Source organism: Bacillus sp. 491mf, assembly GCF_900112415.1.
Classification (GTDB): domain Bacteria; phylum Bacillota; class Bacilli; order Bacillales; family Bacillaceae_G; genus Bacillus_A.
In genome coordinates, this window is sequence record NZ_FOLV01000003.1 from 57,672 (window position 1) to 115,342 (window position 57,671).

A 57,671-nucleotide genomic window follows, 5' to 3' on the forward strand; every position below is an offset into this window, starting at 1 on the left:
TACATACGCACCGCTCGGTTATCTTGTTTTTCCAAGTTTACGTCAGCGCTATTATAGTTACGAGTTAAACGAAGAAGAAATGGAAATTCAAAAAGGAATGTTTACTGTAGAGCGAGTACTTGTCCCAATGATTCGGATTCAGCATATTACAATTGAACAAGGCCCTATTATGCGTAAGTTTGATTTAGCTGAGTTGAAAATTTCAACAGCTGCAACAGCACATAGTCTTCCTGGGTTGACGATGCGCGAAGCCGAAAGGTTAAAGCGTCAAATTGCAGAACTGGCAAAGGTGAGTGATGAGGATGTATAAGCGGCAGCATCCGATTACGATTTTATTTGAGGTAAAACTAAGTAGTATTTTACCCATATTTTTTGTTTTCGTTGTGAAAGACGGTTCATTTCCGTTTTGGTATTTAATCCCGATTCTTATTATTGGTGTAGGGGGGATTTTTAACTTCATTTCATGGTACTACAAAATGTATTGGGTTGAAAATAATGTATTGCATATTAAGGAAGGCCTCTTTACAAAGAAAGAAAGCTACTTAAATAAAGATCGTGTGCAAACCATTAATACGAGCTCGAATATTTTATATCAAATATTAGGTCTCACAAAGTTAAAGATTGAAACTGCTGGTGGAGCTGACAAAGCAGAAGTACAGTTAGTAGGGATTACCCAAGAAGAAGCAAAAAGTTTAATTACCATGTTAAATAAAAATAGCGATGTGAACGATGAACCTGCATTAGAGGTTACTTCGATTGAAACAAAAGAACATAATACAGTCGCCTTTACAGTAACATGGAAAGAAATTTTACTAGCAAGTATTACGTCCGGGAAATTTGGCCTTTTATTTTCAATTCTTTTCATTTTAGCAGATAAACTTCGGGATCTTTTGCCGAATAATATCGTGAAGAAGGTTGAGAATTATGTGGAAACGTATGTATTTGAAAGCGACATAGCTGGCTGGGTATATATGTTCGTTGCTTTATTTCTATTATCGTGGATTGTTTCAACGATTCAATATGCGTTGCAGCATGCGAATTTCACTATTTCACGTAAAGGAGATGAAATTCGCATTTCACAAGGTTTGCTGGAGAAAAAAGAGCTTGTCTTAAAAACGCATCGTATTCACGGTATTAAAATAAAAGAAGGTATTCTTCGCAAGCCTTTTGGATATTGCTCTGTTCATGTAGAAGCTATTCAAAAATTTGAAGAAGGACAAACAGGCGTAACGCTCCATCCACTTATAAAAAAGAAAAAAGTACGAGAGATGCTGCACTACTTACAATTGCCATATGATATAAACAGTGAGATGACAAAATTACCAAAAACGGCAATGAGACGTCACATGTTAGATAATTTTATTTTCGCTTGTATTGTAGCAGTACCAATTATTGGTTCGAGTATTTATTTTCACAAACACTTTCTACTTGCGTTATTATTACCACTTTTCTTAGTGTCCATCTGGCTTGGCTATGCGCAGTACAAAGCAGGCGGATATCGAATTGATGACGATCAGTTAACAATGTCCTATCGCAAAATCGCAAAATATACAGTTTTTGTGAAAAGAAGACACATTCAATCTTTAAAGAAAAGTCAATCATACTTCCAGAAAAAAGATGCACTTTGTACATATGACTTCCATAATGCCTCGGCTAGTCATGAACTACAACATGTGCGGATGGAAGACGCGGAGAAGATGCAAAGTTGGTATAAGAAGAGTAATGAAAAAAACACCCTCATGTAAGGGTGTTTTTTTATGTGTATAAATTTGGTAAAATTATGGTATGAATTCCTAAAAAAGGAGCATGCCTATGGAATATGTATTAGAAACATCTCATCTTACAAAAATATATGATTCAAAAACAGTAGTTGATCATGTTTCCTTGCATTTAAAAAAAGGTGAAATTTATGGCCTGTTAGGAGAAAATGGTGCAGGCAAAACGACAACGATTCGAATGATAATGGGTCTATTAAAACCGACAAAAGGTGAAATCTACCTTTTGGGAAACAAATTCGATTTCAATAATTGTGAGGTTCTGAGAAAAATTGGCGTCATTATCGAATACCCTGGTTTTTATGGGAATTTACATGCAATAGATAATTTGCGTATTAGTAGCAATTATATGGGGGTACATGATCCGAAAGCTATTGAACGTGTGTTACATATTGTTAATTTGCAACACGCTAAGGATAAGAAAGTGAAAAATTATTCTTTAGGGATGAAACAACGTTTAGGTATAGCTCGTTCTTTACTACATAATCCGGACTTATTATTACTAGACGAACCAACAAATGGATTAGATCCTGCTGGAATTAGAGAAATACGTAATTTATTAATACAATTAGCCACAGAACATAAAAAAACAATATTAATATCTAGTCATATACTTAGTGAAGTACAGCTATTAGCGAATAGAATTGGAATCATTCACGAAGGAAAGTTGCTAAAGGAAAGTAGTATGCGAGAGTTAGAAGCAAACTTCAAAACACATGTAAGTATAAAAGTTGATAAGATTGATGAAAGTATTCATCTTTTAAAAGGCATTATAAATAATTTCGATTATCAATTAACTTCTGAACGCATTTTAGTATATAACACTGTGGAAAATACAGCTTATTTAAATAAGTGTTTAGTTAATTGTGGAATTGATGTTTTTGAAATGGTAACAATCAAACAATCGTTGGAAGACTACTATATGAGTATAACAGGTGGTGAACGATGATGCTTTCTGTACTTAAATCAGAACTAATTAAACTAAAAGGTTCAAAAATATTATACTTAGCTACCTTGCTACAACTCATTACTGTACTACTTGTATTTTTTATTTATGCTTCAAATCCTAAATATTCAATTGCTCAAACTGGATGGGATGAGTATTATCAAACGATTTATATGTTCTTTAATATTATGACTGGCACTGCCACTTTCTATATGATTACTGGATACATATTTTCTAGAGAATACCAAGAAGGTACGAATCTCATTTTATTTACAAGTCCTATTCCTAAGCTGAATTTTTATTTTGGTAAGTTGTTAATTATATTAAGTTTCATTTTATTTACAATGCTTATCATATTATTCCTTCCATTCTGCTTGGGTATGTTCATTACAGATTTACCTTTTACATTTGAATTATTCGTTAAACAACTTAAAGTAGTAGCATTAATGGCAATCATGCATTTTTGTTTAATACCAATAGCCTCTTTTTTCGCAATCAAGTGGAAAAGCTTTCTTTATGTTGTAACATTGATGTGCCTTGTTTTATTTTTTAATATTATGTTAGTAAATGCGCCCGGAAACTTTTTATATCCTTGGATTGTACCACTTATATTTAGTCCTCACCAAGGTATGGGAAGAACATTTATTAGCTATCCGCTCGGAACATTTAGCCTATGTTTTATTTTTATAGTAGGATTATTTTTGTCAATCTATGAATATAGAAAAGTTAGATAATAGGAAGCTTTTTTTATGGAGAATCATAATAAGAGAAAATTCAGATGAATATAAACGAAATAGCCAACTATATGGATATAATACGAATAATGGTGGAATTTACATTGAAGGCGTCGGAACGTTCTTTACATTTGAACGTACACCAGAGCAAAGTCGTTATAGTTTGGAAGAATTGTTCCGCGCAAAAGTATAATTAGTGGACTATCATCTGATCCTGCGAAACGTTACACAGCAGAACGAACATTATTTTCGAAATATGGACAAGGAGAAGGAAACGAAAAATGGGACTTTTATAATTATTCTTTTGCACTGCAGTCTTACTTATATACTCATCAATTTGAAACTTTCGATAAGATTCAAGATTTAATTCGTGCAAATGATGTGAAGGGTTACGATGCATATCGTGAAGCTTTAAGTAAGGATCCAAATTTAAATAAAGAATACCAAGACTATATGAAGCAGTTAATTGATAATCAGGGTACATATAATGTCCCACAAGTATCAGATGATTATTTAGCTGAACATGAGCGAAAGGAACATCAGAAGTTGATAAAAAATGAAATGCCTAACAAAATCCATTGCCCACCTAAAATTGGTGTTCATACCTTTGTATTTTTGAGGTGGAAGTCTGTTGTCGGAAAAGGTGAGAGAGTCCTAAATCTATGCGAAATTTCTTTTATGATAGTGAAAAAAGGCCACCCTCGCCAGGTACCTCTAGCAAGTGTGGCCTTTTCTATTTTTATAGCAATGAAACTATTATTTTATTACTCCTACATCATTCCAAGCTTTTTGCACAGCTCTGTATGTAGCGCTATTAACGCCATCGTAATCAGCTGCTGATTGCAATAAAGCAGCACGGGCTTTGCTGAAATCACTTGTTGGTGTGAGATACGTTGTTAAGGCACGGTAGTAGATTTTTTCTGCTTTTTCTTTACCAATAGCAGTAATTGTTAAGTATGCAGCTTTATTTGGAATACCGCTATTAGTATGTACGCCGCCATTATCGCCTTCTTCTGTTGCGGGTAAATATTGATAGTCTCTCATATGAGCAGGTTGGTCATGCTTTTCAGGATTGGATAAGCTGCGAAGTGCATCACCTTTAACTCCAGGTGTGTATACTGCTTCTCCTAAATCCCAATTGGCTGGATCAACGAAATATCCAAATACATCAGAAAAAGATTCATTTAGTGCACCGGATTGACTTATGTAGCGAAGATCAGCTGAGTATTCAGTCACCGCATGTGTTAGTTCATGGGCAACGACATCAAGAGAACCTGAAAGTGGTGCGAATTCAACACCATCGCCATCTCCATAAATCATTTGTTGACCATTCCAGTACGCATTATTATAGTTGTTTCCATAATGGACTGCAGAACGAATCGTTTTCCCGTTTCCATCAAAACTGTTGCGATTATGAACATTTTTGTAATAATCATATACTTTGCCAGCATAAACATGAGCATCAACCGCAGGAGCTTGGTCCTTATCTACCCAAGCATTATCGTTATCGAATAGATAGTAATTCTTTGGATTGTCTTCAGTGCTGTGATTTACTGTAAATGTTTCAATGACGCCACCATTCATCGGCTTTGTTGTGTCTTTTAAATAATATTTTCCGTATTGGCTGCCATATGTTGTATTCAGGTTTTTTCGATCCCCTAGTACTCCGTTGCCATAGCCTTTTTGCGAAGTATCTGCATCTGTAACAGCATTATATGAATCTACAATTGTTCCATCTTCTGCGTTTACATAGATTTTCCAGTTTGCTCCATAAGGCTTAATGAATTGTAATTGCACTTTATAAGTTAAATAATAATTCCCGTCTTTTTCATAAACAACTAAATCTGCATTTTCATTTGTAGATTTTGCGTTTTCTTTCATTTGCTCTAATGGAGCTCCATTTGTTTCTACTAATGTATCTTTTTTGGCAAGATTAATATGTTTCCATGCATTTGAAAGAGCTGCTTCTTTTGTAATCTTTGCTTTTGTATTTTCTTTTAATTGCTCTGTGGCAGCTGGATGTACGTCTCCGTTGACTGTTGTTACTTTTCCATCACGATTTGTATGAACAATGAATTTTGCACCATCAACTGGTACTTTATTAATAGATTGATTGTACACATAATGTTTCATACCTAAATCATCTGACTTTACTTCTTTCAGTGTTAAGTCAGTTTGTGGGTTGATTTTAAATAACTCTTTATTTTCTTCAAGGAACGCTTTCACTGCTTTTTCTGATTCTACTTTTTTATCGGATAATTCTCCTGAAAGAAAGGCTGGGTTTCCTTTCTCATCATTCCACGTTTTTTGAACAACTTCCATTTTATCCAAAGCTTTTTGCTGAGATGCTTGTTCTTCTGCAAAAGCATTTGAAATTGGGGCACCTAAAACCATTCCGGTTGCTAGTAATGTAACGACTGATTTCTTCATTTCTATTTCTCCTTTTAATATTCCGTATAATAAAGATGCATCTTAGTAATGAGTATACAAAAAATGTCATGGTTTTGTGGTTGTATATGCAAAATTACATATATTAAAATTCCGCATTGTTCTTATTTTTAGGAATTATCTATCTATTATTAGTGTAGAGAAATTTTTTAAAAATGATTTATGGGATAGGGGAATTTAAGGTGTAGAAGTTTCTGTTTTCATGCAATAAAAAAAGAGCGACATGCTAATAACATGCGCTCAGCTCTTCATATTTTGATAATCTATATATTTTGTACGATAGTCTCTTCACTTTAAAAGAATCGGCAAATGTTTCAATGTTTGTTCATTCTCTAGTAGGCAGTTTTCTAGATGAAAAGATGGGGAAAGTGTTATTTCTTTATGTTGTTGAATAAAGGTTGTTAGAGCGATTGTAGCCTCTAATCGTGCAAGTGGTGCACCTAAGCAAAAGTGTGGTCCTTTTCCAAATGTCATATGTTTGTCATTACCTGCGCGGTGTATGTCAAAACAGCTAGCGTTCTGGAACTGTTTCTCATCTAAGTTTGCGGCACTTACCCAAGTAACAATCATTTGTCCTTTTTTCATGTTTGGTCCAAATATGTTTGTATCTTCCGTTATTGTACGGGCTAATGTGACTGGAAAACGATAACGTAACACCTCTTCAACTGCTTGCGGGATATAATCTGGATTCTCACGTAATTCTTTATACGTTCCTGGTTGATCAACTAAGAAACAATAAAAACTATTGATGATTAAATTTGTAGTTGTTTCATTGCCAGCTGCTAGTAAGCCCAGTGAGAAATCTACAATCTCTTCATCTGTTAATCGCTCACCTTCATATTCCGCCCTTATTAAGTCTGAAAGGATGTCGTCTGCTAGATTGCATCGTTTTTCTTGGACAATAGGAAGAAGATACGTTTTAAATTCTTTCATAGCGATTGCTTTTTGTTGATCTAAATCAGCAAATTTCTCTCGGCTATACGGCATGAATAAAATATCGGACCATCGTTTCACCTTTTTTAAATCTGTTGTAGGGACACCTAATAAATTAGAAATGACAGTGACAGGGAATGGGGCTGCTAAGTCTTCTACAATATCAATTTCATCACGATTTCTTAGCTTTTCTATCATTTCATTTGCGAGTGCTTGTATATGTGGTTTCCACTCAGTTAAACTGCGCGGTGTAAATGCTTTTGAAACGATAGAACGAACATTGCGGTGTTCAGGAGGATCAGAAGAGTTTAAATTCATTCTCGTTTCTCGCTGCGGAAATGAAAACTGCTGACGGTCTCTTCTACTTGAAAATAATCGGAAGTCAGATAAAACCCGGTTCACATCATCATACGAAAACACATTCCATACATCTTGCTCTGTATCATAATAAACAGAATGATTCTCTCTCATATACTGATACCAAGAATATGGATTCCAAAGCTCATCTTTTGTTTTTAGTTTGGAAATTTCATGAACTAAAATGACACTTTCAGGTGACTTCATAGATATCCCCTCCTTTTTTCTTTTGAAAAAACAATTAGGAGTTTCTAAGTTGTATAGGTTCATATGTTTTATTCTAGCATAAGAGGGAGGGATGTTTATTTTTGGCAGGTTGAGAAAAAACTTTGGTGTAATAAGATACTTGAAAATTTTTGCTTGATTGTGAAGGGGGATTGTGTCAAAAGGATAGTATACTAGATACAAATTTCATTTAATAACATAGAAATACTTGTTTTGAAATAATAAAAAAGCTAGCAAAATGCTAGCTTTTTATTTAGATGTAAGAGCTAATAGAACATCTACTGGGTAATCATATGTTTTTCTTAATTTAAATTCATAATAGTCAGACACACCTGGGCTTGAATTTCCATTATTAATAAATTCTTGTAACTTAGCACCTGGCTGAACTGAATATTTCGCTACTTGTTGATATAATGCAGTTCGATATTGATCATATGCATAATCAGGTTTTGGATTAAAATCGAATGTTTTCGAAGTTGTAGTTTCCTCAGTTACTGTTGTATTATTTTCAAAACTAGTAGTTAACGAAGTTGAAAATTTAGCAACGTCTTCAGATCCTACTTCAAATCCTAATGTAAGAGAAAAGCCAAAAGTGTTTGATTTAGAAAGGCCACTTGTTACGGATTTGCTCCAATGGTAACCAGAGTTTTTATCTACAATGTTAGAATCAATTAATTTCCAATAAATATCTTTTTTTAGTTTTGTATCAGAAAGAATCTCTTTGAAAGTTTCTTTAGACAAACCAATTGTATATGCCAATTTACCAGGTGTGAAATTTACGTTATAGTCATCTTTAACTTCAGTAACTCGAGTACCATCAGGTAATACAACTAAAAACGGAGTATCCTTCAACTGCTTTGTTGACATAGTTTGAGCTTTCTTTGCATAAAGGTCAACATATACATAGTCGATTAAATCACCATGTTGTGTACTAGAATATGCCTCATAAGGAAACTCTTGATAAGGTCCTGTAGGAGCCTGAGGAATAGGAAGACCACTTTGCTCAACTTGTGCTGCTGTCATAGGTGCTTTTGCTTCTTGAGAACCGATTACTACTGGAAGATTTCCTACATTCGTATCTGCTGAAGAAAATCCTGGTGCTACAAATAAAGCTGTACTTAATACAAATGCTGCCGGAATAATTTTTGTAATTTTCTGTTTTTTCATCCTGCACACCTCTTTAGTCTGATTTTAACTGATAAAATTTCCATCTTGCTCTAAGATCTATTTACCAAACTATAAGTGTAAAAGAACTGAAACTATGTTTCTATTTGGCTTATCGAGAATAAATGTAGTTGATAAATTGATAAGAATGTAATTTTGGAAATAAAGCCTTTCAAACTTAAAGTTTTCGATTTACACGATATAATCGACTACAATTACTAGTGATGAACCTCTTATTTTCTTTTGCTTCTCATAGAAGGTAAAAATCTTATACACTCATTAAAACACCATGTTTTTGCTAAGTAAATCATAAAATTGCGCCTAATAAAATGTATAAATTTTATATAAGGATTAATCGTTATAAAAATAATTATAGTACTAAAATCCTATCTTTATAAAATATAATAATTTTAAGTTTATATTTCTCTGAAAAATAGAATTATTATAATTAATTGTAAAAAATAGTTATATGAAAAATGTTTTTAGTATAATGAAATAATATCCAGTATACTGTTTTCCTATATTTTACTATGCAAAATTGCATAAAATATAAGGGTAAAAATACATAAAATAAAGGTTTTTTTAGAAAGATTAATATGAATGATAACTCGTAAGATTATTATTCATTAGATAATAAATACATATTTGATGAATAGTATTGTTTAGATTCATATAAGGACTAATAGAATATAAATATGTCGTAACAAAGGGAAAGTGAGTGCGTTTAGGTTGGTATTTATACTGTTGGAAAAATGGTTATATATTGAAAGGATGTTTTCTGTATATAAAAGCATCTTTTTTAGGTGGCGAGAGGATCTGACCGTGCATAGAAATGTCCAAGACTTTGCTTGCCACATACAAGGTTGAAAACAAAAGGAGAAAGCAAGTAACGATCATGTTGTATACTGCATAGCGGTGACTTTTATAGCGGAAAATTCAAATGTACATAGTTTATGTTATTAAGAAATACTGATGATTATTCTACTCAATTACATGATTTGTTTTTGCAATATTTAGAAAAAATGCACAAATGCATATTTTGAAGTTGTTTATATGTGTTAATATTTGGATAAAGTAAAAGGGCATTATTACCATTCGTTGCGGTTGATTTTCTATTTAAGAAAGGAAAGAAAATATAAATGTTTAGCTGAAGGGGAGGGGTGGCTTTGGAAACAATTATAAAACAACATGTGCAACGCGTAAGTTTATCTTGGGGAAATATAGTGAAATTAATTATATTTGCGGTTATATTAGGAAACATTGTGGCATCTATTGTGATGTGGATAGGAAAGCCTTTTTTTGGATGGTATAATGTCGGACTTATTTCTTTTTTTGCCGTGTTAATTTGTTTATTCGTGTATAGTCCTAGTCGTGAATATTTAAGAAATGCTTGGAATATAAGAGAATTGAAGAATTGGCGAAACTATTTTTGGGTTATAGGCGGATTTTTTATTAATTGGATAGCATACAGTAGCTTACACCATATTCCATCTCAAAGTATTTGGGAAGTGTTTACGAGCTCTCACCATAGTTATCCATTAGATACAACAATATTGCAGAAAGCCCAATATATTTTGTCCAATGCTTTAATGGCTCCTATATGCGAAGAAGTAGTTGTGAGAGGGATTATATTTAAAAGAATAATGGAAGATAAAGGAATGTTTACGGGTGTTGTTGTGTCTTCTCTTATCTTTGCAATCATGCATCACTCTTTAGATATGTTATACTTCATGCAATTGTTTGTATCAGGTGTTTCACTTGCTTTGACTTATCGTTATACGCGGTCTCTTATATTCCCAATTCTTCTGCATGGTATATGGAATATTTTGTGCTTGTAGTATAGTGCTAGTTTTTAAAATTTTTTATGTGAAAATATACATATCTTTGTTTTTTTATAATGTCACTAGTTTCTTAAGGGAAGCTATTAAAGAAAAGGAGAACACATATTGGCCATATAGCATATGTGTTCTCCTTTTTTATTATTCTCCCACTGTAAACATCGTCGCAAAAGAAGGTCTTGCAAAAATACTCTTTTGCGGTTCACCGCTAGGCGGGGCAGGGCGTTTTTGATGTGCTCTTTCAAATGATTGTGATTGTTGCCATGCTTGGAATGATTCTTCATTTTCCCACATTGTCATAATGATGTATGTATCGTCTGTTAATGGGCGCAGTATACGAATGGCACGGAAGCCTGGTTCTTTTTCTATTAAACCAGCACGATTTTGAAAACGATGTTCAAAAACAGGACGTCCTTCTTCTGTAACAGCGATATTATTGCATACAACGAAGCCGTCGTTTCCTGTCATTTCTCCAACAGCATCTAGTACTTCATATAGATGTTCTCCGGTTTCTTCTGTTACATTTTCTTTGTAATACATTGTTTTTTCTTCGCTTTTTCCAACGTAATTAGCCCCTTTTAAAGAAGTTTCATACGAAATTATTGCCTTCATCGTTTTAGCCCCCTTTTATTTTTCTTCATGATCCAGCTCCGCCTCCTAGCCCCTTATGTCTAAGAACCTTTCCCTCAAGAAGGTAAAGAGCACCTTCTGTGTGAAAGAACCTTAGCCACCGGGCCTGAACAGTCGGCTCCGCTTTTCTTCATTATAGCAAGAACTGTAAAAAACTTCGAAGGATTATACATAAAGGATATGTTTTTTCAAATAATAAACGTACCATCATTTGGAAGGAAGGATGAGGTATGAAGAATACAAAGAGGGTTCTCATTGGCTTTGTTTCTATTTTTATATTTGCGATTGTTCTCTATAAATTTATTGTATTTACCGGCAGTTATATGACGGATGAAAAGAGACTTGTATTCCATTCTTCATCAAAAATTGTGGATCAGCGTGGCAAAGAAATTACAAAGCTTTATTTGGAGAATCGGGAATTGGTACATATTGAAGATATTCCTTCATTTGTACAACAAGCTTTTTTAGCTGTTGAAGATGCGCGCTTTTATGACCATCATGGCATTGATTTTCCTTCTATTGTAAGAGCGCTTTATAAAGACGCCCTCGTTGGAGAGAAGGTAGAGGGCGGGAGTACGATTACTCAGCAACTTGTGAAAAATGTCTTTTTATCGAATGAAAAAACGTGGTTTCGTAAAATGAAGGAAGTTGCGATTTCGTTTCACTTGGAGAAAAAGTATACGAAGCAGCAGCTTTTGGAAATGTATTTAAATCATATTTATTTTGGACACGGAGCCTATGGCATTCAATCGGCTGCTAAATTTTACTTTAATAAGGAAGCGTGGCAATTGACGCTTGAGGAAGGAGCGATGCTCGCAGCTCTTCCGAAAGCGCCGAGCAACTACTCACCACTTTTGCATCCAGAAAAAAGTAAGGAGCGCCGTGATTTAATTTTATCGTTAATGCATAAGCAAGGATATTTATCAGCAGAAGAAACGGTGCGTTACCAAGGAAAAACAATTGCTCTTTATATGAATCAAAATGAACAAGAGCTTGCTTATATGCCGTACATCGATATGGTAATTGATGAGGCCGCTCGTACGTATGGGCTATCTCACCAAGAAGTATTGCGCGGCGGATATACGTTTGTTGTGGCGATGGATGATAAGATGCAAAAGACAGCATATGAACAATTGCAAAATGTCCGTAATTTTCCGATGCAAGACGATGATATGCAAGGTGCCGTTCTTTTTATGGATAGTAAGACAGGAGGGATAAGAGCGGCCATTGGCGGAAGGCATTATATTGCGCGCGGATTAAATCGGGTTTATGCAAAGCGGCAGCCGGGCTCTGTATTAAAGCCGCTTCTTGTGTATGCACCAGCACTTGAAACGAAAAAGTATACACCATATTCTTTATTATCAAATGAACGAGGTTCGTTTGATGGGTATGAACCGCGCAATTACAACGATCAGTATTCGAAGGAAGTAACGATGTATGATGCTCTTTTGCAATCGGCTAATGTTCCAGCTGTGTCTCTCCTGCATGAAATTGGGATAGAAGAAGGGAAGCAATATTTAGAAAAAGGAAATATTCACATTCCGGAACGTGGTCTTAGTACTGCACTTGGTGGTTTACAAGAAGGAGTGTCACCGTTCGAACTTGTGAAAATGTATCGTGCGTTCGTAGCGGATGGAAAAATTATTGAACCGCATGTAATTGAGAAAGTGCTGAATCGGCACGGAGAAGTAATTGGACAAGCAACCAATAAAGAAATTGAAGTTTTTTCGAAGCAAACGGCTTGGTACATGACAAGAATGCTTGAAGGTGTTGTCAAAGAAGGGACTGCTCAAGATGGTGTGTATAAAGGAGCACTTGCTGGGAAAACAGGAACAACGTCGCTGCCAAGTCAAGAAGACGGGGCAAGAGATATTTGGTTTGTTGGGTATACACCGCATATCGTCGGAGCCGTTTGGATGGGATATGACCGCACGGATGACAAACATTATGTACGCGGGAGCAGTTCTTATCCAACAAAATTATTTAAGACCATTTTAGGAAAAGCAAATGTAAAAGCCGAGCATACCTTCGCGCAGCCGTGCGGCGTTGAAACCATTGGAGAGCCGATTCGCTTAAGTAAAGTAGACGGCTTAGAAGCGAAATTAACGTTTACTCCGCTTGGTTTGTTTACCGCAAAGTTAACATGGAATCAACTTCCTGATAAGAGAGTGCAATATCGTATTTATAAAATAGACAAAGGGAAAACGACTCATATCGATACAGTAACTGGAAAAGGGGAGTATGAAGTAAAGTTTATGAACGTTTTTAAAGAGCCGCGTTATTACGTTGTACCGTTTAATCCACAAACAAATCGAGAAGGAGAAAAAACAAAACAGGTGAAACCATAATTTCAGCTTGTGCTATAATGGGAATGTTCCGAAATAAGCATGGTATTGCCATATGTTTGTGTCAATTTCATGAACATCGCACATAATGTTGTACATTTTCTTTTTACTAATTGTATAGTAAAAAAGGTAAAATGAAACTTCTATTAATAGGAGGATTTCATGTTGATAGAAGGCCCTTATCAATTGGGTTTTTACGGGCAGTTATCCCACTTTTATGGTGAGGATTTTATTGCCCGTTCATACGGGATAAAAAGAATAGAATTTGGTAGCTGTATTAGAAAAAGGGGGACAAGAATTTGGTACGACAAATCAATGAAACATTTTTACAAGCATGTAGAGGAGAACGCACGGATTATGTACCAGCATGGTATATGCGCCAAGCAGGTCGTTCCCAGCCAGAATACAGAAAGATTAAAGAGAAGTATTCTTTGTTTGAAATTACACATCAGCCAGAGCTTTGTGCTTATGTAACGAAGCTGCCTGTTGATCAATATAATGTTGACGCTGCTATTTTATATAAAGATATTATGTCACCGCTTCCATCAATTGGTGTGGATGTAGAGATTAAATCTGGAATCGGTCCTGTGATTGACAACCCGATTCGTTCACTACAAGATGTCGAAAAATTAGGGGAAATTAACCCAGAAGAAGATGTTCCGTATGTACTTGATACGATTCGCCTATTAACAACGGAAATGCTTGATGTTCCGTTAATCGGATTTTCAGGAGCACCGTTTACGTTAGCGAGCTATATGATTGAAGGCGGTCCATCTCGTAATTATCATAAAACGAAAGCGTTTATGTATGCAGAGCCAAAAGCATGGTTTGCGCTAATGGATAAGCTTGCAGACATGACGATTACGTATTTAAAGGCGCAAGTTAATGCTGGCGCAAAAGCAATTCAAATTTTCGATTCTTGGGTTGGTACGGTAAGTGTGGCAGATTACCGCGTATTTATTAAACCAGCAATGGAGCGTATTTTTACAGAGCTTCGTACGATGAATGTACCAATGATAATGCACGGCGTTGGAGCGGGTCATTTAGCAAATGAATGGCATGATCTGCCGCTTGATGTTGTCGGTTTAGACTGGCGTTTGCCGATTGAAGAAGCGCGTGCACGCGGCATTCAAAAGGCTGTCCAAGGAAACTTAGACCCATCTATTTTACTTGCACCGTGGGATGTAATCGAAACGCATGTAAAAGCGATTTTAGACGAAGGGATGAAACAACCAGGTTACGTATTTAACTTAGGACATGGTGTTTTCCCAGAGGTGAATCCTGACACGTTAAAACAAATGACTGCATTCATACACGACTATTCAAGAGAACAGTTGGCGAAGTAAAGGAGAAGCCCATATGAAAAAGAAAATCGGTTTACTTGTGATGGCATATGGAACGCCGTATAAAGAAGAAGATATTGAACGCTATTATACACATATTCGTAGAGGAAGAAAGCCTAGTAGCGAAAGTTTAGAAGAATTAACAGAACGTTATCGTGCAATTGGCGGGATTTCACCTCTTGCGAAGATCACGCTTGAACAAGCGGAAAAATTAGAAGCACATTTAAATGAAATGCAAGATGACATAGAGTTTAAAATGTATCTCGGCTTAAAACATATTGAGCCGTTTATTGAAGATGCTGTGAAGAAGATGCACGAAGATGGAATTGAAGATGCAATTGCGCTCGTTCTTGCGCCGCACTATTCTACTTTCAGCGTAAAGTCTTATATCGGACGAGCACAAGAAGAAGCAGAGAAACTTGGCAGCTTGCAAATTCACGGTATCGATAGCTGGTATAAAGATCCGAAGTTTATTGATTATTGGGTAAATGAAGTGAAAGCGGTATATGAAACGATGGCAGCTGATGAGCGTGAAAAAGCTGTGCTTATCGTATCTGCACATAGTTTACCAGAGAAAATCATCGCAATGAATGATCCGTATCCGGAGCAATTAAGTGAAACAGCTGATTACATTGCGCGTGGTGCTGGCGTGAAAAACTATGCAGTAGGCTGGCAAAGTGCCGGTAATACGCCAGATCCATGGATTGGACCAGATGTACAGGATTTAACACGTGAGTTGCATGAGAAATATGGATATACATCCTTTGTATATGCACCGGTCGGTTTTGTTGCTGATCATTTAGAAGTATTATATGACAATGACATTGAATGTAAAATTGTTACGGAAGAAATTAAGGCAAACTATTATCGTCCAGAAATGCCGAATGCAAAGGCTCCATTTATTTCTTGTTTAGCCGATGTTGTCATGAAAAAGTGGAGTGCAGTTTCATAAAGGGAGAAAGAAGGAAGCAGTCGTGAAAAAGAAGGTAGTCATTATAGGCGGCGGTATTTCCGGCTTAACAACAGCATATTACTTGCAAAAAGAAATTCGAGAACAAAATTTGCCGATTGATACGATGCTGATTGAAGCATCAGGAAGGCTTGGCGGCAAAATTAAAACTGTTAGAAAAGATGGATTTACAATTGAACGTGGCCCGGATTCGTTTTTAGAAAGAAAAGAGAGTGCAGCGAGGTTAGCTCGTGAATTACAACTTGGTGATCAACTTGTTAACAATGCGACAGGAAAATCGTTTGTACTTGTGAATAATCGATTGCACAGCATTCCAAGCGGTTCAATGATGGGAATTCCAACGCAGATTACACCATTTGTATTTTCAGGATTGTTTTCTCCAATCGGAAAGATCCGTGCAGGATTTGATTTTGTACTGCCTCGTTCGAAACCGGTATCAGATCAATCGCTTGGTCAATTTTTCCGTCGCCGCTTAGGAAATGAAGTGGTTGAAAATTTAATTGAGCCATTGTTATCAGGAATTTATGCCGGTGATATTGATCAAATGAGTTTAATGGCGACGTTCCCGCAGTTCTACCAAGTTGAACAAAAGTACCGCAGCATTTCACTTGGTATGCGGACATTAGCGCCGAAACAGCCAAAAGATGCAAAGGCAAAAACAAAAGGAATCTTTTTAACGTTAAAAACAGGTTTACAATCTATTGTTGATAGGATTGAAGAGCGACTAGAAGATGGAACAGTGATGAAAGGAACACGTGTTGAAAAGATTACAAAGATCGATGACCGCTATAGCATTACGCTTAGCAATGGAAAAGAAATAGAAGCAGATGCAGTTGTAATGGCCGCATCTCATAAATGCTTGCCATCGATGTTCTCTCAATATAAACAGTTCCACTTCTTCCGTAGCATTCCATCTACATCAGTGGCGAATGTTGCATTGGCATTCCCAAAAGAAGCGATTCAGCGCGATATCGAAGGCACGGGATTTCTTGTGTCACGCAATAGCGATTTTACAATTACAGCATGTACGTGGACACATAAAAAATGGCCGCATACAACGCCAGAAGGAAACGTACTCCTGCGCTGCTACGTTGGGCGTCCCGGCGATGAAGCAATTGTGGAACAAACAGACGAAGAAATGGTTCGCGTCGTATTAGAAGATCTGCAAAAGACAATGGATATATCAGCTGAGCCAGAATTTACAGTTGTGAGCCGCTGGAAAGAAGCGATGCCGCAATATACAGTCGGTCATAAAGAGCGCATGAAAACGTTAAAACAGTTCATGAACGAAGAATTACCTGGTATTTACTTAGCAGGAAGCTCTTATGGCGGTGCTGGATTACCAGATTGTATCGATCAAGGTGAAGCCGCGGTAAAATACGTATTGTCTTATTTAGAACAATCGAATTAAAAAGAATCGTAATAAGAGAAGAGGCTGACCAAAATAACATTTTTGGTTAGCCTCTTTTTTTATCGGTGCTTTTTCGATATAACAGCGCTTCGACAAGAAATATAGTCCCTTCGACAATGTTCAACATATAAATGGTCGCGTGGCTAGAAATTAATTTTTTGTAAATTTATTTAAATATAATGTTCTTTATAAGGAACTTTGCTATGATAGACATGCTAGGCAATAGGAAAAACATTTAGGGGGAGGATTTCTTTGAAAAAGCTAGCAGTTATCTTTTTTTCATTTCTATTTGTTGTACTAGTATCGGGCGTTTCAGCAAAGGCCGAACAGCAACAAGTGTTAACCGTTGATGGAGCGATTCAGTTGTTTCAGCAGCAAGGTAAAAAACCAGCAGTTGTAGAGGGGTATATTGTTGGATATACACAAAATCCAGGCAAATATACGAAGGACCCAGCAAAGTTTGGAGATTCGAACGTTGCAATTGCCGCTTCTCCAGATGAGGTGAACGCTGATAAAATTATGCCAGTTCAGCTACCGATTGGTGAACTTCGTAAAGCAGTGAATGTAAAAGATCATCCAGAAAATATGGGGAAAAAAGTGCGTCTAACTGGCACGCTAGATAGTTATTTTAGCAGCCCAGGACTAAAGTCTGTTACAAATTATGTGTTTCAAGATAAAGAAATGCAAAAAGTAAGCGATGTCATTGCTAGTCCAAATGGGGGCGAAGTCGAAAAAGGAACAGCAGTAACATTATCAACTGTAACAGAAGGCGCTACGATCTATTACACATTAGATGGGTCAAACCCAACACCGCAAAGTATTCGCTATAATGAACAAATTATACTGAATGAAAATAGTGTGATTAAAGCGGTTGCCGTGAAAGATGGACTTGAAAATTCCGCTATTACGACATTCTCGTTTACAATGATAAAAAATGAACCAGTTCGTATTCACGATATTCAAGGGAAATCTCATATTTCTCCTTACAAGGGGAAAGACGTGAAAGCTGTTACTGGTATTGTGACACAAGTAGATAAATCTGGATTTTATATACAAGATCCGCAGCCTGATGAAGATCCAGCTACATCAGAAGGGATCTATGTTTATAAAAAAGACAGCGGCGTGAAAGTAGGCGACTCTGTTTCTGTCGATGGACAAGTGGAAGAGTTTATCGGACAAGGATATGCAGACCGTTTTGATACAGACTTATCGATTACAGAAATTAAAGCAAAACTCGTTATCGTGAAAGAGAGTAATCAACCATTACCTAAATCAGTTGTATTAGGAGAAAATGGTGTGAAAATACCAGATGCAATTATTGATAATGATGGATTTGGCATTTTCGATCCAGCAGAAGATGCGATTGACTTTTATGAAAGTTTAGAAGGCATGCTCGTAACAGTACCGCAGCCAAAAGTTATTGGACCACAAAAGAATGGTAACTTATATGTTACGACTGCAAATGGTAGTCAAAAAGTAACGACAAAATTCGGAACGCCGCTACTGCAAGCTGACAATGCAAATCCAGAGCGTCTTTCTATTAAAGTAGCACGTAATTATGTCGCAAAAGCAGGGGATCAGCTCCTTGGAGATATAACAGGTATTGTTGGTTATGATTATGGAAACTATCGCATTTCACCAATTGGAGAGCTTCCAGCGCTGCAAGACGGTGGATTTAAACAACTTGGCGCAAATATTCAACCGCGTCTTGATAAACTAACAGTTGCAACATATAACATTGAGAACTTCTCAGCAAATAAAAAAGAAACGTCTGATGAGAAAGTAAGACGTCTTGCTTACGCTATTAAATACAATTTAAAAATGCCAGATATTATTGGTGTACAAGAAATGCAAGATAACAATGGGACAATGAATGATGGCACAACAGACGCAAAACTTAGTGCACAGCGTTTAATTGATGCAATTCAAGCAATTCGCGGACCAAAGTATGAGTATGTAGAAGTAGCGCCAGAAAATAATAAAGATGGCGGTGCACCAGGAGCGAATATTCGCGTTGGTTTCTTCTATAATCCATCTCGCGTGAAATTAGCACAAAAACCAGTTTTACTTGAGAAAAACGTTGTTCGAATTGGAGAAAACAATACATTATTTGACGACACACGTAAACCGTTAGCTGCTGAGTTTACGTTCCAAGGGCAAAATATCGTTGTAATTTCCAACCACTTAAACTCTAAATTAGGAGATGCATCGCCGTTTGGAAAAATCCAGCCGCTTGTATTAAAAAGTGAAACAAGACGCGTAGAGCTTGCGAAGGAAGTAAATGGCTTCGTAAAAGGCATTCAAGGACGACATGCAAACGCACCAGTTGTTGTAGTAGGTGATATGAACGACTTTGAATTCTCAAAACCAATGCAAGCATTAAAAGGCGACATTATGAAAGAAATGCTTGAAACAGTTCCACAAGAAAATCGTTACACATATATTCATGATGGAAACGCACAAGCATTAGATCATATTTTCGTAACGAATAACATCGCACCGCACACAATTGTAGATCCAGTTCATTTAAACTCAAATGTTATGGACGAAAATGGCCGTATGAGCGATCATGATCCAGTGCTTGCGCAAATTGATTTGAAGAAAGCTTCGTAATAAGAAAAACTGTACCTGTATGAAATGGACAGTTTAATGTAAGACTTTAGAACTTAAAAGATGGTTTCGGTATTGACCGGAACCATCTTTTTTATATTTTCTCAGTTCTTTAGCTTAATTACTGGTCAAATCTCTTTACAATCCTCAAACCGAATATCATTGTGAAGAAAAGAACCGCTATCACGTAATACAAAACATATTCTACTCGAATCATCATATTTTTATTGGTTATAAATAAAGCAAATAGTATCACGGCACCAATTAAGTGAGACAGTCCAAAAATTTGAGCATACAATTTCAAACTCAACTTTTCAATCCGTTCATCCATCTCTGGTAATGGATATTCTTCCGATTCTGTATTCTTTTTCTTAAAAAATAGCTTTTTAAAAAGTTCGAATACTATTGAGAAAATTATTAACGCTAAAGCATACAAAAGGCTTGTTTCAAGACCGTCATCGAAATAAAAAAATACCGAACCTAATAACAAAAGCGTCATATAAGTTGCTACTCGTTCAATAGGTTTATTTTTCACTTTTGTTCCTCCCCAGTCTTTTCTAATTGAAATAAATCTTCTACTTTGCAATTAAAAAACTCACATAATTTTAGGGCCGATTCTAAGCTGGGATTGTATTTGTTCTTCTCGATGGCGATGAGGGATTGCCTGGTAATGAAGAGGAAGATAATGTACTTAATAAATTTTATAATTTAAATAAAGAAAAGAATCCCTTTAAATGATCTAAAAGAATTCTTTTTTTGTATATTTGATATAATCAATATTGATAACTAGCTTGTCAAAACAGAAATTTCACTTTACCTATAGTATCAGCCCCACCTACGCTAGATACCTTGATAGCCACACGTGCCATCCAACCCATTATCATTATAATGGAAAGCGCTTACAATGTAAACGTTTTCCTCTTAGAAAACATTATTTTTTTATGCAATTAAACTTTGTTTTAAACAGTACAACTTTCTTTCAAAATCACAATTAGCGGTTTTATGTGTAATTGCAGCGTTATTTGCATTCATATGGATGATGCAAAATTTTGTTCACAACCCAGTGTCGAAAAAAAGGGAAGTATTTCTTATTCGGCGTACCACCCACATTTTAACGAAAATATACGCTAAGACAGTTTTAGGAAGCAAAACTTAATTTTTTATACGCTAAAGATATGCAGGATTTCATGCAATTTGCGAGAACAGTTTGAACTGTCAAATGCTGTTGTGACAGGTATGTATGAAATCCTGCATACGGCGGAGGGAACAGAAGGCAGGTAAGCTCTTGTTATGAATGGACTTCTGGAATTTGGTCACTACTGGTAATGTTTCGTTATGTCAATCCCACATGAATATGATATTCACCGCTTTTGAGATAAGGTTTTATGAAATCTATAATGAAATAAGATGATATGAGAGGAGGAGAATATTCTGTTTAAATGGTTTTGGAGGAAAAAGAGAAATGGTGAGATTACAGAAGAATTTAACCAATACATAGAAATACCAAAGAGTGAAATAAATGAAGACCTAAAACAAAAGATTATGGAATTGGAAAGGATTAGTGAAAAGTTTTGTAATAAATATCAAGAAATGTATAAAGAAGCTTTTAAAAAAGTGGAAAGGAAAACTTAAGATTGTGGATTATAAGAGATATAGATGGTGACTACTTAGAATCCATTACTTCTAATGAATGTTTAGATGATGAATATAGATCAGAAATTGGATTTGATTATGATGGACCAAAAACATGGGAGGTCTGTACGATCCATCTCTGGTACTATTATAAAGGGTATTTCAAAAATAGTGGTGTAGGAACATTCTATAATGGAACTATTGAACAATTAGAAAAAGAAATTGTAAAAACACTGGAACATTTACTCAATGAGTAAGGACTTCTGATAACACTGATTATATAAATATATAAAAAGAACTAAGGTTTTGCACTATCATAAAGCAAAAAAGACGTTATCCCTTTCTATGATTCTACAAAAAAATAAACTAAATTCTCATTGATATAGAAAGAAAAATTTCGTTTTGGGTGTATTTCAAAACATCAGGTTGATCGACATGGAATCCCGCGAACAAGACGACATAAAACACATACTAAAACATTTATGCAAATTACAAATAGACTACAGTAAAAAAGAGAAGGCCAACGCCTTCTCTTTTTCATCGTATTAAAGTTTATCCCGCATTAACGGGCAGTAATACTCCCACCTCAAAATTCGGCGAAAGCAAAGAAGTTAGGTGGGAGTATTACTGCCCGTAAAAGCCCGATTGGTTCAACTAACCATCAGTGGGGGATGAAGAAAACCCCCACTGATGGAAGTTTCACTTTATCAGTTACAGAGTTATTATCTAACAGGTACAAACTTCCACGAACTAGGCTTCTGCGTTTTGCCACCTAGTACGATCCAACTTTTCGCTGCATCTATATTTTCATAATTTAATGGATAACCATCTGTGAAAATATTATATTCTGCAGGGTTATTCGGGTTAATTTGAATTTTAAAGTCAGCTAAACTATCAGATTTTTGCGCAAGATGAACCCAACTAGAATAATTGGACCAATTTAAATATTGATATTGGTCATAATTGGAGTGCTTCATGCGAAGATATACGCTCTCACCATGGTGCAATTTTGCATCATTATCTTTGTAAAATACAAATTCGATAGGTGTACCAGATAATGTATTGTTGTTTTTATTCGCAAGTAACACATAATCGTAACGATTTGCTAAATACCATTCAAATGTTAGACCTTGATTAGGAGATTCACTTGGTACGATATAATAATTTTTCCCTGCCTCTAAGACATTTCCTTCGATATCATAGATTAATGCAGTTTCTATACTTGGAGCACTCTCGTTTTTCGCAAAAGTTTTAAACCAGAAATTTAAGAAACCTGCTGTATTACGCTGTGCTTCTCCTAAGCTTCGCTGCACGGCCGGAGTTACCATCTCTTGCCACAATTGCGCTTTACTACTATTGTAATACTCAAATGTTTTATCGTTTGCAATATTTTGGATTTCAGGTTTAGCCACCTTAGCTGCATAATCAATCCATTCTTCAGGTGTCGTTAGAGAAGTGTTATAATTTCCACCAGAATGAACTGCAAATTGATCTTGAATGGTTGTGACATAGTTTTCGAAGTAGCTATGATATTTTATAGCTCTTGTATCAATTGCAGTGAAATTCGCTGCATGCATAGGTTGGGTAGCATCTGTAAAGTAGTGCGTCGCGATCCCTAAATAATAGAAAGCTTTTTCATAGTCTTTATTTTTGAAATACTCACCAGATTCATAAAAGTATTTCTTTCCTTGTGTCAGAGCTGTTGGGTCTGTTTCGCCTCGATAGTTTTTGTGTGTATCAGGATCGTAAAAGTGTGATTTCCATCCACCTTTGAAAATACCGCCGATTCCTAACCCGCCATCGTTAAATTCAGAATTATAATCAGCATCATATAATCCTTTCGAAAATAAATCTTTATATTGCGGGAAATTTAAGAAGTCCACAGCTTGCTTATTTGTTTCAACATTCGATTCTGTTTTCATAATTTCAATGGCTTGTCTTGCGATCCATAAATGTGTACTTTTATCAGTATGATACGGAGCTTCTGCAGACCATTTTTCAGCAATGGGATCATTCTCATTTAAGTCAATTTGATCAATATGTGCATAGCTATTTTGAGGGAATGCGCCTAAAATAGTTAAAGTCATTCCAGCTATACATAGTGTAGGGATAATTTTTTTCATTTTGTCTTCCTTTCAAAGTGCAATGTTATAATAATTATTATATATAAGGCGTTATTAATTTCAATATTTAAATGTATGATTTCTCTTGTTTTTTCCTTCATTGTTCCTTTTTTGTTACAATGTAATAGAAAATAAAACTTGAAAACGTTGGGAAGTTATGGTAATATCAAAAACGTACTATATGACCGTTATGTTCATGTGGTCAATTTTAGGAGGTGAAAACGTGGCAATAGATCGAAAGCGAGCAATTATTGAAGCGGCAACAAAATCTTTTTCTGCATTTGGTTATAAAGCAACAACGATGGATCAAGTTGCAAAGCTTGCCAATGTTGGGAAAGGAACAATTTATACGTTTTTCAAAAACAAAGAAGAACTATTTGGTGAAATTATCTCTAATTTAATTACCGAAATGAAACAAGCCGCAGAAACAACAATTGATCCAAACATATCATTTTTTGAAAACGTACACCGTGCATTATGCAGCATTTTAGAATTCCGAAAAGAACATCAACTTATGATTAAACTCATTCAAGAAGAACGAGATATGGGAACAAAAGAAGTGCAAGATGTTATGCAACAATTGGATTCAGCAATTATTACATTTATTAAATCGCATCTTGAAACAGCCATTGCAAAAGGCGAAGTTACGGCATGTGACCCAGAAATTACAGCATTTATTATGGTTCGTTTATATATATCACTTATTTTTGACTGGGAAAAAAATCATGAACCGTTAGAAAAGGAGCATATTGCTGAACTGTTTGAATTATATTTATTAAAGGGATTGTCAAAATGAGATAATCCTCTTATTATTATAAAAAATGACCAAATGAATAATTCGGTCATAAGTTGACTAAGGGGGAATTGAAAGAAAACAGAAACACATACGAGGGGATAATTTTGTCGTTATTTTCTTCTTTTTTTTACAAGAAATGACCAAATGATAGAAATGGTCAATAATTCAAAGGGAGGGATAAACAATGCGAGGATTGAAACTGCTTGGAGAAGAGTTTGCTACGATTATAAAAAGCAAAAAAATCTTAATTCCAATAATTGCAGTCTTATTTATTCCAGTATTGTATGCTGGTATGTTCTTAGGTGCATTTTGGGATCCATATGAAAGATTAGACGATTTACCAGTTGCAGTTGTAAACCTTGATGAAGGAGCATTGTATAACGGGAAATCGATTGAAGCCGGTAAAGAACTTGTCGATAAGTTGAAAGATAAAAAAGGCTTCAAATGGGAGTTTGTCAGCGAGAAAACAGCTAAACAAGGAATGGACGATCGGAAATACTACATGACGGTCCGCATCCCAAGTAACTTCTCGAAAAATACAACAACACTGCTCGATGCAAACCCTAAAAAATCAAACCTAGAATACATTCCAAACGAAAGCTTAAACTTCTTATCCTCACAAATCGGTGGATCAGCCATTGAAAAAATTAAAAGCGAAGTATCAGCTACAGTAACAAAAACATATGCTGAGACAATGTTTAATTCATTGAAAGATGTGTCTAAGGGCTTTGCTGATGCGAGTGATGGAGCTGGTCAGCTTCATGATGGATCAGGGAAAATTACAAATGGTTTAGGTGAGTTATCTGGGAAGGCTAATGATGGATTGAATCAATTATCAGATGGTTCACAGAAAATTACAAATGGTTTAGGTGAGTTGAATAGTAAAGTAAGTGCAATGCCAGGTGGGGTGAATCAGTTATTAGGCGGTTCACAGAAAATTACAGCTGGCTTAGGTGAGTTAAATAGTAAAGTAAGCGTAATGCCAGGTGGAGTGAATCAGTTATTAGGCGGTTCACAGCAAATCACAAATGGCTTAGGTGAGTTAAATAGTAAAGTAAGTGGCATGCCAGGTGGGGTGAATCAGTTATTAGGTGGTTCACAACAAATTACAGGTGGCCTAAATGAACTAATTAATCCTGAAGGGAAATTGCAACCAAATTTAGGTCGGTTATTAGGTGGTTCACAACAAATTACAGGTGGCCTAAATGAACTAATTAATCCTGAAGGGAAATTGCAACCAAATTTAGGTCGGTTATTAGGTGGTTCGCAACAAATTACAGGTGGCCTAAATGAACTAATTAATCCTGAAGGGAAATTGCAACCAAATTTAGGTCGGTTATTAGGTGGTTCGCAACAAATTACAAATGGATTAACGGATGCTCAAAAAGGTGCACAAAGGGTAAGCTCAGGAGCTTCTGAACTTTCACAAGGAGTATCTGAATGGAAGAAAAAGGCTGAAGGGTTAAGTGGTTTTGCAAATAAAACAGCAGGAGATGCTAAGACGGTCACAGCTAATTTAGGAGATTTAAATGAAAAGATTAAAGCTTTACCAGAAGAATATAGAAAACAGTTAGAGCCTGCTATCCAAGAGGCAATGGCCAATAGTCAAAAAGTTTCACAAGAAACAACAGGAGTTGCACAAGGCGTACAAGGATTAGCTGGAGAAGAAGGTGCTGGGAAAATTGAAGCCGGTGCAATGGACCTCGCAAATGGAGCAGATAGATTAGACAAAGAAGGAATAAGTCCATTAGCAGAAGGATCAAGAAGAATCACAGGCGGTCTAGGCCAGTTAGTAGATTCAAAAGGTGAATTCCAAACTGGCTTAAATAAATTGGCAAAAGGCTCAGAAGAAATCACAGGCGGTCTAGGCCAGTTAGTAGATTCAAAAGGTGAATTCCAAACTGGCTTAAATAAATTGGCAAGAGGCTCAGGAGAAATCACAGGCGGTCTAGGCCAGTTAGTAGATTCAAAAGGCGAATTCCAAACTGGCTTAAATAAATTGGCAAAAGGCTCAGGAGAAATCACAGGTGGTTTAAATACCTTAGCGGGTAGTGCCGGCCCATTAGCAAATGGAGAAGTGCTTTATATGACGGCTCAGGAAAAATCACAGGTGGTTTAAATACCTTAGCGGGTAGTGCCGGCCCATTAGCAAATGGAGTAAGTGCTTTATATGACGGCTCAGGAAAAATCACAGGTGGTTTAAATACCTTAGCAGGTAGTGCCGGCCCATTAGCAAACGGAGTAAGTGCTTTATATGACGGCTCAGGAAAAATTACAGGCGGACTAGGACAATTCGTAGATCCAAAAGGAGATTTCCAAAATGGGCTAACTAGTTTAAAAGACGGTTCTGGAAAAATCACAGACGGTTCAAAAGAACTAACAACAAAACTCGGTGAAGGTGCTGAGAAAACAAGCGAAACAAAAGGCGACGAGAAAAAATATGACATGTTCGCAAGTCCAGTGAATGTGAAAACTGAGAAAATGGCAGAAGTTCCAAACTACGGAACAGGCTTTACACCGTACTTCTTATCTCTTGGTTTATTCGTTGGGGCACTGTTATTATCTATCGTGTTCCCGTTACGCGAAACAGTTGGTATACCGAAATCAGGATTTAGCTGGTTTATAAGTAAGTTTGGTGTGCTATTTGCAGTTGGTGTAATTCAAGCACTTGTGGCAGACGCAGTATTACTGTCCTCTTGGTTAGGTGTTCATGTACAAAGTGTTCCGTATTTCATATTGTTTAGTATTATTACAAGCTTATCATTTATCGCGTTAGTTCAATTTTTAGTAACGACTTTCGGCGATGCAGGACGTTTTATTGCGATCTTGACATTGATTTTACAGTTAACAACAAGTGCGGGTACATTCCCACTTGAGTTAATTCCGGAATGGCTGCAAGTATGTAACGCATGGTTCCCGATGACATATTCTGTATCAGGACTTAAAGCAGTTGTTTCAAGTGGAGACTTCGGCTTTATGTGGCAAAACGCAGGTATTTTAATGATCTTTATTGTTCTGTTATCACTTGGAACAATTGGTACATTAACTTGGATGCATAAGCGTCAATATGGGAAGTTTACGGAAACGGAATAATTGAAAAATCCTAAAGGCTAGATGCCTTTAGGATTTTTTTATGTTATAGAGAGTGGTTTTAATTATGAACAGTTTCTGATTCTAAGTTCAGTTTATGTTCTTTAAAAATTTGCTTTGCTACAAAGATTGCGTTAAGGACTCGTGGAAAGCCAGTGTAAGGGGTGCAGTGCATGATTGCTTCTACAATCTCATTTGGCGAAAGGCCAACATGAAGTGCTGCGTTAATGTGGACAGTGAGTTGTGGTTCACAGCCACCTTGCGTAGTTAGTGATGCAATTGTAACCAATTGACGTTGTTTTAAGTCAAGTTCTTTTCGAGAATAGATATCACCAAAAGCAAATTCAACAACATATTTGCCGAGATCAGGAGCAATATCTTTTAGTGAATCTATGACACGTTGTCCACTTTCTCCATCTACTTCCAAAAGTTTTTGCCAACCGCGTTCATAACGTTCAGTATTCATTTCATTTACCTCCTAAGAATTTATTAATTCCAACTTTTAATGATTTATTACGCATATGTTGTGTATTCCTAATTGATGGATCGCTAACTCTCGATTACATGCTACACCTTAGAGTACACTCTAAAGCAACCCCTTTTTTGTGTTATAATGAATTTTATGGAAAAAGTATTTACTATTAAACAAATTTCAAAGATGACTGGACTTAGTGTGCATACTTTGCGTTACTACGAAAAAGTCGGATTGCTTACTGAGGTAAAACGAGATATAAACGGTTATCGTCAGTATTCTGAATCTGATATTTCCTGGATCAATTTCTTAATCCGTTTAAGGATAACAGGAATGTCAGTTACAGATATGAAACGATTTTCAAATCTAAGAAGTCAAGGTGAATCTACAATAAGTGCCAGACGAGAATTGTTAGAAATACATCAAAATAAAGTCCTTAAAGAAATTAAAAAGTTGAAGGACAACTTGGAAGAAATTGATGGAAAGATTGATTACTATAAGAGGATGGAGGGACATAGGAAATAAATTTTTACAAACATAGAAGTAAAATAAAAAACGTTATCCTTTCGTCTTGAAATTTTTCGGGAAAGTAGCATTTTTTTGTTTTTGAAGATTAGCTAGGTAGGCACTCACAAGGATGTTTTTAATTGAATTTCATATTGTTTAAGTTTCGTTAGAATAGTTTGGATTTCAAATAGTTATAAAAAAATTATCATTCAAATTCTTTTTATGAAGCACTGTTTGATATGAGAGTTGGCATTAAGATGACGTTGCTAGAAACATCTAGTAATCTTATATGGGATAATCTGATTTCAAGTGAGATAAGTATAATGATCCATTAACAATACAAAAACCTAAAGGGGAGCCCTTTAGGTTTTCTATCTATATTACGCTACTTTTTTCCTTTTACGAAAACGATGTACGCCGTAACTAACAAGGATAATTGTAAAAATGAGCCAAGCAAATGGTGCATATTTTTCGGCGAGTGTTTTCATTTTCATATTTTTTGTGATTTCTTCTTTTGTTTTTCCTACTATAATTTCAGAACCACTATACCCTTCAAGTGTGTTTCCTTTTTTAACACCAAAAATGAAAGCTTCTGTGTTATTTTCGATTCCGTGATAGCGATAACCTTTACTACGTATCGTTAATTGTGTATCGTCTTTTTTTAATGTGTATTCCTCAGTCGTCGTAACGTCTTTTGAAGAAAGTGGAATTGGCTCGATTGCCAACCGAACTTCTTTTTCGTTTAGAGTAGGTAGTGACTCACCATTTACAGAAAGGTGCGCAGGAATATGTTTTTCTGTATCTGTAGTTTTCCAACTTGCTTTTTTTCTTCGATATGACTTTTTTTCGAGTAAGGCAAATTCTTTATTTACCAATGTTTCATCTTTTACTGGTTGTTCGGCCGTTATGTTCCCTTTTAATAGGATTACACCGTCTTTCGCTGTTTGAAAAGAGGTTACTTCTTTTGTTTCTTTTAGCTTGTTTACAGCGTCGTTATAATGTTCCTTTCCAAAAAGCGAAGTGATTGTTTGTACAGTTAGGACGATGTATAAGATTACTAGTACGATGATGCCCTTTTTCACGATTGTTCCCCCTGAATAGTAATGTGAATGTTCACTATAACTAGTATTTTACAGAAAAACATATATTAGGAACAATTCCTTATTATTACATTAACCTTACAAAAATGTAAGGTTGGTTTTTTGTTTTATGAGAATACAATTACTTTTGATTTTCAAAGTATATAAATACATAATGATGGAGAACAGGTATTTACCAGTCGCATTTTCCCAAGAACCGACAGCAAAGAAATTTATTTTTTTGCGGGAGAAGGAAATGTATTCGTACAAGCAACGAAATGGGATTATAAATAAGGAGGAGCTGGAATATATGAAGAACTTATACGCAATCGGGGAAGTTTTAATTGATTTCATTCCTATTCAAAAAGGAAAATCGTTAAAAGATGTAGTGGAATTTCAACGCGTTCCTGGAGGGGCGCCTGCGAATGTAGCAGCCGCAGTTGCAAAGTACGGAGGAAAGTCCTATATGCTTACAAAGCTCGGCACTGATGCATTTGGAGATTTCCTTTTAGAACAATTGCAAGAAGTAGGTGTAAATACAGACAAGGTTACAAGAACGAACGAAGCCAATACAGGCCTTGCTTTCGTTTCATTACGTGAAGATGGTGAACGTGATTTTTCTTTTTATCGTAATCCCTCTGCAGATTTGTTGTTTCATGAAAATGAAATAGATGAAAGTTGGTTTGAAAAAGGTGATATTCTTCATTTTTGTTCTGTCGATTTAGTAGAAAGCCCGATGAAATATGCGCATGTGAAGGCGATTCGCTCTGTGAAAGAAAATAGAGGGATTATCAGCTTTGATCCTAACGTACGTCTACCACTTTGGAAATATGCGGAAGAGTGTAGAAAAACGATTTTGGAATTTATTCCGCTTGCACATATCGTTAAAATTTCAGATGAAGAGCTAGAGTTTATTACAGGCATTTCTGATCAAAAAGAGGCGATTGCGTCCTTGTTTGTAGGGGATGTACAAGTTGTCGTGTATACAAAAGGGGCGCAAGGTGCGGAACTATATATGAAGGATAAACAGTATCAATCAACTGGATATCGTGTTGTAGTGCAGGACACAACAGGTGCAGGCGACGCATTTATTGGTGGTTTCTTGTATAAATTGTTAGAGAAAAACGTGAGTCAACAAAATATAGAAGAAGTGCTTCATATGAATTGGCAGGAGATATTAACATTTGCGAATGCAAGCGGTGCCCTTACGACGACAGGAAAAGGGGCAATATCTTCTATTCCTGTAAAAGAAGATATATATAAGTTGATTGAAGGTTGACATATTTATATACAAGTATGATGGGGAGACGAGAGCAGCTGACCGCGCATAGAAACGGTTAGGGACTTTTCCTACCACATGCAATGTTTAAAATAAATAGAAGGAAGAAACAATCGTCAGCAAATACGATTGTTTCTTCTTTTTTTATTTATGCAACCTTACAGAAGTGTAATCTTTATGTAAGGTTATAAGATAGTTGATTCATTGTTTCAATGTAATAATAAGAATATAAGAATTGATAATAAATTTGAAGAGAGAGAGAGAGTGCTAACAATGATTGTAACAACAACTTCTGCTATTCAAGGAAAAGAAATTATTGAGTATATTGATATCGTAAACGGTGAAGCAATTATGGGGGCAAATATTGTACGCGATTTATTTGCTTCTGTGCGTGACGTTGTCGGTGGCCGTGCTGGCGCATATGAAAGTAAGTTAAAAGAAGCACGTGATATTGCGATGGAAGAAATGAAAAGTCTTGCGAAGCAAAAAGGTGCAAATGCAATTGTTGGTATCGATGTAGATTACGAGGTTGTTCGTGATGGAATGCTAATGGTTGCTGTAAGTGGCACAGCTGTACGTGTGTAAATATATATTATTAAAAATCAAATAAAGGGCAGTACTAAAAAATCGGAATATATACGTTAATGAAAATGTGTTTTCTGCATGTTAGTAGGACCCCAGAATGAGGGAGAAAATATTGAAAAAGCGAAATATTTTTATTGGAGCTGCAATGAGCGGTATGCTTTTATTATCAGCATGTGGTAATTCGGAAAATATTGCTACATCAAAATCAGGAAATTTAACAAAAGAAGAGTTTAATAAAGAATTAAAAGAAAAAGCTGGAAAAACTATTTTACAGCAAGCAATGTTGGAGAAAATTTTACTTGATAAATATAAGGTTTCCGATGATGAAGCAAAGAAAAAAGTTGAAGAAGTAAAAAAACAAATGGGCGACAAATTTAACGCTTATTTAACACAAATGGGTGTTAAAAGTGAAAAAGAGCTTAAAGATAAAATGAAAGTACAACTAGCTTTTGAAAAAGGTATTAAATCATCAGTTACAGAAAAAGAGATAAAGGATTATTATAAGCCAAAACTGAAAGCTAGTCATATTCTAGTGAAAGATGAAAAAACAGCAAAAGAAATCAAAGAAAAATTGAATAATGGAGAGGATTTTGCTGCGCTAGCAAAACAATATTCGGAAGATCCTGGTTCAAAAGAAAAAGGTGGAGAATTACCAGAGTTTGGTCCAGGTCAAATGGATCCGAAATTTGAGGAAGCTGCTTATAAATTAGAAACGGGGCAGGTAAGTGATCCAGTAAAATCATCTTTTGGCTATCACATTATTAAATTAACAGAGAAAAAAGAATTGAAACCTTTTGATCAGGAAAAAGAAAATATTCGTAAAGAGTTAGAAAATAGACGTTTAAAAGATCAACAATGGCAACAACAATTTTATAAAGACTTATTGAAACAAGCAGATATAAAAGTAACGGATGATGATTTAAAGGATACATTTAAAGGTTTTTAAAAATCATGGACAGTAACGAAGGAAAATGAATAACTTTTAACGATATATAAATGAAAAAGCGGATGCAAGTTATGTTGTATTCTGCATAGTAGCAACTTATATGTCGAAGAATTAAAATGTATATATGGGTCATCTTTCTGTACAGATCATGTGGAAAGATGACCCGTTTTACGTTTAAGCTTAATGTCTCTCTATAATGATACTTTTCTTGATTTTTCATATTTACAATATCGATATAGTAATTTCTTATTAAGGTGTATTGCAGTTTCCAATTATATACTATATAATTCTAGTTAAGAAAACGTTTTCATTCAAAAGGGGGAGGATTTCGTGTCGACGATCGAGGACGTAGCGAAATTAGCGGGGTTATCAAGAACAACGGTTTCTCGGGTGATTAATAATCATCCGTATGTATCAGATGAAAAGAAAAAGAGAGTACAATTAGCGATGAAGCATCTTGGATTTGTTCCGAATTCTGCGGCGAGAAGACTGCGCAAGCAAAAGACGGAAACTATTGCAGTGTTGGTTCCGCGCATCACAAATCCTTTTTTCAGTAAATTTATTGAGGCGATTGAAATTGTAGCTTCAGATCATAAATATAAACTGATTATTTGTCAAACAAGATATTTACCAGAAAAAGAGATGGAGTACTTACAGCTACTATCTACGAAACAAGTAGATGGAATTATTTTATGTTCACTTGAAAATGCTTGGGAGGATGTTGAGCCGTATTTACAGCATGGACCGATTGTTTTATGCAATGAATATATTGATGAAGCGAATATTCCAACTGTAAACTTTGATCATGCACAGGGAGCATACATAGCAGCGAAGCATGTATTAGATCAAGGATATCGTCATCTTATTTTTTGCCGTGGCAGAGAGTCAAAGGTAATTAACCAACAGAGAAAAATGGGCTTTTTGCGTGCTGTAACAGAAGCGAGCAAACAAGTGGAGTCAATTGATTTTGTTGAAAGCGCTTACTCCATTGAGGATGGAAAAAATATATTTTATGAGTTTTTGCAAGACAAAAAAAATCCTACCGCTATTTTGGCAGGGGGGGATGAAGTCGCAGCAGGAATCATCGCAGAAGCAAGCAAACAAGGCTGGAGCATTCCAGATGATTTAGCTGTAGTTGGTTTTAATAATCAGTTCTTATCACAAATTACAGACTCAGGTATTACAACAATTGATCAGCCAATTGATGAAATGGCGCGTAAAGTTGTGGAACTGATGATGGATAAAATTCATACGAAAAATTATCGAAATAAAGAAGTGTACGAGTTTGAACTGGAGCTCTTGGTGAAAGGTTCAACGGTGAAAAGTACAATGATGCTAGCCTAGTAGATGATATCTGCTAGGTTTTTTCATGTTTACAATCTATTATTCTTTGTGCGTACAATCTTCACATTTATTGTGGTAAGCCTCGTGCTGCTCATCAATTTCTCTTCCGCAATTGGCACAAGTTTTTGCCGGTAAATTTCTAAAAAACTCCATCGGTTGATCTAACATGTAAATCCCTCCATTTCCATTTCTTACTAACATTGTATTAGTACAAATAACGAAAGTCAACAACTGTTTTATAACAAAATTGAAAATAATGAAAATGTGTAGAAAATCCATTATAGTTAAGAATGTATAAGAAAAAGTGAAACAGAAAGGATGAACGCATATGAAAATGACGGTTGTCGGATTTTGGGGCGGTTTTCCAGAGGTAGGAGAAGCAACGTCTGGATATTTATTTGAACATGATGGCTTTCGTTTACTTGTCGACTGTGGCAGCGGTGTACTAGCACAGCTTCAAAAATACATAACTCCTTCTGATATAGATGCTGTTCTGTTATCGCATTATCATCACGATCATGTTGCTGATATTGGGGTACTTCAGTATGCACGTTTAATTGCAAGCTTGATAAATGGTGGATTACCAGAACTGCCGATTTATGGACATACCTTTGATGAAAAGGGATTTGCTTCGTTAACACATATACCGTATACAAAAGGGGTTCCTTACAACCCAGGGGACACATTAGAAATTGGTCCATTCTCCATTTCCTTCTTACAAACAGTGCATCCTGTTATATGTTTTGCAATGCGTATTACAGCAGGTGGGAAAACTGTTGTATATACAGCAGATTCTAGTTACATGCCAAAGTTTGTTTCATTTGCGCAAAATGCAGATGTATTGATTTGTGAATGTAATATGTATGCGCATCAAGATGGATCAAAAGCTGGGCATATGAATAGTACAGAAGCAGGCGAAATTGCAAAACAGGCAAATGTAGGAGAACTACTTTTAACTCATTTGCCGCATGCTGGCGAGTTATCCGATTTAGTAACGGAAGCAAAACAAATTTTTAACGGCCGCATCGCACTTGCACATAGCGGTTACGTTTGGGAATCTTGAGGTGAAACGATGCTATTTATTGATAATAAAGGAATTACAGATCCAACGATTAACTTAGCGATTGAAGAATATTGTGTGAAAAACTTAGATATTAATGAAACATATTTACTGTTTTACATTAATAAACCATCTATTATTATCGGGAAGAATCAAAACACAGTGGAAGAAATTAATGCGGATTACGTACGTGAAAAAGGAATCCAAGTTGTAAGACGTCTTTCTGGCGGCGGCGCTGTGTATCATGATTTAGGAAACTTAAACTTTAGCTTTATCACGAAAGATGACGGAGATAGTTTTCATAACTTTAAGAAGTTTACAGAGCCGGTGACAGTCGCACTTGGAAAATTGGGAATTAACGCCGAACTAAGCGGCCGTAATGATATTTTAGCAGAAGGAAGAAAAATTTCTGGTAATGCTCAATTTTCGACTAAAGGGCGGATGTTTAGTCACGGTACGTTACTATTTGATTCCGAAATTGACCATGTTGTTTCGGCGTTAAATGTAAAGCTGGATAAAATTCAATCAAAAGGTATTAAATCGATTCGTAGCCGCGTTGCAAATATTGCGGAATTTTTAAGTGAAATAATTACAATTGACGAATTTAAACAGCTACTTTTAGAAAATATTTTTGAAGGAGAAAATGAAATTCCAACATACGAATTAACGGAAAAAGATTGGGAAGAAATTTATAAAATCTCAGAAGAACGTTATCGAAATTGGGATTGGAACTACGGGAAATCTCCAAAATTTAACTTACAGCAATCACACCGTTTCCCAGTTGGACAAGTAGATGTTCGGTTAGAAGTACAAAAAGGCGTAGTCTCAGAATGCAAGATTTACGGGGACTTTTTCGGTGCTCTCGATGTACGTGATATCGAAGAGCGCTTAAGTGGTACGGTATTTGATAAAGAAGCATTTGCAGAAGTGTTAGCTGATGTAGAAGTGCCGCGTTATTTTGGCAATATAACAAAAAAAGATTTCTTATCGTTATTCTTTTAGTTGCATGAAAAACAACCATATCTTACATGTGGTTGTTTTTTATATATGTTTTATAAAATGTAACTTGCACCAATAATTTTCTTTTAATATAATGTATTTAGAATTTTTATAATTTTATAAAAGGTGGGGGTTTTTGTGAATCTCGTTCAAAGATTAGCCGAAACGGTGAAAAAGAAAGGGGACAAGCCGGCTTACATTTTTCAGGATCAGTCGGTATCTTATGACCAATTTAATGGATTAGTCACAAAGTTTTCAAGTAGTTTAGCAAAAATGGGCATTGGAAAAGGGGACAATGTTGCGTTAATTGTCGGGAATTCGCCGCACTTTTTGATCGGTTTATACGGCGCGATGCGTGCCGGAGCAACAGTTATTCCAGTCAATCCGATTTATACACCAGATGAACTATATTACATTTTACAAAATGGAGACGTTAAAGCAATCATCACACTAGACATCCTTCTACCAGTTATGCAATCACTTACATCTAGACTTCCTTCTATCGAAAATATCATCATTTGTGAAACCACAGCAGATTCAACCTATGAAGAAACCGAAAATTTGAAAACGTTTACGACGTTAGTAGCGAGAGGGGACATCGCTTTTCAAGGTCCAGAAATACAAGAAGAAGACATTGCCGTTATTTTATATACATCAGGAACGACAGGAAAGCCAAAAGGGGCGATGTTAACGCACAAAAATTTATATAGTAATGCAAGCGATGTTGCTTCGTATTTACAATACTCAGAGCATGACCGTGTTATTGCGGCGCTGCCGATGTTCCATGTCTTTTGTTTAACAGTTGCAGTCAATGCACCAATTGTAAACGGCGCTACGATTTTAATGTTGCCGAAGTTTAGTCCGAAAGAAGTATTTCGCATTTGTCGTACATATGAGGCTACAATATTTGCCGGTGTACCGACAATGTATAATTATTTATATTTATATGAAGAAGCAAGTGCTGAGGATGTTCATACACTCCGTTTCTGTATTTCTGGCGGTGCGTCTATGCCTGTTGCTCTTCTTAAAAACTTTGAAAAACGATTCGACGTGATTGTCTCAGAAGGGTATGGCTTATCAGAAGCATCACCTGTAACATGTTTTAATCCAATTGATCGTCCGCGTAAACCAGGTTCAATCGGAACGAACGTTCAAAATGTGGAAAATAAAGTTGTCAATGAAATGGGTGAGGAAGTACCAGTTGGTGAAGTAGGAGAATTAATCGTTCAAGGTCCGAATGTAATGAAAGGCTATTATAAAGCGCCAGAAGATACAGCAGCAACACTTAAGGGTGGCTGGCTTTACACAGGTGACTTAGCAAAAATGGATGAAGAAGGTTATTTTTACATTGTAGACCGTAAAAAAGACATCGTCCTTGTTGGCGGTTATAACGTGTATCCGCGCGAAGTAGAAGAAGTGTTATATATGCATGAAGCGATTGCGGAAGTAGTTGTAATCGGCGTTCCAGATGAAAATTTAGGCGAAGCGGTGAAAGCATATGTCGTGCCGAAAACACCAAATGTGACAGTGGAAGAACTGATGGCGTACTGCGCGCTTCACATGGCGAAATATAAAATACCAAGCAGCATTGAGTTTTTAGAAGAACTTCCGAAAAATACGACAGGAAAGATTTTGCGGAGAGCATTGAAAGAGAAGGCAATGCAAGTATAGAAGAGGATATGGAGATAATTTATCCAGTAGATGGTCATTTCACCATATGATGGTCAAATTACACTCGAGATTAAAAATCCTTAAAAATAAAGAAGAGCACATATTAGTCAGTTATAATATGTGCTCTTCTTTTATTCAATGAAAGCGCCAGATTGATCCGGGAGGTATTTAGCAGGTAGTCTTTTCTGATGAAAGTGTATTCCAAATTCCGGATGAGAATGAAAAGTGGGCTAAATTAGCTAGTTTTGTCAGAGCTTCGTATTCATTTTCACTCACTTTGGAGGCCAATATAAAATGGCGACCACAATCGGGGATGGGGTTGTAGATGCTTTCCTAAATGTCTTCGGAACTAAAAATCTGAAGGTTGCAGACCTTTCGATTGCACCAATTTTACCAGACGGCAATAAGTCAATACCAGCCCAAATGATAGGGTTGGATGCAGTACGATTTATTCGTGAGGATACTTGCCCATATGTGGTGGACGATGATAGATTGGAAGATTTTGAAGGTGAAGATGATGAATGACAGGGGGAAGATATAGAAAACAGGGCCTCTCTGTTTTGGAAAAAACAACCTCTTTTTATTGATATAAAACCGAATGTAGAAATTGACACTGAATATTGCCTTCATTCTATTAAAAAGGCAGCCTGTTTAGTATCGTAATTGGAAATACATGAATATACTAAATGGTATTCAAATGAAAGTTTAAGTTAATACAAATTTAGAGTGTGATAAGGTGGTAGTAAATGAAACACATTTGGAATCAAGAAAACCATCTTCGATATCCGTTTCCACATAAAGCGAATAGCGTAAAGGGTTGTGAAATAGGACCGATAAGTGCAGAGAAGCGTAGCGATGAAGCACTAGATATTCGTTTGGCCGCGGCATTTTATCAAAAGAGTCTTCCTATTCCAAAGCAATTGTGTAATGGAGATGAAGAGCGTTTTCTAAACAAAATTGCTAATTATTCTAAGGCTTTACCGCATAATAACCTTGGAGAAGTTGATTTGTGCGCTTACCAAAAATTGATTGAAGCATTGAAAAGTGGAAAACCAAGTGCTTTTGAAAGTTTAATTTTAGGTGGGACTGTGAAACTAACGAATCCGCAGTCTGCTTATGCCTATGAGCTAGAAGGACCAGATAGCCATCATTTAAGTATAGCTGCTCCTCCGGCGTTTAGTAGTGCATGGGAAGCAAGTGAAATGGCTGAATTATATTGGCAAGCATTATTACGTGATGTACCTTTTACAGAATATGATACGAGTCCACTTGCTAATGCAGCTGCTTCTGATCTCTCAAGTTTTTCGGACTTTCGTGGCCCAAAAGCCGGGGGAGTTGTTACGACAGGGACCTTATTCCGCGGCGGTATACCTGGCAGTTTAATTGGTCCTTACATCTCGCAATTTATGTGGAAAGACGTACCTTTTGGAGCGACAGCGGTGGTTCAAAAATATCGCACTGCCTTGCCGAATAAAGACTATATGACTTCTTATAAAGAATGGTTGGATATTCAAAATGGTTCACCTGCGCAAAAAATGGTATTTGATACTACTTCACGATATATTCGTAATGGACGTGATTTAGGAGAATATGTGCATCAAGATTTTCCCTATCAAGCTTGTCTTTCTGCATGTTTGATTTTAATTGGTTTTGGAGAAGCGGCATTGTCGACAAGTAATCCGTATTTACATTCCAAAACGCAAAAGGGTTTTGCAACCTTTGGTGCTCCGCATATTTTAGATTTAGTAGGTAGAACAACAAAGGTAGCACTCGAAGCAGCTTGGTTTCAAAAGTTTTTAGTTCATCGCAGACTTCGCCCCGAAGAGTTTGGGGGCCGTGTTCAAAATCAGTTAACAGGCGCTGCTAAGTATCCAATTAACTCAGAACTATTAAACTCGCAGGCTGTTTCTCAAGTCTTTAGCCGATTTGGTACGTATTTGTTACCAATGGCTTACTCAGAAGGGTGTCCGACTCATCCAGCATATCCTTCTGGTCATGCTAGTTTTGTCGGTGCTGGCGTTACTGTATTGAAGGCCTTTTTTAATGAATCATTTATCATTCCGCAGCCGGTTGTAGCGGACACGAATGGTCTTTCTTTGCTTCCTTATTTTGGACAATCTTTGACAGTAGGAGATGAATTAAATAAACTTGCTTGTAATATTGGGATTGGCCGCGATATGGCAGGTGTTCACTGGCGTACTGATATAAGTGAGGGTATGAAGCTAGGAGAAGCAGTAGCAATTGGAGTTCTTCACGATTATAAAAAAACTTATAATGAAAATTTTAGCGGATTCACTTTTACAAAATTTGATGGTACTACTATAACAATTTAATAGAGTAGCAGAAATTGTTCAATATTTTTGCACTTCCTTTATGTAAAGAAGCTGTCCAATTAAAAGTTTGAGCAGTTTTTTTATTTATATGATTTTGAGATTGTAGTGTATTACGCTTACACTACTCCTTAGTGAGACAAAAATATAGTAATTTATGGTAAGATGGTAAAGGGTTTTGGTGTATTCTTTCGCATGACGCTGAATTTGAATTACAAATAATAATGCAGGGTGATCACGTGAAAATCAAATGGACAATAATCGGTATTATAATGTCGGTAATAGCAATCATACTAATTTTAGAAAATCGCAATACCTTTGAGGAAGAAGTGAAAAGTGCAGATCATAATGAAATTGTACAATTCATGGAGGACATGAAGAAAGGAAAAGAAGGGGAAATCACGGTAGCTCGTCAATATTATGGTGGAAAGTCTTCTTTAGCCAACGATGCATCTGAAGAATCAAAAGGCTGGCTCATTTATCATTTGAAATCCCGTTATGATGAAAAAACGAAAGCAAGTTGGATAGAAGTAACGCCTGATCTTAGCCGCTTCAAGCAGTCGAAGGATAAACCAATTGACATTATCACTTCACACCAGCAATGCGGCTACATAAAGTATAAGGAAGATCTAGAAAGAGGTACAGGACAGTACATGCTGACGGAATGTACTCATAAATGGGAATATGAGTTGCCATAAAAAAGATAGGGATAGTATTAATACTCCCGCTCCCTAGCACAAGATTCAAAGAAAGCTGAGGGGAATTTCACTTTATACATATATTGAATCAGCACACAAAAAAACGTCGCTTTTACGACGTTTTTTATTTGTATGTATGTCGTTTTATAAAAAAAACTACCGAACAAATAGTTGAAAGTCCTATTAATAAATCTAATAAGACGTCGATACCTAGGTGATTTTTACCGAGAATAACTTTAATAAATAACATTACGATACTACCTAATAGAAAATATATAACGAAACCTAGTTTGAAAGATATAGATTTAGGAATTATAACGACTCTATATAATACTTCACCGACTATACACCCTATTAATACGATGGGTGCTCCGTAAATTAGTAGCATTTTTGTAAGAGCAAAAATATTCTTCCAGTCTAATTGCGCTGGAGACGTAATGATTCCGAACAGATTCATTGAAATAATTAAGCTAATTAAAGAATAAAGGTAAGATACTGTAAATTTTTTAATGTCAATCTCCCCAATCATTCAACTCGTTTTTTTTACAGTAATTGTATCAAGAATGAGGTTTGTTGCAAAGTGTTCTCAATCAAATTAAACATTGGACAATATTCATAACTAAGAAGCTACTATTAGTAGTATTTATATGTAATGTCAAAACACATTTGTATTTTACGGAAAATTTAATATATTTTGTTTTATAATGGTAAATAAACTGGTTCGAGATTTGAAAAGAGGAAGGAGATCCTATGAACAAGTGGGTAGCTAATAGGTTTCGATTGATGTTAGTTTGCATAACGATCATTGTAGCATGTACGGTATCACAAGGAGCCCTATATTCAAGAGAGAAAATGCAGGAATGGATGAGGAGTAATCGAATCGTCGACATTGTAGAGGGATTTGCAGAAGAGTTGAGTGGTGAGGGGAAACGTTATAAAACTTATAGTGTGGGTGATGAAGCAAATGATCCCAGCAGACATGGTCGCTATTTTGAAGACGAAGTAGATCAAGAGGCAAAAGGTACGTTCACTCCTAACTTACAGCCAGGAACAACTTCTGACAAACTAAATATAATCATCTATATCTGTATAACAAGTATTATATTAATCACTATTTGGCGTATTTATCGATCTAAAAAAAACAAAAAGCAATTGCGACAAGACACAATAGATGAAAAGAAGCCCCTTCTTCAACCAGCTTTACTCCATTTTGCAGAGATAAAAAGTGATTTGTTACCTCATCATCCTATACGTGCTGAACTGGTGAAATGGGAACGACAGCTACCACAGGCTAAACAAAGACGTTCCTATGAAACGATTCAACAGTGGTTTACACGTATCGGTTGTTCCTATGAAATAGTAGGATTGTATGAAAAAATCCGTTATGGAGATTTTGCTTTTACTTCAGATGAAAGGCAATTTATACGTGATTGGGTTGAAAAACATACATAGTCCTATTTGTTTACGAATAGGACTATGTATGTTTTCATTTCTTTTTTTACGCTAACGGAGCAGTATACATAAATCCATTTTAATTTTTTGATATAAAAGTCGCTTCTATGCATGGCCGGATGCTCTCGTTCTCCCATAAAAAAGGGGTTTTGATTTTTATGATGAAATTAGTATATGTAATGAAATAGATGCTTAGGAGGAAACATACTTAATTATGATTAAAATCGTGGGACAAAAAGTTGTATTGAAAGAAGCAACTCATCGGGATCTTGATGAATTATACTATTGGAAATATGAAGAGAAGGAACAAGAAGCGAAAAAATGGAATGGCCCCTATATACCTGAACCTAAATTAACAAAAGAAGAATTTCTAAAAAGCTGGGAGAAAGACTCGCAAATTATTCTTAATGTGCCTAGTACACTAGTTATCTTTGCTCTAGATCAATTAATTGGGACAGTGGGTGCTTATTGGGTAGATAAAAATACGAATTGGTTAGAAACCGGTATCGTTATTTATGATAAAAATTACTGGAACGGTGGATATGGTATGGAAGCTTATAAACTTTGGATTGATTTCCTATTCAAGTCAACTGAATTGCATCGATTAGGGATGTCAACTTGGTCAGGAAATATAAGAATGATGAAAGTTGCAGAAAGATTGGGGATGAAAGAAGAAGCAAGAATAAGACAAGCAAGAATGGTGGATGGTACATATTTTGATGCAATTAAAATGGGGATTTTACGGAGAGAGTGGGAACAATCTGTAATTAGTTAGTTTTACTTTTTGTGTAAAAATCTCTAATTTCATAGTTGACATATCGGAATTATGTATTTAGAATAAAGAAAAATAATTGAAAAATGGAATAATAAAAGCTAATCAGAGAAACTGAAGGCGCACAACGTTCACTTTGTGAAACGTTTGTGTGCCTTTTTCTATTGTATAGAACAAGGGGGAGTTTTTAATGAAGCTGTGGGGGAAAACATCAATTAGAGCAAGTATTTTGTTGTCGGCGGTGCTTTTGTTTTCAGGGTGTGCATCGACGACATCTACTAGTAAGTCGGAATCAGCAAAGTCTATTGAACTTTTAAATGTATCGTACGACCCGACTCGGGAATTGTATCAAGATTTCAATAAGGACTTCGCTGCATATTGGAAAGAGAAAAGTGGTCAAAGCGTTACTGTGAAGCAATCTCACGGAGGATCAGGCAGTCAGGCGCGCTCGGTCATTGATGGGCTAGAAGCAGATGTTGTAACGCTTGCGTTAGCATACGATATTGACGCTATTAGTAAAAAGAAACTCTTACCGGAAGATTGGCAGAAACATTTGTCTAACAACTCGACTCCTTACACATCGACGATCGTATTTCTTGTGCGAAAAGGGAATCCGAAAAAGATTAGAGATTGGGATGATTTAACGAGAAAAGGTGTTTCTGTTATTACACCAAATCCGAAAACATCGGGAGGCGCACGCTGGAACTATTTAGGGGCATGGGGATACGCTTTGAAAGAAAATAATAATAGTGAAAACAAGGCAAAAGAATTTGTAAGTCAGCTATATAAAAATGTAGAAGTGCTGGACTCAGGAGCACGCGGGGCAACGACTACGTTTGTAGAGAAAGGGATTGGGGATGTTCTCATTGCCTGGGAAAATGAGGCGTTATTATCACAAAAAGAGCTAGGGAAAGACAAGTTTGAAATTGTGACACCATCAATTAGTATTCTTGCGGAGCCTCCAGTATCTGTCGTGGATAAAGTCGTCGATAAAAAGGGAACGCGTAAAGTAGCTGAGGCATACCTTGAGTATTTATATACAGAGAAAGGGCAGGAAATTGCGGCGAAAAACTTTTATCGCCCTCGCGATCAAAAGGTAGCTGAAAAATATGCATCGCAGTTCCCGAAAGTACAATTGTTTACAGTTGATGAAGTGTTTGGCGGGTGGAAAAAAGCGCAAGAGACGCATTTTAATGATGGTGGAATCTTTGATAAAATCTACCAAAAATAATCGAAGTATATTCATTCTAACTTTTCGACATCTCTTAGGCCCCTATGTCTAAGAATATTTTCTTTGTAAGTTGCTTCTATGCATGGCCAGATGCTCTCGCCAGGGGTATGTCGATTTTTTAATTTGTATTTATATAGTTGAAGCAATGAGGTGAAAGAACGTGAGAAAGAAAAATAGGAAGCAAATTTTACCCGGGTTTGGACTTTCCCTTGGATTTACGATGTTATATGTAAGTTTATTTGTCCTAATTCCATTATCTATCGTTTTTATCCAAACTTCCCAGTTAGGATGGAGCAAGTTCTTTCAAGTGATTACAAGTGAAAGGGTCTTGCATGCTTATCAAATTAGTTTTACAACTTCACTCGCAGCGGCACTTGTAAATGTTTGTTTTGGTCTATTAATTTCCTGGGTACTTGTTCGTTATTCGTTCCCAGGAAAGCGGCTGCTTGATGGATTAATTGATTTACCTTTTGCGTTGCCAACTGCGGTTGCAGGCATTACGCTTACAACTTTGTATTCGCAAAACGGGTGGATTGGAAAAATTTTTGATGTGTTTCATATTAAAATAGCGTTTACGCCACTTGGAATTATTGTAGCTTTAACTTTTATTGGATTACCCTTCGTTGTACGGATGGTTCAGCCTGTCTTACAAAATATGGAGAAGGAAGTGGAAGAAGCAGCGGCTAGTTTAGGTGCATCACGCCTACAAATATTTGGGAAGGTTGTGCTTCCTGAAATTTTGCCAGCTTTATTAGCGGGATTTTCATTAGCTTTTTCAAGAGCGCTAGGGGAATACGGATCTGTTGTCTTTATTGCTGGAAATATGCCGCTTAAAACAGAAATTGCGCCGCTAATGATTATGACGAAACTTGAGCAATACGATTATGCCGGTGCGACAGCTGTGGCAGCGGTCATGTTGGTTGTCTCTCTTTTCTTCCTTTTTGCTATTAATCTCATCCAGAGCTGGAGTCAAAGACGTGGGTTGCGAAATGGATAGAAAGGGGAGAAAAGGATAGAAAGGGGAGAAAAGGATGGAACCGTCATTTGCGAAACCAATCAAGCAAAAAACAGTGCAAACACCGGTAGTTACGACAGAATCGAAAGTGGTTCGCATCATTTTCATTGCGATTACTGTTATTTATTTATCTATATTTCTTTTGTTGCCGTTAGTAACGATTTTTATGAAGGCATTTGAACGAGGAATCGATGTGTATATTGCCGCTATTACAGATAGCGAGGCACTTTCTGCGATTCGTCTCACAATTACTGTGGCTCTTATCGTCGTCCCGCTGAATACGATATTTGGCGTGGCGGCAGCGTGGTTAATTACAAAATTTCGCTTTCGAGGGAAACAGTTGCTTTTATCGCTCATTGAACTGCCTTTTGCGGTTTCACCGGTTATTGCTGGGTTAGTTTTTGTGTTACTATTTACGCCTCGCGGTGGATTAGGGGCGTGGCTTATGGAGCATGGCGTGCAGCTTATTTTTTCTGTGCCTGGTATTGTCATTGCCACTGTGTTTGTCACATTCCCGTTTGTCGCACGTGAATTAATTCCCGTTATGGAGGCGCAAGGAACAAGTGAAGAAGAAGCTGCTTTATCACTAGGAGCAAGCGGCTGGAAGATGTTCGTTCGTGTTACATTGCCGAATATAAAATGGGGTTTACTCTATGGCATGATTTTATGTAATGCACGCGCAATTGGAGAGTTTGGAGCTGTTTCGGTTGTGTCAGGACATGTGCGAGGCGTTACGAATACAATGCCGCTTCATATTGAAATTTTATATAACGAATATCAATTTTCCGCTGCCTTTGCGGTTGCATCATTAATGTCATTGCTTGCGGTCGTTACGTTAATTATAAAGAACTGGATTGAATGGAAAGGAAGACATTAGAATGAGTATTCACATTCAGAATGTATGGAAGCAATACGGTACGTTTCAAGCTCTGCAACAAATTAACTTAGAAATTCCGAAAGGGGAACTTGTCGCGCTGTTAGGGCCATCTGGTTCGGGGAAAACGACGTTATTACGAATTATTGCGGGGTTAGAACAAGCGGATCAAGGGGCAATCTTGTTCGATGGAGAAGATTTAACGGATATTCATGTGAAAAATCGGCAAGTCGGTTTTGTGTTTCAGCATTATGCCCTGTTTAAACATATGAATGTATTTGAAAATGTCGCGTTTGGATTAAGAGTCCGTAAAAAGAAATTTAGACCGTCAGCAGCAGAAATAGAAGAAAAGGTACTTGAGTTATTAAAGCTTGTGAAGATGGATGGGTTTGCGGCCCGTTATCCCGCGCAGTTATCGGGAGGACAGAGGCAACGGATTGCGTTAGCGAGAGCCTTAGCAGTTGAACCAAAAATTTTGCTGCTTGATGAACCATTTGGCGCATTAGATGCAAAGGTACGTAAAGAATTGCGAAGATGGCTCAGAAAATTGCATGATGAGTTTCAAATTACGAGTGTGTTTGTCACGCATGATCAAGAAGAAGCATTGGATGTTGCGGATCGCATCGTTGTTATGAACGAAGGGCGCATTGAACAAATGGGGACACCGGAAGAAGTGTATGACAATCCGGCAAGTCCATTTGTATATGATTTTTTAGGAAATGTAAATTTATTTCACGGTCGTGTTCATAAAGGAAAACTGAATTTAGGATCTATTGAATTAGAAGCGCCGGAGCATACGCATGTTTCAGATACAGATGCGATTGCCTATGTGCGTCCGCATCAGTTGTCTATTGAACGTACAAAACAAAGTGAAGATGCAATTCAAGCAAAAGTTACATATATACACGCAGTTGGTCCGGTTGTATATATTGAATTGCAGCGCTTAGGAACAGAAGAGTATTTAGAAGCGGAAGTAGGCAAGGAGCAATTTACACAGTTACATGTTCGGGCAGGAGAGGTAGTATATGTGCGTCCGAAAGAAGTGAAAGTGTTTGTTCCGGAGGATTTTGTGATTTAACCCGTAGAGTCACATATGGGCCATTTGAAGAAGTTAGATGAAAGAATTGTAGATAGCGGTTTTACTTTATAATGCCCGAACAGCACTCAAAATTGTTCATTATAAAAGCTTAATCCATTCAACTCATCGCTAATAATTTTAATAAAAAGGCAGTCCATTTAGTACCGTAATTAGGAATATATGAATATATTAAATAGAATTCAAATGAATCACAATGGTTTAAGTTAGGAAAAATTTAGAGTGCGATAAGGTGGTAGTAAATGGGGAAAGATTGTAATCAGGTAAACAATACTGGATATCCGTATGCGGATATATCGAAGAAAGAAAAAGAATGTGAAATAGGACCTATATGTCCAGGGGAGCGTCGCGATGAGGCGCTAGAAATTCGTATGGAAGCGGCAATTTACCAAAAACGTCTTTCTGTGCCAAAACAATTATGTAATGGAGATGAAAAACGTTTTTCTAATAAAATTGCTAATTTTTCTAAAGCTTTACCACATAATGATTACGGAGAAGTTGAATTGCCCGCTTATAAAAAATGGATTAAAGCGCTGAAGAAGGGAAAATCAAGTGTTTTTGAGCGCTTAATTTTAGGTGGGTCTGCGAAACTAGCGAATCCGCAAGCTGCGTATGCTTATGGGTTAGAAGGACCAGATAGCCATCATTTAAGTGTAGCTGTACCTCCGATGTTTAGTAGTGCCTGGGAAGCAAGTGAAATGGGTGAATTATATTGGCATGCATTATTACGTGATGTGCCTTTTACAGAGTATGATACGAATCCACTTGCTATTGCAGCTGCTTCTGATCTTTCAAGTTTTTCAGATTTTCGTGGTCCGAAAGTTGGGGGAGTCGTTACGACAGGGACCTTGTTCCGCGGTGAAACATCTGGCGATTTAACGGGTCCTTACATCTCTCAATTTTTGTGGAAAGACATACCTTATGGAGCGGCAACAATGGTTCAAAAATATCGCATTGCCTTGCCGGATAAAGATTATATGACTTCTTATGAAGAATGGCTGAATATTCAAAATGGTTCATCCTCGCAAAACATGTTATTTGATTCTACTTCACGCTATATTCGTAATGGACGTGATTTAGGTGAATTTGTTCATCAAGATTTTTCCTATCAAGCTTGTCTTTCTGCATGTTTAATGTTACTTAGTTTTGGAGGAGCAGCATTGTCGCAAAGTAATCCGTATTTGCATTCAAAAACGCAAAAGGGTTTTGCTACCTTTGGTGCTCCGCATATTTTAGATTTAGTAGGTAGAACGGCAAATGCAGCACTCGAAGCAGCTTGGTTTCAAAAATTTTTAGTTCATCGCAGAATTCGTCCCGAAGAATTTGGGGGCCGTGTTCAAAATGAGTTAACAGGCGCTGTTCATTATCCAATTCATTCAGAATTACTGAACTCGCAGGTTGTTTCTGAAGTCTTTAACCGATTTGGTACGTATTTGTTACCTATGGCTTACCCAGAAGGATGTCCGACTCATCCAGCATATCCCTCTGGTCATGCTTGTATTATGGGTGCTGGCGTTACTGTATTGAAGGCCTTTTTTAATGAATCATTTGTCATTCCGCAGCCGGTTGTAGCAAGCACTGATGGTCTTTCTTTGCTTCCTTATTTAGGACAACCTTTGAGAGTGGGAGACGAATTAAATAAACTTGCTTCTAATATTGGGATTGGGCGCAATATAGCTGGTGTTCACTGGCGTTCTGATATGAGTGAAGGTCTAAAGCTAGGTGAAGCAGTAGCAATTGGAATTCTTCACGATTATAAAGCAACTTATAATGAACAGTTTTATGGATTCACCTTTACGAAATTCGATGGTACTACTATAACAGTTTAATAGATTGGTACTGTAAGTCGAAAGTATTCAATATTTTTAACCCTCTTTCAGGTAAAGAAGCTGTTCCAAGTAAAATTTTTGAACAGCTTTTTTCTCTATTGTACAAATAGTATAATGAAACTATTACATCTAGAAAGAGGGTATTTCTATGGGGAAAGTTCACATTATTCATGAAAACACAGAGTGGACAAGGCATCTAAAGAGAAGATTGGAAGAACTCGGTCTTCCTTATGAAGAATGGCATTTAGACAAAGGGAATGTTGATCTTTCGTCTGTTCCACCGCAGGGGGTATTTTATAACCGGATGAGCGCTTCTTCTCATACAAGAAATCACCGTTTTGCACCAGAGTTTACAGGTGCTGTCCTTACTTGGTTAGAGATGCATAATCGAAAGGTGTTCAACGGAAGTAAAGCACTTCAGCTCGAAGTAAGTAAAGTTGCGCAGTATATGGCGCTAAATGCACAAGGAATCCAAACACCGAAGACCATTGCAGCTGTTGGTAAAGAACATATTATAGAAGCAGCAGCGCAATTTGAAGGACGTCCATTTATTACGAAGCATAACCGCGCTGGAAAAGGACTAGGCGTGCAGCTGTTTCAATCTGTTGCTTCGCTAAAAGATTACGTAGAAAGTGCAGCATTTGAAGAGCCGGTAGATGGTATTACTTTAATTCAAGAATATATTCAATCTCCTGAGCCTTACATTACACGTTGTGAGTTTGTAGGCGGGAAATTTGTATATGCAGTTCAAGTTGATACATCAAAAGGCTTTGAATTATGCCCAGCTGATGCTTGTCAAATTGGCGATCTGTTCTGTCCGGTTGGAGAGAAAGCGCCGGAAAAACCGAAGTTTCAAATCATTGACGGCTTTAATGACCCAATCATTCAAAAATATGAGGCTGTTTTGGCTGCTAACGATATAGCGATCGCGGGCATTGAGTTCATTCGAAATGCAGATGGTGAAATTTTCACTTATGATATAAATACGAATACAAACTACAATGCTGACGCCGAAGCAGTTGTTGGGAAGTACGGCATGTTAGAGATTGCGAAATTTCTTGGTCGTGAATTAGAGAAAGTAGAATAGATAGGGAGAAAGCTGCTGATGAGGCAGCTTTCTTGTTATTCAGGAAGCGGACGTTTGTACCAATTCCAGAGCTCCACATCGCCAAGTGATGCGAAACGAATAGATTTGGAGTTTTGCAGCTTTAGTAATTCTTTTGTCGGACCGGTAACGACAACACCATATACTTTTAAACCATTTTTCTTTACATACTCGTATCGTTTGGATAATTGCGGATCTTCTGTACCGAGCCAGCCGATTTTACGTACTGTTTCATGGTTTTGAGATAAAATCTCCATCATTTTTATTACTTTATCTTCTAGACTTTCCGGTTCCTTTTCCATATTCAAGCCAATGATACGATGTGGAAAGCCAAAGAGCTCAAAGTTAGATAAATAAAGGGAATCGGCTTTTTTTTCATATCCTGTATGAAGTGCATACCAGACAGCGCGTGGTGAGTTTTCTTGTGCGCCGAAAGTGTCCCATAAAATAAATTCGGCATCTTTTAACGAATATAGTTGATCAAAAGAAATGGCTAGTTCAGAAACAGTACCTTCAGGTAGTTTTTCAAGTGCATGCCAAGTTTCTTTTGATAGTTCCTGTAACTCAGCCTGTTCACCTGAGTTTGGATGTACAAAGTATACTTTTTTATGGGAATCATTATTTGCCCAGTTTCGTTTTGTTGAGAAGGAGGTGAAGGAACGATCCACCTCTAATGTCCCGAATGGAACACTTCTCTTTCCAATTTCTTTTTGTAAGTTAATTGTCGTGTGGGCACGGAAAAATGGTTTGTAATTTGTTCCCTTGCCATTTGCTTGTACATTTGGCATAAGGGCTTGAATTGCTAATTGAGGAGCATCTCCAGCTGCATCGCTTCGATTTATGAATTCGTTGTATAGCAAAGTTGAAAAGATGCTAAATCCATATAATATGCTTAATGATAAAATTGTAAAAAAGACAATCTGTAGTCTTTGCTTCCATTTAATTTTTCGAAATGGTACTTGTATAGAAGGAGGAGGTAGTCGCCTTTTTGGCGTTTCTGTACTTGTAAGGAGTTCTTCTAAATGTGCTTCACATATTGAACATGCTTCAATATGATTCTCTAATTTTTCTTGTTCGGCGTCTGTGATGGTACCATTCTCGTATTTTTTCCAAAGTTCCCTATATTCAGGACAACTCACAATTATCACTCCTTTGTTAGTTGTATTTCTTTTCGGCCACGATGCAATTCTATTTTTACTTTTGCTAATGTAAATCCGGTCATTTGGGAGATTTCTTCATATGAAAATCCATAGTAATCTCGCAATAAAAGAATGTTTCTACGTGCTATTGGAAGGGAAGAGAGTTGCTGGAGCCAAGTTGTGATGGCATGTTTAGTTAGAAACTCATTTTCTGCACTTTGAACGCTCGGCAGTTGAAAGTCTTGTAAAGAACTTGTTTTGTATTTTGTTTCTTTTCGCTTCCAATCAATAAAAGCGCTGTAAGCAATTTTAAATAGCCACGGTCTCACTTTTTCTCCTTTATAGCTGTCGATGTGAACAAGCATGCGATAAAATGTTTCTTGCATCAGATCTTCTGCGGCATGAAAGTGCTGCGTGAGGGAGAGGAGATAACGAAATAAATCATTCATGTGCAATTCATAAATTTTCTCTAGTGATTGCTTTTCTTTCACGACTCTCCCCTCCTTATCTATAACAACGGATATATTTTGAAAAAGTTACAAATTTTCATAAAACAAAAGCAAAAAACATCAAGAAGAAAACATGAGTTCTCTTTATTATTATATATATAAGGCAGGTGAACAGAGATGGGATGTTATGAAATACAAATTCAAAAAGTAATTGATTCTATTGAAGAAGATGTGATGGAAAAGCAAACGTTAGCGAATCTTGCGCGCACGGCAGGATTTTCGGATTATCATTTCCACCGCGTTTTTCAAGCACTAGTAGGAGACTCTGTGATGGAGTATGTACGAAAGAGAAGGCTCGCCCGGGCAGCTTATCAGCTTTCTCACACAGAGGAAAAAATTTTAGACATCGCACTAGAGCATGGCTTTCAATCTCATGAAACGTTCACGCGCGCCTTCAAAAAGCTGTTTCATATGACGCCGAGTGCATATCGAAAGCAAGAGATTCAAACACCGTTATATTCCAAGGTGAATGTGATGCAGCGCAAATATAATCCGTATTTAGGGGGAATTAAAATGGAATTTCGCATAGAAACTAAGCCAGCTTTTCAAGTAATTGGGTATGAAATGAAGACAACGAGTAAAGACGGACAAAATCTTAAAGATATTCCAGCCATGTGGCAAGATTATTTACAAAATAATTTGTCAGAAAACATCCCAAACCGTAAGCATACGAATGAGTTCGTCGAGTTAGGGATGTGTACAGATTTTAATTTAGAAAAAGGTGAGATTACGTATATTATCGGAATGGAAGCAACAAGCTTTGATGGTGTATCAAGTGATATGACGTGCCGCACATTCCCTGAAGCGACGTACGCTGTATTTACAACGCCCAAAGTTCCCGAGGAAGAAATGGTTGCATCGATTCAGCAAACGTGGAATGCAATCTTTACAGAGTGGTTCCCGCACTCTGACTATGAGCATGCTGGCGTTGTCGAGTTTGAATTATACGATGAGCGCTCTCATGCTGATAAGCACGATCTTGTACAACTGGAGATCTGGCTGCCGGTGCAGAAGAAAAAATAAAGTAAAAAGAGACGGACTTCAAAGTAAGTAGTTCCGTTTTTGTGAAGAAACATTGTAAATATCAATTAACATTAAAAATATTGTACTTAAAATAACGAGCAGGTTAGTTAAATAGTTATCTTATTTATTTGGACAATCTTGGTGGGGAGTGGATGGCTGATGTGGAAAAGAATAGAATGTGTCGCAATTTATGTAGAAGATATTGAGAAGGCAGTAGAATTTTATCAATTGTTAGGTTTAACAAAAGCTTGGGAAGTATTTCAAGATGAAGAAAAGCAATGGAAACTTATTGGCATGAAATTTCCTAATGGTACTTCAGAGTTAGTATTAAAGAATAACCCTAATTTGAATTTTGCTGAAACTGAGATTGTCGTTGAGGATGTTTGTGAGACTTACGAAACGTTAAAATCTAATCCTGAGGTTAAGTGGATTCGCACTCCATTCCTTAATTCTTTAGGTGGGCATGTGGCTGTAATGCAAGCTCCAGACGGAAATGAATTTGTGTTAGTAGGAAAATAGAGTAGTAGAAAAGTAAGCGTCAAATATTTCCCATCTGCCATTTGTAAATAACCCATGAGATAATCTCCTCACAATACAAAAATAGTTTTTTTATGGAGAAACACCTATTTTTGTATTGTGAGGGAAAGGAGGATGAGAATGTCAGATTTCACTGTATCTGTACTTCAAATCAGAGATAGCTCATTTAATATTGGGCTTAAGATGGGAAAACATATTCAGAATCAACCGATCCTAAAAAATTTAGAAATGTTAACAAAACCAGAAATAGATTATAAAAATATGAAATCTATTTATTCAACTTTCGCTCCCCATTTACTCGATGAACTACAGGGTTTAGCTGAAGGAATGGAAATACCACTAAATAAAGTAGCGGCATTATTTAGTGGATATGACGTACCAAAAACCGAAGCGATGGGATGTTCAGCAATTATTACAAATGAATACTACGTAAGAAATTATGACTTTTCTCCTGCATTGTATGATGGTTGTTTTAGCTTACTTCAACCCGAAAATGCTAATGCCTCAGCAGGTTATAATCTGCAAGCGATAGGTAGGCATGAAGGTGTGAATAGCCAAGGACTAGTTATAGGCTTACATTTTGTAAGTAATAGCGATTATTCAAAAGGTTTATCAGCTTGGACATCAATTCGCATGATACTAGACACTTGTTCAACGCTTGAAGACGCCATACAAATGCTAAAAGAAATTCCTCATTCAGCTTGTTATAATTTTTCACTTGGAGATAGGAAGGGAAATATAGCGGTAGTTGAAGCAAGTCCCGAAAAAGTGAGGGTAAGAAGAGAACCATTATTATTGTCGTGTGTAAATCATTTTCAAGACCATGATTTAGAAAAGAAAAATAGGCATTTTATTGAAGGTTCTATTAAACGGAATGAATATTTGCAGAAATTTAAAGATAGTCAATTAACACATAGAGAAATGTTTCATAACTTTGCAAATAAAGATTCACCAGTTTTTTTTACTGATTACGATAATTTATTCGGTACTCTTCATACTTTTTCCTACTCTTTTAAAGACTTGAGAATTTTAACCTCTATAGCACAAAGCAATCAAATTTTAGATATAAATTTTGAAGAATGGGTTAATGGAAATAATATTAATTATCATATTTTAACTGGAGTAATAGACGATAAATAATAAATATACTCTCATTCTTATTCCGCTAACGGAGACTATACTTTAAGAAGGCAAATAAAAAAAGTCGGTTCCTCATCGTACAGGAATTCGTCTTTTTTTATTTGAATTTGTTTAGCGTACAAGATTTCCGGAATGTTGGCGGCCCATCAACCTAACAGAACAAGTTGCCCCAAAAACGATAAAAATGAACTTCATTGCTATAAAAAGACTCTAATTATTCGTTTTGGGGGCATTATAAAATTTTAACTTGATGGTGATGTAAGGTGACCCCTAATAAGTACTCCCCAATCGCTTATCTAGTTTGATGTTAATCAACTTTGCAACAGAATTCTAAAAAGTTATATTGATAAAAAATAAGAAAATTATATTTATATTTTGTTCTAAAGGTATTGTTTTATATGGATTTTGCAAATCATTACAATGATTCTTTTAGAGGAAACTAGTCTTTACTTATAATATTCAGCTTAGTATGACCATTTTTTAATGATAATTATCTGTTTTTTATTGATAAAATTCTAAAATATGGTTTTATTTTGAAAAAATTGTTATTATTTATTTGAAATTAATTATATCGACTTAAAGAAATTTGAAGTTTTTAAAAAACAAAATTATGAAAATATGCATAAATTTGTTTTTTGCTTGGCTTTATTATATTTTCCTGATATAATAAAAAATTTTTAGGAGTTTTCCTTAATTTTCATGAAAAAATATCAAACTGGATGAACTGTAAACTATAACTATACTTGGAGGAAAAGTCATGTATGCAAAAATTATTGAAAAGAAGCTCGAATCTTTGAAAGAAAGCGGACAATATCGAGAATTTGTTACAATTAATCGGATGCGTGGCCAATATCCTTTAGCACAGTTGAATGGCCAGAAAGATGGGCAACCAGTTGTCGTTTGGTGCAGCAATGACTATCTAGGAATGTCTCAGCACCCAGTAGTTACCGAAGCAATGCATGATGCAATTCGAACATTTGGTGCTGGTTCAGGCGGATCTCGAAATATAGGTGGTACACATTATCATTACCCTGCACTTGAATCTTCACTTGCGGAATGGCATGGTAAAGAAGCCGCATTAGTTTTTCCTACAGGATATGGCTCGAATGATGCAACATTACAATGTTTACTTCGTCTATTTCCAAATTGCATAGTATTTTCTGACGAACGAAATCACGCTTCAATTATTAATGGTATACGTAGCACTCAAGTCGAACGAGAGATATTTAGACATAATGATGTTAACCATTTGGAAGAGTTACTTGCAGCTCAACCACATGATCGAGCAAAAATTATTGTGTTTGAATCAGTATACTCAATGGATGGCGATATCTCACCGATTCAAAAAATTGCGAATCTTGCAGAAAAATATAACGCTTTAACATTTCTTGATGAAGTACATGCAATCGGTATGTACGGTCCTCGCGGAGCAGGAATAGCTGCTGAACTAGGTCTTGTGGATCGATTGGACTTTATTCAAGGAACAATGGCAAAAGGTATTGGAGTAATCGGGGGATACATTGCAGCTTCATCATTACTAATTGACGCTGTTCGTTCTTTTGCATCTGGTTTTATTTTTACAACATCCTTACCACCAGCTGTTGTCGCGGCCTGTTATGCTAGTGTGGAACACTTAAAATCTTCGGATAACGAGCGGAACGCTCTACACCAAAAAACTAGCATGTTAAAAGAAGCACTTGCTCAAGCAAATATTCCGATAATGGACTCAAGTGAAACGCATATTCTCCCTGTACTCATTGGTGATGCAAAAAAATGTAAAGCTGCTGCCCAACGTCTACTTGAACAACATCACGTCTATCTGCAACCCATTAATTCACCAACGGTTCCTGTCGGCACAGAACGCTTCCGAGTTAATGTTACACCAAATCACACTGAGGAACAGATAGCACAACTGGCCGTTTCATTAACAGAAGTTTTTAATTATTTCGATATTCCTTTTGCACCGCAGAACGAAGTGTTAGACGTATGACAATTTTTATGTACATCTTCTGCTTAATAGTTTGGGGATTGAACTTTATTGCAGTAAAAATACAAGGTACTCCTGTAAGCCTTGAATTGTCATTAACCTATCGCTTGGTAGGGGCTGCACTAATGTTTATTGTCCTCATGTGCGTGGTACGTCCAAATGGTAGGCCTTCTCGTAAAGATGTTTTTCCCCTTGTTACTTTTGGGGTATGTAACTTAGCTCTAAGTTACTTGTGTTTATACTACGCGACAATTTGGATTTCTGCTGCACTAGTAACGCTGCTGTTTTCACTGAAGACAGTTCTGACACCAATTGCACTTCGTATATTTCTAGATGAGCGTCTTCATCCTCGAATTCTAATAGGGGGAATAGTTGGTATTGTAGGTGTTTCTATATTAGTTTATCCACTACTAACACAGGGCTCTAGTACAAGTGATCTAAAAGGAATAGGCCTCGCATTGTTTGGAACTATACTTACAGCTATTGGTGATGCAGCTTCCGCTCGAAATGCACGACGTGGTATTAATGCTGTTTATTCGAATAGTGTTGGCTTTGTTGTGGCTTCGATACTTTTACTTGCTGTTTGTACCTTTCAGGAACAGAACTTTACACTACCAACGTCCGTTTCTTATCTTGGAGCTTTGGGATTTTTAACTGTATTTGCTTCCTTTGGGGCATGGATGTTCTACCTCAAGCTAGTAGAACGAATCGGTGCATCAGTTAGTAGTTATATGGTGGCACTCTTTCCGGCAATAGGTGGGGTTGCCTCTGTTGCGATTGGAGATTCTACACCTACTCTCTATTTACTGTTCGGATGTTTATTTAGTTGCATTGGAGCAGCAATTGCACTAGGATTTCGCTTACCATACAGGAATCGGAATATTATGAGAAATGAAAGCCCAGGGAATTAAAAAATTCCCATGGGCTTTATTTATAAAATATAATACTGTTCCCTTATAGTATGAACAGATCTACAGGGTTAAATAAGGTATAACTACCTAACAAATTGCATTCTTTATTTACTGATTTTTTAAATAAACATGATCGTTTACTTTCAATAATGACAAATAAATCAATACATCTTTTTATTAAAAGTTATTGTTGAAAATATCAAAAAACTCTTTGCATTGAATAGATATCTTAATAAAAGGGTGGATCGCTTATTATAATCCGTATTTTCATTACCTTTCAGTTATGAAATATTTTCTTAATACAAAAACATTTTATTAATGCATCCCTACTATTAATATTAAGGAGAAAGGACAATCATGAAATATAAATCAGTATTTGATATTATTGGTCCTATTACTATTGGAACACCTAGTGCTTATGGAGTAGAAGCAACAAAGATAGGACATATTGTTCGTCAGCTATTTTTAAAGCCTCCAGAAAAAATCGAAATTTCTTTATATGGGGCATTCAAAAAAGCTGATTGCACTTTTGGGTCAGACGTAGCACTTGTTGGTGGTATTTTGGGCTTTGAAATGGATGACTCACTATTCTCTAAAGCACTTACAATTGCAGCAGAAAGAGGAATTACAGTTAATTGTATAGAAGAGATTGCAAAACCGTCTTATCCCAATACAGTAAAGATTACTTTATACAAAGGTGAAGATAAAATT

The 57,671-nt window shown here is 36.4% G+C and carries 48 protein-coding genes and 4 pseudogenes (2 of these 52 cut by a window edge); 40 read left to right on the forward strand and 12 right to left on the reverse strand.

The window, feature by feature from the left end; genetic code table 11:
* From BM211_RS04840 to BM211_RS04860, 5 genes and pseudogenes are all read left to right on the forward strand, one after another.
* Nucleotides 1-310 carry the 3' portion of a PH domain-containing protein gene (locus tag BM211_RS04840; RefSeq protein ID WP_090995395.1) on the forward strand. The gene continues 167 nt to the left of window position 1, outside the view, so only the last 310 of its 477 coding nucleotides appear in the window; its start codon lies off the left edge, out of view; it ends in the stop codon at nucleotides 308-310.
* A complete protein-coding gene (locus BM211_RS04845) occupies nucleotides 303-1,745 on the forward strand; it encodes a PH domain-containing protein (protein WP_090995398.1) in 1,443 nt (480 codons plus the stop codon). The genes BM211_RS04840 and BM211_RS04845 overlap by 8 nt, the downstream gene beginning before the upstream one ends.
* 67 nt (nucleotides 1,746-1,812) lie before the next feature.
* On the forward strand, nucleotides 1,813-2,724 hold the full coding sequence (locus BM211_RS04850) for an ATP-binding cassette domain-containing protein (RefSeq protein WP_090995400.1): 912 nt from the start codon (nucleotides 1,813-1,815) through the stop codon (nucleotides 2,722-2,724).
* Nucleotides 2,721-3,455 (forward strand): ABC transporter permease, encoded by a 735-nt coding sequence (locus BM211_RS04855; RefSeq protein WP_090995403.1) that lies wholly within the window; start codon nucleotides 2,721-2,723, stop codon nucleotides 3,453-3,455. The genes BM211_RS04850 and BM211_RS04855 overlap by 4 nt, the downstream gene beginning before the upstream one ends.
* 22 nt (nucleotides 3,456-3,477) lie before the next feature.
* Nucleotides 3,478-4,022, forward strand: a pseudogene (locus BM211_RS04860) (collagenase); the annotation flags it as partial.
* A 189-nt stretch (nucleotides 4,023-4,211) separates the two neighbouring features.
* Here BM211_RS04860 and BM211_RS04865 read toward each other — a convergent pair.
* The 3 genes from BM211_RS04865 to BM211_RS04875 all read right to left on the reverse strand — a co-directional run bounded on the left by BM211_RS04865 (nucleotide 4,212) and on the right by BM211_RS04875 (nucleotide 8,585).
* Entirely contained in the window at nucleotides 4,212-5,885 is a 1,674-nt protein-coding gene (locus BM211_RS04865; protein WP_090995406.1) for a M4 family metallopeptidase, read from the reverse strand.
* Nucleotides 5,886-6,191: 306 nt separating this feature from the next.
* Entirely contained in the window at nucleotides 6,192-7,400 is a 1,209-nt protein-coding gene (locus BM211_RS04870) for a cytochrome P450 (protein WP_090995410.1), read from the reverse strand.
* 267 nt (nucleotides 7,401-7,667) lie between these two features.
* The gene (locus BM211_RS04875; RefSeq protein WP_090995413.1) at nucleotides 7,668-8,585 is read right to left on the reverse strand and encodes a hypothetical protein; all 918 of its coding nucleotides are present in this window, start codon (nucleotides 8,583-8,585) and stop codon (nucleotides 7,668-7,670) included.
* A 1,163-nt stretch (nucleotides 8,586-9,748) separates the two neighbouring features.
* Between BM211_RS04875 and BM211_RS04880 the strand changes: the two genes are divergently transcribed.
* Complete coding sequence (locus tag BM211_RS04880) at nucleotides 9,749-10,420, forward strand: CPBP family intramembrane glutamic endopeptidase (protein ID WP_090995416.1); 672 nt, start codon at nucleotides 9,749-9,751, stop codon at nucleotides 10,418-10,420.
* Between the two features lie 141 nt (nucleotides 10,421-10,561).
* On the opposite strand, the gene BM211_RS04885 is transcribed toward BM211_RS04880, so the two are convergent.
* A complete protein-coding gene (locus BM211_RS04885; RefSeq protein ID WP_090995419.1) occupies nucleotides 10,562-11,032 on the reverse strand; it encodes an antibiotic biosynthesis monooxygenase family protein in 471 nt (156 codons plus the stop codon).
* 248 nt (nucleotides 11,033-11,280) lie between these two features.
* On the opposite strand from BM211_RS04885, the gene BM211_RS04895 reads away from it, so the two are divergent.
* From BM211_RS04895 to BM211_RS04915, 5 genes are all read left to right on the forward strand, one after another.
* Complete coding sequence (locus BM211_RS04895; protein WP_090995422.1) at nucleotides 11,281-13,398, forward strand: transglycosylase domain-containing protein; 2,118 nt, start codon at nucleotides 11,281-11,283, stop codon at nucleotides 13,396-13,398.
* Nucleotides 13,399-13,694: 296 nt separating this feature from the next.
* On the forward strand, nucleotides 13,695-14,741 hold the full coding sequence (gene hemE, locus BM211_RS04900; RefSeq protein ID WP_035437453.1) for a uroporphyrinogen decarboxylase: 1,047 nt from the start codon (nucleotides 13,695-13,697) through the stop codon (nucleotides 14,739-14,741).
* 13 nt (nucleotides 14,742-14,754) lie between these two features.
* On the forward strand, nucleotides 14,755-15,690 hold the full coding sequence (gene hemH / locus BM211_RS04905; protein ID WP_090995425.1) for a ferrochelatase: 936 nt from the start codon (nucleotides 14,755-14,757) through the stop codon (nucleotides 15,688-15,690).
* A 22-nt stretch (nucleotides 15,691-15,712) separates the two neighbouring features.
* Nucleotides 15,713-17,119, forward strand: a complete 1,407-nt coding sequence (gene hemY / locus BM211_RS04910) for a protoporphyrinogen oxidase (RefSeq protein WP_035437449.1) — start codon at nucleotides 15,713-15,715, stop codon at nucleotides 17,117-17,119.
* Between the two features lie 246 nt (nucleotides 17,120-17,365).
* Nucleotides 17,366-19,732: a DUF6359 domain-containing protein gene (locus BM211_RS04915; protein ID WP_141771587.1), complete on the forward strand. Its 2,367-nt coding sequence runs from the start codon at nucleotides 17,366-17,368 to the stop codon at nucleotides 19,730-19,732.
* A gap of 118 nt (nucleotides 19,733-19,850) precedes the next feature.
* On the opposite strand, the gene BM211_RS04920 is transcribed toward BM211_RS04915, so the two are convergent.
* Both BM211_RS04920 and BM211_RS04925 read right to left on the reverse strand, forming a co-directional pair.
* Nucleotides 19,851-20,264 (reverse strand): hypothetical protein, encoded by a 414-nt coding sequence (locus tag BM211_RS04920; protein ID WP_035437443.1) that lies wholly within the window; start codon nucleotides 20,262-20,264, stop codon nucleotides 19,851-19,853.
* Nucleotides 20,261-20,401, reverse strand: a pseudogene (locus BM211_RS04925) (helix-turn-helix transcriptional regulator); the annotation flags it as partial. The pseudogene BM211_RS04925 and the gene BM211_RS04920, both read right to left, overlap by 4 nt.
* 962 nt (nucleotides 20,402-21,363) lie before the next feature.
* Here BM211_RS04925 and BM211_RS26930 point away from each other — a divergent pair.
* A complete protein-coding gene (locus BM211_RS26930) occupies nucleotides 21,364-21,618 on the forward strand; it encodes a hypothetical protein (protein ID WP_256216845.1) in 255 nt (84 codons plus the stop codon).
* A 465-nt stretch (nucleotides 21,619-22,083) separates the two neighbouring features.
* On the opposite strand, the gene BM211_RS04935 is transcribed toward BM211_RS26930, so the two are convergent.
* The gene (locus BM211_RS04935) at nucleotides 22,084-23,484 is read right to left on the reverse strand and encodes a zinc dependent phospholipase C family protein (RefSeq protein ID WP_090995430.1); all 1,401 of its coding nucleotides are present in this window, start codon (nucleotides 23,482-23,484) and stop codon (nucleotides 22,084-22,086) included.
* A 223-nt stretch (nucleotides 23,485-23,707) separates the two neighbouring features.
* Between BM211_RS04935 and BM211_RS04940 the strand changes: the two genes are divergently transcribed.
* Complete coding sequence (locus tag BM211_RS04940) at nucleotides 23,708-24,280, forward strand: TetR/AcrR family transcriptional regulator (protein WP_035437436.1); 573 nt, start codon at nucleotides 23,708-23,710, stop codon at nucleotides 24,278-24,280.
* Nucleotides 24,281-24,464: 184 nt separating this feature from the next.
* A pseudogene (locus BM211_RS04945) lies at nucleotides 24,465-27,373 on the forward strand (YhgE/Pip family protein).
* Nucleotides 27,374-27,431: 58 nt separating this feature from the next.
* Here the strand turns inward: BM211_RS04945 and BM211_RS04950 are convergent.
* Nucleotides 27,432-27,836, reverse strand: a complete 405-nt coding sequence (locus tag BM211_RS04950) for a carboxymuconolactone decarboxylase family protein (RefSeq protein ID WP_090995433.1) — start codon at nucleotides 27,834-27,836, stop codon at nucleotides 27,432-27,434.
* Between the two features lie 156 nt (nucleotides 27,837-27,992).
* Here BM211_RS04950 and BM211_RS04955 point away from each other — a divergent pair, with 156 nt between their 5' ends.
* Nucleotides 27,993-28,367, forward strand: a complete 375-nt coding sequence (locus BM211_RS04955) for a MerR family transcriptional regulator (RefSeq protein ID WP_256216847.1) — start codon at nucleotides 27,993-27,995, stop codon at nucleotides 28,365-28,367.
* Between the two features lie 362 nt (nucleotides 28,368-28,729).
* Here the strand turns inward: BM211_RS04955 and BM211_RS04960 are convergent, their stop codons facing one another.
* A complete protein-coding gene (locus BM211_RS04960) occupies nucleotides 28,730-29,431 on the reverse strand; it encodes a hypothetical protein (protein ID WP_090995438.1) in 702 nt (233 codons plus the stop codon).
* 171 nt (nucleotides 29,432-29,602) lie between these two features.
* On the opposite strand from BM211_RS04960, the pseudogene BM211_RS26340 reads away from it, so the two are divergent.
* From BM211_RS26340 to BM211_RS04980, 5 genes and pseudogenes are all read left to right on the forward strand, one after another.
* A pseudogene (locus BM211_RS26340) lies at nucleotides 29,603-29,722 on the forward strand (GH32 C-terminal domain-containing protein); the annotation flags it as partial.
* Between the two features lie 16 nt (nucleotides 29,723-29,738).
* Complete coding sequence (locus tag BM211_RS04965; RefSeq protein WP_035437424.1) at nucleotides 29,739-30,707, forward strand: carbohydrate kinase family protein; 969 nt, start codon at nucleotides 29,739-29,741, stop codon at nucleotides 30,705-30,707.
* 273 nt (nucleotides 30,708-30,980) lie between these two features.
* Nucleotides 30,981-31,292: a heavy metal-binding domain-containing protein gene (locus BM211_RS04970; RefSeq protein ID WP_035437600.1), complete on the forward strand. Its 312-nt coding sequence runs from the start codon at nucleotides 30,981-30,983 to the stop codon at nucleotides 31,290-31,292.
* Between the two features lie 112 nt (nucleotides 31,293-31,404).
* A complete protein-coding gene (locus tag BM211_RS04975; protein ID WP_090995440.1) occupies nucleotides 31,405-32,238 on the forward strand; it encodes a peptidylprolyl isomerase in 834 nt (277 codons plus the stop codon).
* Nucleotides 32,239-32,568: 330 nt separating this feature from the next.
* Nucleotides 32,569-33,582: a LacI family DNA-binding transcriptional regulator gene (locus tag BM211_RS04980; RefSeq protein WP_035437420.1), complete on the forward strand. Its 1,014-nt coding sequence runs from the start codon at nucleotides 32,569-32,571 to the stop codon at nucleotides 33,580-33,582.
* 39 nt (nucleotides 33,583-33,621) lie between these two features.
* Here BM211_RS04980 and yhfH read toward each other — a convergent pair whose 3' ends face one another.
* A complete protein-coding gene (gene yhfH / locus BM211_RS04985) occupies nucleotides 33,622-33,750 on the reverse strand; it encodes a protein YhfH (RefSeq protein ID WP_090995442.1) in 129 nt (42 codons plus the stop codon).
* Between the two features lie 160 nt (nucleotides 33,751-33,910).
* On the opposite strand from yhfH, the gene BM211_RS04990 reads away from it, so the two are divergent.
* The 14 genes from BM211_RS04990 (at nucleotide 33,911) to BM211_RS05060 (ending at nucleotide 49,696) form a co-directional block, all read left to right on the forward strand.
* Complete coding sequence (locus tag BM211_RS04990; RefSeq protein WP_090995445.1) at nucleotides 33,911-34,645, forward strand: MBL fold metallo-hydrolase; 735 nt, start codon at nucleotides 33,911-33,913, stop codon at nucleotides 34,643-34,645.
* A 9-nt stretch (nucleotides 34,646-34,654) separates the two neighbouring features.
* Nucleotides 34,655-35,644, forward strand: a complete 990-nt coding sequence (locus BM211_RS04995; protein ID WP_090995447.1) for a lipoate--protein ligase — start codon at nucleotides 34,655-34,657, stop codon at nucleotides 35,642-35,644.
* A gap of 135 nt (nucleotides 35,645-35,779) precedes the next feature.
* Nucleotides 35,780-37,312, forward strand: a complete 1,533-nt coding sequence (locus tag BM211_RS05000) for a fatty acid--CoA ligase family protein (protein WP_090995450.1) — start codon at nucleotides 35,780-35,782, stop codon at nucleotides 37,310-37,312.
* Nucleotides 37,313-37,606: 294 nt separating this feature from the next.
* A complete protein-coding gene (locus tag BM211_RS27455) occupies nucleotides 37,607-37,837 on the forward strand; it encodes a GMC oxidoreductase (protein ID WP_035437409.1) in 231 nt (76 codons plus the stop codon).
* Nucleotides 37,838-38,058: 221 nt separating this feature from the next.
* A complete protein-coding gene (locus BM211_RS05010; RefSeq protein ID WP_081904974.1) occupies nucleotides 38,059-39,645 on the forward strand; it encodes a vanadium-dependent haloperoxidase in 1,587 nt (528 codons plus the stop codon).
* Between the two features lie 236 nt (nucleotides 39,646-39,881).
* Nucleotides 39,882-40,340, forward strand: a complete 459-nt coding sequence (locus tag BM211_RS05015; RefSeq protein WP_051957399.1) for a hypothetical protein — start codon at nucleotides 39,882-39,884, stop codon at nucleotides 40,338-40,340.
* A 750-nt stretch (nucleotides 40,341-41,090) separates the two neighbouring features.
* Nucleotides 41,091-41,792, forward strand: a complete 702-nt coding sequence (locus BM211_RS05025) for a hypothetical protein (RefSeq protein WP_035437404.1) — start codon at nucleotides 41,091-41,093, stop codon at nucleotides 41,790-41,792.
* Nucleotides 41,793-42,006: 214 nt separating this feature from the next.
* Nucleotides 42,007-42,567 carry a GNAT family N-acetyltransferase gene (locus BM211_RS05030; protein WP_090995455.1) on the forward strand — a complete coding sequence of 187 codons (561 nt, stop codon included), beginning with the start codon at nucleotides 42,007-42,009 and terminating at the stop codon, nucleotides 42,565-42,567.
* Nucleotides 42,568-42,754: 187 nt separating this feature from the next.
* Nucleotides 42,755-43,795: a sulfate ABC transporter substrate-binding protein gene (locus BM211_RS05035; protein ID WP_090995458.1), complete on the forward strand. Its 1,041-nt coding sequence runs from the start codon at nucleotides 42,755-42,757 to the stop codon at nucleotides 43,793-43,795.
* A gap of 160 nt (nucleotides 43,796-43,955) precedes the next feature.
* Nucleotides 43,956-44,792, forward strand: a complete 837-nt coding sequence (gene cysT / locus BM211_RS05040) for a sulfate ABC transporter permease subunit CysT (RefSeq protein ID WP_035437397.1) — start codon at nucleotides 43,956-43,958, stop codon at nucleotides 44,790-44,792.
* Nucleotides 44,793-44,826: 34 nt separating this feature from the next.
* On the forward strand, nucleotides 44,827-45,687 hold the full coding sequence (gene cysW / locus BM211_RS05045; protein ID WP_035437395.1) for a sulfate ABC transporter permease subunit CysW: 861 nt from the start codon (nucleotides 44,827-44,829) through the stop codon (nucleotides 45,685-45,687).
* A 1-nt stretch (nucleotide 45,688) separates the two neighbouring features.
* Nucleotides 45,689-46,762, forward strand: a complete 1,074-nt coding sequence (locus BM211_RS05050) for a sulfate/molybdate ABC transporter ATP-binding protein (protein ID WP_090995461.1) — start codon at nucleotides 45,689-45,691, stop codon at nucleotides 46,760-46,762.
* Between the two features lie 260 nt (nucleotides 46,763-47,022).
* Nucleotides 47,023-48,609, forward strand: coding sequence for a vanadium-dependent haloperoxidase (locus BM211_RS05055; protein ID WP_051957398.1), 1,587 nt, complete (start codon nucleotides 47,023-47,025; stop codon nucleotides 48,607-48,609).
* 148 nt (nucleotides 48,610-48,757) lie between these two features.
* Nucleotides 48,758-49,696, forward strand: coding sequence for an ATP-grasp domain-containing protein (locus BM211_RS05060; RefSeq protein ID WP_090995464.1), 939 nt, complete (start codon nucleotides 48,758-48,760; stop codon nucleotides 49,694-49,696).
* A 35-nt stretch (nucleotides 49,697-49,731) separates the two neighbouring features.
* On the opposite strand, the gene BM211_RS05065 is transcribed toward BM211_RS05060, so the two are convergent.
* Nucleotides 49,732-50,853, reverse strand: a complete 1,122-nt coding sequence (locus tag BM211_RS05065) for an anti-sigma factor (RefSeq protein ID WP_090995466.1) — start codon at nucleotides 50,851-50,853, stop codon at nucleotides 49,732-49,734.
* Nucleotides 50,854-50,858: 5 nt separating this feature from the next.
* Nucleotides 50,859-51,344, reverse strand: coding sequence for an RNA polymerase sigma factor (locus tag BM211_RS05070; protein ID WP_090995469.1), 486 nt, complete (start codon nucleotides 51,342-51,344; stop codon nucleotides 50,859-50,861).
* A 135-nt stretch (nucleotides 51,345-51,479) separates the two neighbouring features.
* On the opposite strand from BM211_RS05070, the gene BM211_RS05075 reads away from it, so the two are divergent.
* The 6 genes from BM211_RS05075 to sdaAB form a co-directional block, all read left to right on the forward strand.
* On the forward strand, nucleotides 51,480-52,385 hold the full coding sequence (locus BM211_RS05075; protein ID WP_035437381.1) for an AraC family transcriptional regulator: 906 nt from the start codon (nucleotides 51,480-51,482) through the stop codon (nucleotides 52,383-52,385).
* 159 nt (nucleotides 52,386-52,544) lie between these two features.
* Nucleotides 52,545-52,904 carry a VOC family protein gene (locus tag BM211_RS05080; RefSeq protein WP_035437378.1) on the forward strand — a complete coding sequence of 120 codons (360 nt, stop codon included), beginning with the start codon at nucleotides 52,545-52,547 and terminating at the stop codon, nucleotides 52,902-52,904.
* A gap of 138 nt (nucleotides 52,905-53,042) precedes the next feature.
* Nucleotides 53,043-54,062 carry a C45 family peptidase gene (locus tag BM211_RS05085; RefSeq protein WP_090995472.1) on the forward strand — a complete coding sequence of 340 codons (1,020 nt, stop codon included), beginning with the start codon at nucleotides 53,043-53,045 and terminating at the stop codon, nucleotides 54,060-54,062.
* A 757-nt stretch (nucleotides 54,063-54,819) separates the two neighbouring features.
* Nucleotides 54,820-56,052, forward strand: coding sequence for a 5-aminolevulinate synthase (gene hemA / locus BM211_RS05090; protein WP_090995475.1), 1,233 nt, complete (start codon nucleotides 54,820-54,822; stop codon nucleotides 56,050-56,052).
* Nucleotides 56,049-56,960 carry a DMT family transporter gene (locus BM211_RS05095; protein WP_090995478.1) on the forward strand — a complete coding sequence of 304 codons (912 nt, stop codon included), beginning with the start codon at nucleotides 56,049-56,051 and terminating at the stop codon, nucleotides 56,958-56,960. Before hemA ends, BM211_RS05095 begins: the two co-directional genes overlap by 4 nt.
* A gap of 357 nt (nucleotides 56,961-57,317) precedes the next feature.
* Nucleotides 57,318-57,671 carry the 5' portion of an L-serine ammonia-lyase, iron-sulfur-dependent subunit beta gene (gene sdaAB, locus BM211_RS05100; protein ID WP_035437367.1) on the forward strand. It continues 306 nt past the right edge of the window, so only the first 354 of its 660 coding nucleotides appear in the window; it begins with the start codon at nucleotides 57,318-57,320; the stop codon falls past the right edge of the window.

Excerpts from the sequence above, each read along its gene's own strand:
- BM211_RS04845 (WP_090995398.1), top strand. The coding sequence starts at position 303 with ATGTATAAGCGGCAGCATCCGATTACGATTTTATTTGAGGTAAAACTA.
- BM211_RS04850 (WP_090995400.1), top strand. The coding sequence starts at position 1,813 with ATGGAATATGTATTAGAAACATCTCATCTTACAAAAATATATGATTCA.
- BM211_RS04855 (WP_090995403.1), top strand. The coding sequence starts at position 2,721 with ATGATGCTTTCTGTACTTAAATCAGAACTAATTAAACTAAAAGGTTCA.
- BM211_RS04865 (WP_090995406.1), bottom strand. The coding sequence starts at position 5,885 with ATGAAGAAATCAGTCGTTACATTACTAGCAACCGGAATGGTTTTAGGT.
- BM211_RS04870 (WP_090995410.1), bottom strand. The coding sequence starts at position 7,400 with ATGAAGTCACCTGAAAGTGTCATTTTAGTTCATGAAATTTCCAAACTA.
- BM211_RS04875 (WP_090995413.1), bottom strand. The coding sequence starts at position 8,585 with ATGAAAAAACAGAAAATTACAAAAATTATTCCGGCAGCATTTGTATTA.
- BM211_RS04885 (WP_090995419.1), bottom strand. The coding sequence starts at position 11,032 with ATGAAGGCAATAATTTCGTATGAAACTTCTTTAAAAGGGGCTAATTAC.
- BM211_RS04895 (WP_090995422.1), top strand. The coding sequence starts at position 11,281 with ATGAAGAATACAAAGAGGGTTCTCATTGGCTTTGTTTCTATTTTTATA.
- hemH (WP_090995425.1), top strand. The coding sequence starts at position 14,755 with ATGAAAAAGAAAATCGGTTTACTTGTGATGGCATATGGAACGCCGTAT.
- BM211_RS04935 (WP_090995430.1), bottom strand. The coding sequence starts at position 23,484 with ATGAAAAAAATTATCCCTACACTATGTATAGCTGGAATGACTTTAACT.
- BM211_RS04950 (WP_090995433.1), bottom strand. The coding sequence starts at position 27,836 with ATGAATACTGAACGTTATGAACGCGGTTGGCAAAAACTTTTGGAAGTA.
- BM211_RS04955 (WP_256216847.1), top strand. The coding sequence starts at position 27,993 with ATGGAAAAAGTATTTACTATTAAACAAATTTCAAAGATGACTGGACTT.
- BM211_RS04965 (WP_035437424.1), top strand. The coding sequence starts at position 29,739 with ATGAAGAACTTATACGCAATCGGGGAAGTTTTAATTGATTTCATTCCT.
- BM211_RS04970 (WP_035437600.1), top strand. The coding sequence starts at position 30,981 with ATGATTGTAACAACAACTTCTGCTATTCAAGGAAAAGAAATTATTGAG.
- yhfH (WP_090995442.1), bottom strand. The coding sequence starts at position 33,750 with ATGTTAGATCAACCGATGGAGTTTTTTAGAAATTTACCGGCAAAAACT.
- BM211_RS04990 (WP_090995445.1), top strand. The coding sequence starts at position 33,911 with ATGAAAATGACGGTTGTCGGATTTTGGGGCGGTTTTCCAGAGGTAGGA.
- BM211_RS04995 (WP_090995447.1), top strand. The coding sequence starts at position 34,655 with ATGCTATTTATTGATAATAAAGGAATTACAGATCCAACGATTAACTTA.
- BM211_RS27455 (WP_035437409.1), top strand. The coding sequence starts at position 37,607 with ATGGCGACCACAATCGGGGATGGGGTTGTAGATGCTTTCCTAAATGTC.
- BM211_RS05010 (WP_081904974.1), top strand. The coding sequence starts at position 38,059 with ATGAAACACATTTGGAATCAAGAAAACCATCTTCGATATCCGTTTCCA.
- BM211_RS05025 (WP_035437404.1), top strand. The coding sequence starts at position 41,091 with ATGAACAAGTGGGTAGCTAATAGGTTTCGATTGATGTTAGTTTGCATA.
- BM211_RS05030 (WP_090995455.1), top strand. The coding sequence starts at position 42,007 with ATGATTAAAATCGTGGGACAAAAAGTTGTATTGAAAGAAGCAACTCAT.
- BM211_RS05035 (WP_090995458.1), top strand. The coding sequence starts at position 42,755 with ATGAAGCTGTGGGGGAAAACATCAATTAGAGCAAGTATTTTGTTGTCG.
- cysW (WP_035437395.1), top strand. The coding sequence starts at position 44,827 with ATGGAACCGTCATTTGCGAAACCAATCAAGCAAAAAACAGTGCAAACA.
- BM211_RS05050 (WP_090995461.1), top strand. The coding sequence starts at position 45,689 with ATGAGTATTCACATTCAGAATGTATGGAAGCAATACGGTACGTTTCAA.
- BM211_RS05055 (WP_051957398.1), top strand. The coding sequence starts at position 47,023 with ATGGGGAAAGATTGTAATCAGGTAAACAATACTGGATATCCGTATGCG.
- BM211_RS05060 (WP_090995464.1), top strand. The coding sequence starts at position 48,758 with ATGGGGAAAGTTCACATTATTCATGAAAACACAGAGTGGACAAGGCAT.
- BM211_RS05075 (WP_035437381.1), top strand. The coding sequence starts at position 51,480 with ATGGGATGTTATGAAATACAAATTCAAAAAGTAATTGATTCTATTGAA.
- BM211_RS05080 (WP_035437378.1), top strand. The coding sequence starts at position 52,545 with ATGTGGAAAAGAATAGAATGTGTCGCAATTTATGTAGAAGATATTGAG.
- BM211_RS05085 (WP_090995472.1), top strand. The coding sequence starts at position 53,043 with ATGTCAGATTTCACTGTATCTGTACTTCAAATCAGAGATAGCTCATTT.
- hemA (WP_090995475.1), top strand. The coding sequence starts at position 54,820 with ATGTATGCAAAAATTATTGAAAAGAAGCTCGAATCTTTGAAAGAAAGC.
- BM211_RS05095 (WP_090995478.1), top strand. The coding sequence starts at position 56,049 with ATGACAATTTTTATGTACATCTTCTGCTTAATAGTTTGGGGATTGAAC.